Source organism: Comamonas sp. 17RB, assembly GCF_030056555.1.
GTDB classification, from domain to species: Bacteria; Pseudomonadota; Gammaproteobacteria; order Burkholderiales; family Burkholderiaceae_C; genus Comamonas; species Comamonas terrigena.
In genome coordinates, this window is sequence record NZ_JASHHY010000005.1 from 1 (window position 1) to 56762 (window position 56762).

Sequence of the window (56762 nt, forward strand, 5' to 3'; positions counted from 1 at the left end):
GAGCAGCCAGAGCAGCCAGAGCAGCCAGAGCAGCCAGAGCAGCCAGAGCAGCCAGAAGACGATGGTGGAAACCAGAGCTGGATCTGGAAGAACCGCTTTTAAGTGCGCAAAGCCCGCCGGCTTCGCCACATGCAATGACACTAGACTGCGCCCGGGTGGCGCAGGGAATGGATCGTATGAACCCCAAAGACCGGGCGCCCCGTGGCGCCGCCAAACCTGCTGCCGGCGCCCGCAAACCGCGCGCGGCCGCACCGCGTGCCCCCCAGGTGGTGGACGCCGCCGAGGTGAATGAAGCCGTGGACGCCGCCGAAACCCCGGAAACCGCCCTCGAAGCGCAAGGCTATGCCTTCGAAGACGTGGTGTCGGGCGCCCTGGACGCTGACGAAGCGCGCGAAGACCTGGCGCCAGCCAAGCGCGTGCTGCAACCGCAGGCCGAATCGCCCAAGCTGCACAAGGTGCTGGCCCAGGCCGGCATGGGTTCGCGCCTGGAGATGGAAAAGCTCATCCTGGAAGGCCGCATCTCGGTCAACAACGAGCCGGCCCACGTGGGCCAGCGCGTCCAGTTCGGCGACCAGATCAAGGTCAACGGCAAGCCGATCCACTTCCGCATCGAGCCGCCGCCTGCCCGCGTGATCGCCTACCACAAGCCCGTGGGCGAAGTGGTGACCCACGACGACCCGCAAAACCGCCCCACGGTGTTCCGCAAGCTGCCCAAGCTGCACACCGGCAAGTGGCAGTCCGTCGGTCGTCTGGACCTGAACACCGAAGGCCTGCTGCTGCTGACCAACTCCGGCGCCCTGGCCAACAACCTGATGCACCCGCGCTTCGGCCTGGAGCGTGAGTACGCGGTGCGCGTGCTGGGCGCCTTGAGCAAGGAAGAAAAGCAGCGCCTGCTCGACGGCGTGCAGCTCGAAGACGGCGAAGCCAGCTTCGGCTCCATCGAGGACGGCGGCGGCGAAGGCGCCAACTGCTGGTACCGCGTCACCATCTCGGAAGGCCGCAACCGTGAAGTGCGCCGCATGTTCGAGGCGGTGGGCCATGCCGTCAGCCGCCTGATCCGTATCCGCTACGGTGCCATGATGCTGCCCAAGGGGCTCAAGCGCGGTGCCTGGCTGGAGCTGGACGACAAGGACATCCAGGCCCTGATGCAGGCCGCCGGTGCCGCCATCCCCAAGGCTGCGCCGCGCGAAGGTGCCGGCCTGCGCCGTCCCAGTGCCGACCGCGGTGCAGGCCGCCGCAGCGGCCCGGGTGCCGCGCGTCCGCAGGCGCCCCGCCGCTTCCAAGACGGCGGCGGCCCCGAGCGCGACCGTCCGGCACGCTCCGGCGCGCTGTTCGGTGACGAAGGCGCCGCCCGCAGCAGTGCGGCCCGCGCCAAGCGCAGCGCACAGCCGGATCCATTGAAGACGTCCGCTGGCTATATCGGCCGCGACAGCCTGGAGCGTTACCGCGCCACGCAGAAGAAGGGCTCTGGCGGCGGCCGCCGTGGCGGTAGCCGCTGAGCGGATAGGTCCTGCTTGCCAGGGCTTTGTGCCACCCCGGTAGAATCAAGGGTTTTGCCGGTGTGGCAAAAAACGAACTAAAACCTGATTAGGAAAATCAAATGGCTATCGAACGCACCCTCTCCATCATCAAGCCCGACGCAGTTGCCAAGAACGTGATCGGCCAGATCTACTCGCGTTTCGAAGGCGCTGGCCTGAAGATCGCCGCTGCCAAGCTGGTGCACCTGTCGCGCGCTGATGCCGAGCAGTTCTACGCTGTGCACGCCGCACGTCCTTTCTTCAAGGACCTGGTGGACTTCATGATCTCCGGCCCCGTGATGATCCAAGTGCTGGAAGGCGAAAACGCCATCCTGAAGAACCGCGAACTGATGGGCGCCACCGACCCCAAGAAGGCTGAAGCCGGCACCATCCGCGCTGACTTCGCTGACAGCATCGACGCCAACGCCGTGCACGGCTCCGACGCTGCCGAAACCGCAGCCGTCGAAGTGTCCTTCTTCTTCCCTGGCATGAACGTCTACGCACGTTAATTCCATGACTCCCATGCTGGCCGAGGCTGCTGCTAAGGCGGCACCCCCTGCATGGGAGTGCCGCCCATGCCGTGGTCTGGGCATGCAGATATGACCACCAATCTTCTTGATTTTGACCTCCAGGGGCTGGTTGCTTATTGCGAGCAACTGGGGGAAAAGCGTTTCCGTGCCACGCAATTGTTCCGCTGGATCCACCAGCGTGGTGCGAAGGACTTCAGCCAGATGACGGATCTGGCCAAGTCGCTGCGTGAAAAGCTGCAGCATGAGGCGGAAATCCGCCCGCTGCCGGTGATCACCCAGCACGAATCCCAGGACGGCACCATCAAGTGGCTGTTCGATGTGGGTGACGGCAATGCCGTCGAATCCGTATTCATTCCCGAAGATGACCGCGGCACGCTGTGCGTGTCCTCGCAGGCCGGTTGTGCCGTGGGCTGCCGTTTCTGCTCCACGGGCCACCAGGGCTTCAGCCGCAACCTGAGCACGGGTGAAATCCTGGCCCAGCTGTGGTTTGCGGAGCACTTCCTGCGCGGCCACCTGAAGACCGATGAGCGCGTGATCACCAATGTGGTGATGATGGGCATGGGCGAGCCGCTGCAGAACTACAGCGCGCTGGTGCCCGCCCTGCGCACCATGCTGGACGACCATGGCTACGGCCTGTCGCGCCGCCGCGTCACCGTGTCCACCTCCGGCGTGGTGCCGATGATGGACCGCCTGTCCCAGGATTGCGCCGTGGCGCTGGCCGTGTCGCTGCATGCGCCCAATGACCCGCTGCGCGACAACCTGGTGCCGCTGAACAAGAAGTACCCGCTGGACGAGCTGCTGCAGGCCTGCCAGCGCTACCTGGAATTTGCCCCGCGCGACTTCATCACCTTCGAGTACTGCATGCTCGACGGCGTCAACGATCAGCCGGAACATGCCAAGCAGCTGGTGGAGCTGATCCGCAGCTACGGCAACGGCCGGCCCTGGTGCAAGCTGAACCTGATCCCGTTCAACCCGTTCCCGGCCTCTGGCCTGTTACGCTCGAGCAATGAACGGGTGGCGGCCTTTGCCAAGGCCCTCAGCGATGCCGGGATTGTGACCACGGTGCGCAAGACGCGCGGTGACGACATCGACGCGGCATGTGGACAATTGGCGGGGGACGTGAAAGACCGCACCCGCGCCGCAGAACGCATGGCCAAGCAGCGCACCATCATGCTCAAGCCGACGGCAGGTTAGAGCACACAGAGCGAGCGGCAAGACCACCATTCGACAAGGGACCTCCAGATGTGCTTTCATTCCGGGAATGCCAAGACAGGTTGCCAGCGCAGGGCGATAAGCCCCAGCGGCGCAGCAACTTGGGCATTTGCGGTGGCGCGATGCGCCGGCACCTCTTTGGCCCGCGTCCCGCAGGCGCTGGAAAGCGTCGCTGCAGCCTGCCATGTCCGCACCGGCATGGCATGTGACTTGCAAGCAGTTCCACCGCACCAGGCCGGGCTGCAACATGCCCTGTACCGCACTGCGCACCGCAGCGGGCAGGCCGGCCGCTGCGGTCAGTACCGGTCCGCAGCCCCGGTGGCTGAGGGTTGGACCTATGAAAAAGCTTACGAGATAGATGCAGGCAATCGCGTGATCGCCTACCATCTGGCAGATTTGCTGTTTGAGCGGCAAAGGGGAGAGCGTGCGCGCTTTCCCTTTTGCCGTTTGAACAATGGCGGGTACGCCAATGCCAAGTCCCTGAGGGAGGGGAGCCGCGCGGAGCGGGCATTGGATGCGACCTCGGCCGCGCGACAGCGGGTTCGCCCGCTGCCGCGCCGGTCAGCGGATTCCACAGAATGGCAACGTTATGAGCAAGGGGCTTTCCATGGCTGAGCTCCAGGAAGCAGAAGTGACAGAACAACTCGAATCGCCACCCGCACAACAGACTGCAGGCAGTCTGCTGCGCCAGGCCCGTGAAGCGGCGGGCATGCATGTTTCCTCCTTGGCCGATGTGCTCAAGGTGCCTGTGGCCAAGCTGCAGGCACTGGAAGCCGATGACTGGCAGGCCCTGCCGGATGCGGTGTTCACCCGCTCGGTGGCGCTGAGCATCTGCAAGGCCTTGCAGGTGGATGCGGCACCGGTCATGGCCTTGCTGCCCAAATCGGCCGCCACGCAGAAGTTCACCGCGCCCGGTCCGGGCATCAACGAGCCTTTCCGTGACAAGGCCGTGCGCTCCGTGCACGACACGCCCAACCCGGGCGGTGCCTGGAAGTGGCTGGCCTTGGCCCTGCTGGCCGGTGCCGGCGGCGGGGTGTGGTACTTTGCCCAGAAGCAGGATCTGCGCGATGCGGTGGTGGCTTCGGTGCAGGAGCGCTCCGAGCGTGCCATGGGCACGTCACAGTCCGCGCATACCGTGGATGTGGCGCCGCCGGAAGCCCCGGCGGCAGAAGCCGTGGCCGCCCAGGAGCCTGTGGCTCCGGTCGCCGCCGAAGCGGCCGCGCCGGCAGTGGCAGCCGTCCCGGCGCCCGCTGCGGTGGCGGAAGCCCCGGCCGCGTCTGCGACACCGGCTGCTGCCGTGGCCCCGGCGGTGGCAGCGCCTGCGGAGGCTGCCGCTGCGGCCCCTGCAGCGCCCGTGGCTGCCGCCACAGGCAGTGCCACCTTGCGCATCCAGGCCCGCGCAGCGACCTGGATCCAGGTGCGTGGCGGTGGCAAGGTGCTGGAGCAGAAGACGCTGAATGCGGGCGATTTTTTTGAAACCCAGGCACCCAAGCCGCTGTCGGTGGTGATTGGCCGCGCAGATGCGGCCGAGGTGCAGGTGGGTGGGGCAGCGTTCGATCTGGGGGCGGTGGCCCGCGAGAACGTCGCCCGATTTGAGGTGAAGTAAGAAGTGCAAGACTCGCAAAATTTGCAGCAGACAGGCGGCGGTCCGATCGCGATTGCCAGCCCGCTGCCGCGCAAATCGCGCCAGGCCCGTGTGGTGTGGCGCAACAACGTGGTCACCGTGGGGGGCGATGCGCCCGTGCGCGTGCAGTCCATGACCAACACCGACACCGTGGAGGCCGTGGAAACGGCCATCCAGGTGCGCCAGCTGGCCCAGGCCGGCTCGGAGATGGTGCGCATCACCGTCAACACGCCGGAGGCGGCGGCGGCCGTGCCCTACATCCGCGAGCAGCTCGACCGCATGGGTGAGTATGTGCCGCTGGTGGGCGACTTCCACTACAACGGCCACCGTCTGCTGACCGACTACCCGGCCTGCGCCGAGGCGCTGTCCAAGTACCGCATCAACCCCGGCAACGTGGGCAAGGGCGACAAGAAGGACAAGCAGTTCGGCCAGATGATCGAGATCGCCGCCAAGTACGACAAGGCGGTGCGCATCGGCGTGAACTGGGGCTCGATGGACCAGGAAATCATGGCCGAGCTGATGGACCAGAACTCCCGGCGTGCCCGGCCCTGGGAAACGCGGCAGGTCATGTACGAGGCGCTGATCACCTCGGCCATCAGCTCCGCCGAGCTGGCCCGCAACATCGGCCTGAACCCCGACAACATCATCCTGTCCTGCAAGGTCAGCGGTGTGCAGGACCTGATCTCGGTCTACCGCGAACTGGCACGCCGCTGCGACTATGCGCTGCACCTGGGTCTGACCGAAGCCGGCATGGCCACCAAGGGCACGGTGGCATCCACGGCGGCACTGTCGGTGCTGCTGCAGGAAGGCATTGGCGACACCATCCGCGTCTCGCTCACGCCCCAGCCGGGCGAAGCTCGCACGCAGGAGGTGGTGGTGGCGTCCGAGATCCTGCAGGCCTTGGGCCTGCGCGTGTTCGTGCCCAGCGTCACGGCCTGCCCGGGCTGCGGCCGCACCACCAGCACCACGTTCCAGGAACTGGCCAAACAGATCGACGACTTCCTGCGCGGCGAAATGCCCGTCTGGCGCGCCAAGTACCCCGGCGTGGAGGCGATGAAAGTCGCCGTGATGGGCTGCATCGTCAACGGTCCGGGCGAGAGCAAGCATGCCGACATCGGCATCAGCCTGCCGGGCAATGGCGAAGCGCCTGCGGCTCCCGTGTTCATCGATGGTGAAAAGGCCCTGACACTGCGCGGCGAGCACATCGCCCAGGAGTTCCAGGCCTTGGTGCAATCCTATGTGGAGCGCCGCTACGGCCAGCCCGGCTGAGCGTGCTGGCACAATCGCCTGAGAAAACCATAGCTGCCTGTGCTTGTGCACCATGAATTTCAGGTTTGTTTGAGCCTGAAGTTCATGTTGTCAGCGCAGAAGTTGCTCCTGAAATTGTGAGCACACATCCGAATTGTTGAAGAGATCGTTGAAGTGGCAAAGACCGAAAAACTGAGCGCCGTCAAAGGCATGAACGACATCCTTCCCGGCGAATCCGAACGCTGGGAATGGCTGGAAGCGCAGGTGCGCGATCTGATGGGGCGCTTTGCCTATCGCAATGTGCGCACCCCCATCGTCGAGCACACGCAGCTGTTTGTGCGCGGCATCGGTGAGGTCACGGACATCGTCGAAAAGGAGATGTACTCCTTTGAAGACAAGCTCAACGGCGAACGCCTGACCCTGCGCCCCGAAGGCACGGCCAGCCTGGTGCGTGCCACCATCGAAAACAATCTGCTGTACGACGGCGGCAAGCGCATGTGGTACATCGGCCCCATGTTCCGCCACGAGCGCCCTCAGCGTGGCCGCTACCGCCAGTTCCACCAGATCGGTGCCGAGGCCCTGGGCTTCGCCGGCCCCGATGTGGATGCCGAACTGATCCTGCTGGCCGTGTCGCTGTGGAAGCGCCTGGGCCTGACGCAGTGGCGCCTGGAAATCAACAGCCTGGGCCAGCCTGAAGAACGCAAGGCCCACCGCGAGGCGCTGATTGCCTACCTGGAGCAGCACACCGAGGTCATGGACGAAGAGGCCAAGCGCCGCATGTACAGCAACCCGCTGCGCGTGCTGGACACCAAGAACCCGGCCATGCAGGAAATGGTCAACGCCGCGCCCAAGCTGCTGGACTACCTGGGCGAAGCTTCGCTCGCCCACTTCGACGGGCTGAAGGCCATTCTGGACGCCAATGGCGTGCCCTGGACGGTCAACCCGCGTCTGGTGCGCGGCCTGGACTACTACAACCTCAGCGTGTTCGAGTTCGTGACCGATCTGCTGGGCTCGCAAGGCACCATCTGCGCCGGTGGCCGCTACGACTACCTGATCGAGCAGGTGGGCGGCAAGCCGGCACCCGCCGTGGGCTGGGCGCTGGGCGTGGAGCGCGTGCTGGAGCTGGTCAAGGAACTGGGCACCGACATCCCTGCGCCGCAGCTGGATGTGTACGCCATCGTGCCCGACGCGGCCGCCATGCCCGTGGTGCTGCGCACCCTGCAGCAGTTGCGCGAAGCCGGTGTGCGTGCCCAGATGCACACCGCCGGTGCCGAGGGCATGGGCTCGATGAAGTCGCAGTTCAAGAAGGCCGATGCCTCGGGCGCGCGCCATGCGCTGATCTTCGGCGGCGATGAACTGGCCCAGGGCCAGGTCACCGTCAAATCCCTGCGTGACGGCGAAGGCCGCCAGCAGCTGCAAGCCCTGGCCGAAGTGGCCCAATGGGCTGCCACCCTACAATCGAACGCTTAACCTGATTGCAGACACACGCTATGGCAACGCATCTCGACCTCGAAGAACAAGAACAGATCGACCAGCTCAAGCATTTCTGGAGCCGTTGGGGCACGCCCATCACCGGCGTGCTGGTCGTGGCTTTCGGCGGTTTCGCCGCCTGGAATGGCTGGCAGTACTGGCAGCAGCGCCAGTCCGTGCAGGCGGCGGCCCTGGCCGATGCCGTGCAGGTAGCCATCGAATCCAAGGATGACGGCCGTGTGGCCCAGAGCCTCAAGGACATCCAGGAAAAATACGCCAGCACCCAGCAAGCCGGACTGGCTGCGCTGGCTGCCGCCAAGGCCCAGGCCGATGCCGGCAAGCTCGATGAGGCCAAGGCCACGCTGACCTGGGCCAGCGAGAAGGCCGGAGACGACGGCCACAAGGCCGTCGCCCGCCTGCGCCTGGCTGCAGTGCTGATGCAGCAAAAAGACCTGGACGGCGCCAGCAAGGTGCTGGCCGGCAGCTTCCCGGCGGAATTCGCCGGCGTGCAGGCCGACCGCCAGGGCGATCTGCTGCAGCTGCAGGGCAAGGCCGAAGAGGCCGTGCAGGCCTACGAACGTGCCTACAAGGCGCTGGATCCACAGAACGAATACCGCCGCCTGGTGGAATTCAAGCTCAACGCACTGGGCGTACAACCCCAAACCATGGCTGCCGCTGGCGGCACGGAGACTGCAAAGTGAAGATTCGGGCACATCGCGCAGAGGGCGCAGCAACATGGATGACCGTCGGCCGCTGGGCAGCCAGCGCCGCACTTGTGACCGCCTTGGGCGGATGTGCCTGGTTCGGGACCAGCAAGCCCAAACCGCAGGATCTGGGTCCGAACGTGGTCAAGCTGGACATCCGCCAGGCCTGGACGGCCCGCGTGGGTGCCATCAAGGACGTGAGCCTGAGCACCCATGTGCTGGGCGATGCCGTCTATGTGTCGGCTGCCGACGGCACGGTGGTGGCACTCAATGCCCGCAACGGCCAGGATCTGTGGCGCACCACAGTGGGCAAGCCCTTGTCCAGCGGCGTGGGCAGCGACGGCGTGACCACGGCCGTGGTGACCAAGTCCAATGAACTGATCGGCATCATCGACGGCAAGCAGGCGTGGAGTAAGCGCCTGGAGGCCGGTGCCTACACCGCGCCGCTGGTGGCCGGTGCCCGCGTGTTCCTGGTGACGGCAGACCGCACCATTGCGGCCTATGACGCCCGCACCGGCCAGGCCCTGTGGTCGCAGCCGCGCACCGGCGAGCCGCTGGTGCTGCGCCAGCCCGGCGTGCTGCAGGCGGTGGGCAACACCCTGGTGACGGGCATGGCCGGTCGCCTGGTGGCGCTGCAGCCCGACAACGGCGCCGTGCTGTGGGAGGCCCCGCTGGCCAGCCCGCGCGGCACCAACGACGTGGAGCGCCTGGTGGATCTGGTCGGTCCCACGTTCACGCAAGGCAATGTGGTGTGCGCACGCGCCTTCCAGGCCAGCGTGGGTTGCGTGGACGCTGCCCGTGGCCAGGTGCTGTGGACACAAACTGCCAGAGGCTCTGTGGGTGTTGGCGGCGATGCAGAATTGCTGGCAGGCACCGAAAGCAATGGTGTGGTGCAGGCGTGGGACCGGGCCGACGGCAAGAAGCTGTGGTCGGTGGAGCGCTTCCAGCACCGCCGCCTGACGGCACCGTTGCTGCTGGGCCGCTCCGTCATCATGGGTGACGATGCGGGCCTGGTGCACGTGCTCTCCAAGCAGGATGGTTCGCACCTGAACCGCCTGCAGACAGATGGATCCGGCATGGCAGCTGCACCCGTGGTTGCCGCCGATACGCTGGTGGTCGTGACACGCAATGGTGGCGTGTACGGCTTCCGGCCGGAATGAGATTTTCTTCGGAATGAAGCCAGTAATTGCCCTTGTAGGGCGGCCCAATGTGGGCAAATCGACCTTGTTTAACCGCATGACCAAGTCGCGGGATGCGATCGTGGCCGACTTCGCCGGCCTGACGCGTGACCGCCACTATGGCCAGGGCAAGCAGGGCAAGCACGAATACATCGTGATCGACACCGGTGGTTTCGAGCCCGATGCATCCAAGGGCATCTTCAAGGAGATGGCCAAGCAGACCCGCCAGGCCGTGGCAGAAGCCGATGTGGTGCTGTTCATCGTGGACGCCCGCGCCGGCCTGTCGGCCCAGGACCATGAAATCGGCAACTACCTGCGCCGCCTGGGCAAGCCCGCGCTGCTGGTGGCCAACAAGGCCGAAGGCATGCGCGAAGGCGCACAGCTGACCGAATTCTATGAATTGGGTCTGGGCGATGTGGTGGCCGTCTCGGCCGCCCACGGCCAGGGTGTGCGCAGCCTGGTGGAGCAGGCGCTGGGCCAGCTGAACCTGCCCGAGCCCGAAGAGGAAACGCTGGACGATGTGGAGAAAGCCCCCATCCGTCTGGCCGTGGCCGGCCGCCCCAATGTCGGCAAGTCCACGCTGATCAATGCCTGGCTGGGCGAAGAGCGCCTGGTGGCGTTCGACATGCCGGGCACCACGCGCGACGCCATCTCGGTGCCGTTCGAGCGCAATGGCCAGAAGTTCGAGCTGATCGACACCGCCGGCCTGCGCCGCAAGGGCAAGGTGTTCGAGGCCATCGAGAAGTTCTCGGTGGTCAAGACGCTGCAGGCCATCGAAGGCGCCAACGTGGTGCTGCTGCTGATCGACGCCACACAGGGTGTGACCGACCAGGACGCCCATATCGCCGGCTATGTGCTGGAGAGCGGCCGCGCCGTGGTGGTGGCGGTCAACAAATGGGATGCGGTGGATGACTACCAGCGCCAGATGCTGGAGCGTTCGATCGAAACGCGTCTGTCGTTCCTGAAGTTTGCGCCGCTGCACTTCATCTCGGCACAGAAGCGCCAGGGCCTGGGCCCGCTGTGGGCGTCGCTGGTGCAGGCACACAAGTCGGCCACCTGCAAGATGCCGACGCCGGTGCTCACCCGCCTGCTGCTCGAAGCGATCCAGTACCAGACGCCCAAGAAGGTGGGTTCCTACCGTCCCAAGATGCGCTATGCGCACCAGGGCGGCATGAATCCGCCGCTGATCGTGATCCACGGCAATTCGCTGGAGCATGTGACGGAGGCGTACAAGCGCTTTCTGGAAGGGCGGTTCCGCAAGGAGTTCAATCTGGTTGGAACCCCCTTGCGCATCGAGATGAAGACCTCCCACAATCCTTACTCGGATTGAGGCCGGAATCGTCAGTCCATAGCCCGGTCCCAGCCATGCGCAAGGCTGGAATACCAGGGCTGTGTTAAGGTGTACGTTTACAACAACATTTCCGAACACGGAGAATATCGTGAGCAACAAAGGCCAACTTCTGCAAGATCCTTTCCTGAACGCACTGCGCCGTGAACACGTGCCGGTGTCGATTTACCTGGTCAACGGCATCAAGCTGCAAGGTCAGATCGAATCGTTCGACCAGTACGTGGTGCTGCTGCGCAACACGGTCACCCAGATGGTTTACAAGCACGCCATCTCCACCATCGTCCCCGGCCGCGCCGTGAATTTCTCGACGGCCGATACCAGCGAAGCCCCTGCCGCTTGATTAGGTTTTTCATGTTTCCTTCCCTGTGCCAGCCACAGGGTGGGGGTGTGATGTCGGTGCTGCGGAGTGTCCATGACTGATACTTCGCGCTCTGCCACGGCATCCGCTCCAGTGGTTCTGGTGGGTGTGGACTTCGGTCTGCCCCATTTCGACCAAGAGCTGGAAGAGTTGGGTTTGCTGGCACAGACTGCCGGCCTGAACCCTGTTGCGCGCATCACCTGCAAGCGCAAAGTGCCCGATGCGGCACTGTTTGTCGGCAGCGGCAAGGCGGACGAGATCCGCATGCTGGCCCAGATGCACGGCGCCAAAGAGGTCCTGTTCGACCAGGCGCTCAGCCCTGCGCAGCAGCGCAACCTCGAGCGTGCGCTGGAAATGCCGGTCAACGACCGCACGCTGCTGATCCTCGAAATCTTTGCCCAACGCGCCCGCAGCCACGAAGGCAAGCTGCAGGTGGAGCTGGCGCGTCTGCAGTACGTCGCTACCCGCCTGGTGCGGCGCTGGACCCACTTGGAGCGCCAGGCCGGCGGTATCGGCGGCCGTGGCGGCCCCGGTGAAAAGCAGATCGAGCTGGACCGCCGCATGATTGCCGACGCCATCAAGCGCACCAAGGAACGTCTGCAGAAGGTCAAGAAGCAGCGTGCCACGCAGCGGCGCCAGCGTGAGCGCCGGGATGTGTTCAACATCTCGCTGGTGGGCTACACCAATGCCGGCAAATCCACGCTGTTCAACGCCCTGGTCAAGGCCCGCGCCTATGCGGCCGATCAGCTGTTTGCCACGCTGGACACCACCACACGCCAGTTGTATCTGACAGAAGCGGGGGCTTCGGTCTCGCTGTCTGATACCGTGGGCTTTATCCGAGACCTGCCGCACGGTCTGGTGGACGCCTTCCAGGCCACACTGCAGGAAGCGGTGGACGCCGATCTGCTGCTGCACGTCGTGGATGCATCCAATGCAACCTTTCCGGAGCAAATGGATCAAGTGCACAAGGTGTTGGCGGAAATCGGTGCCCAGGATATTCCCCAGGTGCTGGTGTTCAACAAGCTGGATGCCCTGGAATCCGGGCAGCGTCCGGCGGTGTTGCAGGACAGCTACGAGGTGGACGGGGTGGCCGTGCCGCGGGTGTTTGTCAGCGCCCGGTCGGGCGAGGGCTTGCCTGCGTTGCGCCAGTTGCTGGCAGACATTCTGCTGGCACGCCAGGAAGGGGCTGCAGATATGACCCCAGATGACGACGCCAATTTGTAAACGGCTGGCTGACAGGATTGGGCACAATGTTGCGCAACTGTGTCTTTTTCAAAAATTGAGACTTTTCGCATGAATTTCTTGAATCGCGCCCCACGTTGGGCGGTGTTGCCGGAACGACTGCGGGGCATGTTCAATCTGAACGATCCCCGCTGGGGGCGTGGAGGGGATGACCGTCCCGAAGACGCCAACAACCCGCGTCCGGAGCAGGACCGTCCCACACCGCCTCCACAACCGCCACGGGGTCGCGACGGTTCCAATGGCTCGCAGCCACCGGATCTGGACGAGATCTGGAAAGACTTCAACCGCAAGCTCTCGGGCCTGTTCGGTGGCAAACCGCCATCGGGTGGCAACTCCGGCGGCCGCAGCGGCGGCACCCCGCCGGACATGCGCAATGCCGGCATGGGCGTGGGCCTGATCGCCGGCGTGGCCGTGCTGATCTGGCTGGGAACGGGTTTCTTCATCGTCCAGGAAGGCCAGCAGGCCGTCATCACCCAGTTCGGCAAATACCACTCCACCGTGGGTGCCGGTTTCAACTGGCGCCTGCCGTATCCGGTGCAGAACCACGAGCTGGTGTATGTGTCGCAGATCCGCTCGGCCGATGTGGGGCGTGACAACATCATCAAGAGCACAGGCCTGCGCGAGTCGGCCATGCTGACCGAAGACGAGAACATCGTCGAAATCAAGTTCGCCGTGCAATACCGCCTGAGCGATGCGCGTGCCTGGCTGTTCGAGAGCAAGAACCCGGCAGAAGCCGTGGTGCAGGCGGCCGAAACCGCGGTGCGCGAAGTGGTGGGCAAGATGCGCATGGACTCCGCCCTGGCGGAAGAGCGCGACCAGATCGCCCCGCGGGTGCGCGAGCTGATGCAGACCATCCTGGACCGCTACAAGGTGGGCGTGGAAGTGGTGGGCATCAATCTGCAGCAGGGCGGCGTGCGTCCGCCCGAGCAGGTGCAGGCCTCGTTCGACGACGTGCTCAAGGCCGGTCAGGAGCGCGAGCGCGCCAAGAACGAAGCCCAGGCCTATGCCAATGACGTGATTCCACGTGCCGGTGGTACCGCCTCGCGCCTGAAGGAAGAAGCGGAAGCCTACAAGGCCCGCCTGACCGCCCAGGCACAAGGTGATGCACAGCGCTTCAGCTCGCTGCTGGCGGAGTACAAGAAAGAGCCGCAGGTCACGCGTGACCGCCTCTACACCGAGACCATGCAGCAGGTCTACAGCAACGTGACCAAGGTCATGGTGGATTCCCGCCAGGGCTCCAACCTGCTGTACCTGCCGCTGGACAAGATCATGCAGAGCGTGTCGCAGCAGTCGAATGCCGCGGCCAGCACCGAAGCTGCTTCCGGCAACGCCGCCGCAGCGCCGGCCGCCGTGCCCCAGGTCCATACCATCGATCCCCGTGCCCGCGATGCCAATCGCTCGCGCGAGCGAGATTCCCGCTAAGAGGAGTAATACGTGAACCGCGTTGGATTTTTTGTTTCCTCTTTGCTCGTCGTCGTGGCGTTGCTCAGTTCCATGCTCTTTGTCGTGGACCAGCGCCAGTTCGGCGTGGTCTACGCCCTGGGTCAGATCAAGGAAGTGATCACCGAGCCTGGTCTCAACTGGAAGATGCCGCCCCCGTTCCAGAACGTGCGCTACATCGACAAGCGTCTGCTGACGCTCGACAGCACGGACACCGAACCCGTGCTGACGGCCGAAAAGCAGCGTGTGGTGATCGACTGGTATGTGCGCTGGCGCATCTCGAATCCCTCGGAGTACATCCGCAACGTGGGTTTGGATGAGTCCGCTGGTGCCATGCAGCTCAACCGTGTGGTGCGTAATGCCTTCCAGGAAGAAATCAACCGCCGCACCGTGCGCGAGCTGCTGTCTTCCAAGCGCGAAGCGCTGATGGCCGATGTGAAGCGTGAAGTGGCGGAGTCCGTCAGCGGTGCCAAGCCCTGGGGCGTGGACATCGTGGACGTGCGCATCACCCGCGTGGATTACGCCGAAACCATCACCGAATCGGTCTACCGCCGCATGGAGGCCGAGCGCAAGCGCGTGGCCAACGAGCTGCGCTCCACCGGTGGTGCCGAAGGCGAAAAGATCCGTGCCGAGGCCGACCGCCAGCGCGACATCACCATCGCCAATGCCTACCGCGATGCCCAGATCATCAAGGGCCAGGGCGATGCCGAAGCCGCGCGCGTCTACGGCGAGGCCTTTGGCCGCGATCCGCAGTTCGCGCAGTTCTACCGCAGCCTGGAAGCCTACAAGGCCAGCTTCAACAAGAAGAGCGATGTGGTGGTGGTCGATCCATCGTCCACCGACTTCTTCAAGGCCATGCGCAGCAGCGGCGGCAGCTCCGCACGCTGACATTCCGCCAGCCACCGCCACGCCATCCCATGGAGTTCTGGAACCACCTGGGCATGGCGCTGGCGCTGGTGCTGGTCATCGAGGGCTTAGGCCCTTTTCTTTTTCCTGGCGCCTGGCGCCGGGCGTTCTCCCAGATGCTGGCCCTGCGTGAAGGCCAGCTGCGTTTCATCGGTCTGCTGGGTATCGCAGTTGGCCTGCTGCTGCTGCTGTTGTTGCAATAACGTGCGTACGGGCTGGGCCTTGCGGCGGCCGGTTTTGGGTGCGCGCAGTGATAGCCGGTAGAATCACGTTTTTAACAGCCTCTCCCTTTTTCCATGTCTGCTTGGGTCCTGCCGGATCACATCGCCGATGTTTTGCCTTCCGAGGCACGGCACATCGAGGAATTGCGTCGAGGACTGCTCGATACCGCCCGCAGCTACGGGTACGAGCTGGTCATGCCACCGTTGCTGGAGTACCTGGAGTCTCTGCTGACGGGTTCTGGCGAAGCGCTCCATCTCCAAACCTTCACACTGGTGGACCAGCTGTCCGGTCGCACGCTGGGCTTGCGTGCCGACATGACGCAGCAGGTCGCGCGCATCGACGCCCACCTGCTCAACCGTGACGGCGTCGCGCGCCTGTGCTACTGCGGCCCGGTGCTGCACACCACGCCGGACCGTCCCCGCGCCACCCGCGAGCCGCTGCAGTTCGGCGCTGAAATCTATGGCCATGCCGGCCCGGAAGCCGATCTGGAAGCGCTGCAGCTGGCCCTGGCCTGCCTGAAGGGCGCCCAGGTCAGCGACTACAGCGTGGACCTGGCCGATGTGCGCATCGTGCGCAGCCTGCTGGCGGGCGTGATGGTCGAAACCAGCGTGCTGCAGCGCGTGCACTCGGCGCTGGCGGCCAAGGACGCCACCAGCCTGGCCGAGCTGACCCGGAATTTCCCCCAGGCTTCGCGTGAGGGCCTGCAAGCCCTGCTGCAGCTGTACGGTGACGTGCAGGTGCTGGACGAAGCCGAAAAGGCACTGGCCCGCGTGCCCGGTGCCCAGCATGTGATCGCCCACCTGAAGTGGTTTGCCGCCCAGCTGCCTTCCGATGTGAAGGTGACCGTGGACCTGGCCGACCTGCGCGGCTACGCCTACTACAGCGGCACCCGCTATGCGGTATATGCCCCGGGCGCCAGCGATGCGCTGGTGCGTGGTGGCCGCTACGACGAAGTGGGCGCCGTATACGGCCGCAACCGGCCTGCCGCCGGCTTCTCGCTGGACATCAAGCAGCTGGTGGCGGTGGTGCCTGCGCGGCCGCTCAAGGCGGCGGTGCGTGCGCCCTGGGGGGCCAGCGATGCCAGTTTGGCGCAGGCGATTGCCGCACTGCGCGCCCAAGGGGAAACTGTGGTCTGCGTGCTGCCTGGGCACGAGAGCGAGGTTGATGAATTCCACTGCGATCGGGAGCTTGTGCTGCGTGCCGGGCAATGGGTCGTACAAGCCTTCTGAGGCATTTTTCCATTTCAACGGATTTAGACATGAAAGCAAGCAAAGGTCGCAACGTCGTCGTAGTCGGCACCCAGTGGGGTGACGAAGGCAAGGGCAAGCTGGTCGATTGGCTGACCGAAAGTGCCCAAGGCGTGGTCCGCTTCCAAGGCGGTCACAACGCCGGCCACACCCTGGTGATCAACGGCAAGAAGACAGCGCTGCACCTGATTCCCAGCGGCATCATGCGCCCCGGCGTGAAGTGCTACATCGGCAACGGTGTGGTGCTGTCGGTCGGCAAGCTGTTTGAAGAAATCGAAGGCCTGGAAAAGGCCGGCGTGCAAGTGCGCGAGCGCCTGCGCGTGTCCGAAGCCTGCCCGCTGATCCTGCCTTTCCACCAGGCACTGGACGTGGCCCGTGAAGCGGCCCGCGAACAAGGCGGTGTGCAGAAGATCGGCACCACGGGCAAGGGCATCGGCCCCTCGTACGAAGACAAGATCGCCCGCCGCGCCCTGCGTGTGCAGGATCTCAAGCACCCCGAGCGTTTCGCCACCAAGCTGCGCGAACTGCTGAACCTGCACAACCACATCCTGGTGAACGTGCTGGGTTCCAAGAACTTCGACTTCGGCGCTGCCCTGGCTCCCTACATGAAGGATGGCGAAGTCCAGTTTGACGCGGTCTACAGCGAAGCCATGCGCCACGCCGAACTGCTCAAGCCCATGATCGCCGACGTGTCGCGCGAACTGAATGCGGTGCACGCCGAAGGCGGCAACCTGCTGTTCGAAGGCGCCCAGGGCACGCTGCTGGACGTGGACCACGGCACCTACCCCTATGTGACTTCGTCCAACTGCGTGGCAGGCAATGCATCCGCTGGCGCCGGTGTCGGCCCGGGCATGCTGCACTACATCCTGGGCATCACCAAGGCCTACTGCACCCGCGTCGGTGGCGGTCCTTTCCCCACCGAACTGGAATGGCGCAAGGAAGGCACTCCCGGCTACGTGATGTCCACCGTGGGCGCCGAAATGGGTGTGACCACCGGTCGTTACCGCCGCTGCGGCTGGTTCGATGCCGCGCTGCTCAAGCGCTCGGCCCAGATCAACGGTCTGTCCGGTCTGTGCATCACCAAGCTGGATGTGCTGGACGGCATCGAAGAGCTGCAACTGTGCGTGGGCTACGAGCTGGACGGTGAAAAGATCGACCTGCTGCCCCTGGGCGCGGACGACATCGAGCGCTGCAAGCCCATCTACGAATCCATCCCCGGCTGGACCGACTCCACCGTGGGCGTGACCGAATACGACAAGCTGCCGGTGAATGCCCGCCGCTATCTGGACCGTATTGCCGAAGTGACGGGCGTGCCCATCGCCATGGTGTCGACCAGCCCCGACCGCGATCACACCATCCTGATGCACAACCCCTACAGCGCTGCCTGAGCGTTGTGCACCAGCCAACCACCCCACACGCGAGAGACCGGAGCCAACCTATGTTGACTGAAGACGGAAAGCACCTGTACGTCAGCTATGACGAATACCACGGCCTGATCGAGAAGCTGGCCATCAAGATCCACCAATCGGACTGGCAGTTCGACACCATCCTGTGCCTGGCACGCGGTGGTCTGCGTCCCGGTGACATCCTGAGCCGCATTTTCGACAAGCCCCTGGCCATCATGTCCACCAGCTCCTACCGCGCCGAAGCCGGCACGGTGCGTGGCCACCTGGACATCGGCCGCTTCATCGCCACCCCCAAGGGTGAGATCGCCGGTCGCGTGCTGCTGGTCGACGACCTGGCCGACTCCGGCGTGACGCTGAACGCCGTGGTCAAGATGCTCAAGGAAAACTACCAGCCCATCACCGAGCTGCGTACCGCCGTGATCTGGACCAAGGGCGTGTCCACCTTCCAGGCCGATTACTCGGTGGAAGACCTGCCGACCAACCCCTGGATCCACCAGCCTTTCGAAGGCTACGACAACCTGTCGCCCGAGAAGCTGCTGGAAAAGTGGAAGGTCTGAGCCCCGGCTCGGCACCGGTCTGAAGGCCGGTGCCTTCCACTCCGCACAAGGCCCCGCAAGGGGCCTTTTTGCATGGCGCCTGCGGGATTGGGGTCTGACCAGGCCCATAGCCTGGCTATCGGTATGCAGCCTCCGATTGCAGGCTGCGTATATCAAAAAGTGAGCACCTTAGACAGGTGTAATGGTGATCTAAGCCAATAATTTATTTGAAGTCGCCATATACCGGGTATTTAGTGCTCATAAAAATATAGCTAACCACGTTGGTGGCTGTAAGTCCCGGGATCGATTGGAGGGAGTGGTCGCTGCGGCTGCAGCACAGGCGCTGCGTCGGATATGGCCCCGGGTCGGTGTCGCAAAAATGCGTGATGTCCCCCATCGGCACTACACTGCCATTGCAAGCCCCTGCGGCAGGCATACACTGCGGGCTCATTTTTGAAAGTGGTGTCCCTGTGGCGGTTTCCCGTTCCAAGCGCCAGAGCCTGATGTGGCTGCTGGGTTCGCTCTCTACGCCGGCCATGGCTGGAGTTTTCTCCAACCTGTTCGGCGCGTCTGAACCCGCCAAGGTGTCCGCGGGTTCGACGGCATCCGGCGCGGCGGCACACCCCGCCCCCGTGGCAGTTGCTGCAACTGCTGCACCGGCTGCCGGCGGCAAGCCGCCTCCGGTGTTCGTGCTCAACTCGCTGGATGCGACCATCAGCGTGGTCGACCCCGCCACCTGGACCGAAACCGCGCGCCTGCCCACCGGCAAGGAGCCGCACCACCTGTACCTGACGCCGGACGAGAAGTCCATCATCGTGGCCAATGCCACGGGCGACACGCTGACCTTTGTCGACCCGCGCACGGCCGTCATCCAGCGCACGGTGCGCGACATCGTCGACCCCTATCACCTGCGCTTCTCGCCGGACATGAAGTGGTTCATCACCGCTGCCAACCGCCTGAACCACGTGGACATCTACCGCTGGGATGGCAGCAACCCGCAGCTGGTGCAGCGCATTCCCACGGCCAAGACCCCCAGCCACCTGTGGATCGACGCCAAGAGCACCACGATCTACTCCACCATGCAGGACAGCGACGAGCTGGTCGCCATCGACCTGCACACGCAAAAGCTGCTGTGGCGTGTGCCCACGGGCTCCATGCCGGCCGACCTGTACGGCAGCCCCGATGGCAAGTTCATCTTCATCGGCCTGACCGGCAGCGACGGCGTGGAGGTGTTCAGCATCAACCCCGCCGCCACGGCCACGCCGGCCAAGCGCGTGGGGCAGATCCCCACGGCCAAGGGCGCACACGCCTTCCGTGCGCTGGGCGACGGCCGCCACCTGCTGGTGAGCAACCGCGTGGCCAACACCATCAGCAAGATCGACATGACCACCCACACCGTGGTGGACAACTACCCCGCACCGGGCGGTCCGGACTGCATGGACGTGACCACCGATCTGCGCTACATCTACCTGTCCTCCCGCTGGGCGCGCAAGCTGAGCGTGATCGACATGGTGGAAAAGAAGGTGGTCCGCCAGGTCAATGTGGGCAAGTCGCCCCACGGCGTGTGGACCCTGGCCCACTCGCCGCGCTGAACACTGCCAGACCGCGAGGAGGGTGCATGGTCGCCTATCTGCCTGCCACACGCATGGCCGCCGGGGTGTTGGTTGCGTTGTGTCTGCCTGTCCACGCCAGTGGCAGCAGCACACCCGCCCCGCAAGACTGTGACAAACCGGTCTATCTGACCTTCGACACCGGCCACATGGGCGTGGCCGATCTGGTGGCCGACGTGCTGCGCCGCCACCAGGTCCGCGTCACCTTCTTTGCTGCCAACGAGACCACGCAGCAGGGCGACGGCAGCCTGGGCACGCACTGGGCGCCTTGGTGGAAGGCGCGCGCCCAGGAAGGGCACCGTTTTGCCAGCCACACCTGGGACCACACCTACTGGCGTGGCGACCTGGGCACGGCGGCGGACCGCTCCTTCCGTGTGCGGCCTTCGCAGGGCGCGCACAAGGACCAGACCGTCACGCTCAGCGCCGCGCAGTACTGCGCCGAGATCCGCAAGTCCAGCGACTGGCTGCGCCAGACCACCGGCCAGGCACCGCTGCCGTTGTGGCGTGCGCCCGGTGGCAAGACCTCGCCCCAGCTGCTGCAGGCGGCCGAGGCCTGCGGCTTCAAGCACGTGGGCTGGTCGCCGGCCGGTTTTCTGGGGGACGAGCTGTCCAGCGAGAAGTTCAGCAACGCCGCGCTGCTGCAGCAGGCGCTGGCGCGCATCCGCCCGGGCGATGTGCTGCTGGCCCACCTGGGCATCTGGTCGCGCAAGGATCCGTGGGCACCGGCGGTGCTGGAGCCACTGATCACTGGCCTGCAGGCCAAGGGCTTTTGTTTTCGCACGCTGGACCAGCACCCCGACTACCGTGCCTGGGTGCAGGGTCACACCGCCGCGCCGGCGGCTGCACGCCAGCCGTAGGACTACAGTGCGGACAGCAGGATCCGCCGCAATGAGGGAAGAACATGGTGTGGGAGACATTGTCCCAATGGTTTGGCCAGGCCCAGCAAGGCCTGTACGAAGGCGTGGTCCAGCCGGTGCTGTATTACGCCGGGATGGCCAGCCTGATGGAAGACGCCTTTGAGGCCACCGGCTGGCTGCTGGTGGGACTGCTGCAACTGCTGGTGCTGGTGCTGGTGATTGCCCCGCTGCAGCGCTGGCGCCCGGTGGAGGCGGTGACCGACCGCCGCGCCATCCGCGTCGACATGCTCTACACCCTGGTGCACCGGCTGGGCCTGTTCCGGGTGGCGCTGTTCTTTTCCACCGAGCCGCTGTGGAACGACCTGTTCGGCCAGCTGCATGTCTGGGGCCTGCCCACCTTCCAGCTGGAAGGCCTGTGGCCGGGCGTGACGGACAAGGCCTGGATCAGCTTCATCCTCTATCTGCTGGTGTTCGACCTGCTGGACTACTGGATCCACCGTGGCCAGCACAGCTGGGGCTGGTGGTGGAAGCTGCATGCGCTGCACCATTCGCAGCGCCAGATGACCATGTGGAGCGACAACCGCAACCACCTGCTGGACGATGTGGTGCGCGACAGCATCATCGTGGTGGTGGCCCAGCTGATCGGGGTGCAGCCGGCGCAGTTCGTGCTGCTGGTGGCGCTGACGCAGCTGAGCGAAAGCTTTCAGCACGCCAATCTGCGCGTCTGGTTCGGCACGGTGGGCGAGCGCCTGTGGGTCAGCCCGCGTTTTCACCGTCGCCACCACACCATCGGCATCGGCCATGAAATGCGGGCCCCGGTGCGCAACCAGAAGGCCCATGGCAACAATTTTGGCGTGCTGCTGCCCTGGTGGGACATGCTGTGGGGCACGGCCAACTTCGAGCTGCGCTGGGACCCCACCGGCGTGCGCGACCAGGTCCAGCCCAATGCCCAGGGCCAGCTGCGCGATTACGGCCAGGGATTTTGGTCCCAGCAGTGGAAGGGCCTGCTGCGGCTGCTGAACCGCGCCTGAGCGGCCAGAGGGCAGGGCGCCCGGGTAGGCACGGCGGCAAAGTGGCCGCTGTCCTATGGCTTTGTGCGCACAGACCGCTATGCTGCGGGACATGAACCTGCTGATAGCCTCCTTTGTCCGCGCGCTGGGCAATTGCCTGCACCGCAAGGTGATTGCCTGGTCGCTGTTCCCCCTGGTGCTGATGGCGCTGCTGGCCGGCCTGCTGTCGTGGCTGTTCTGGCAGCCGGCGCTGCACTGGACGGTGCAAACACTGGAAGGCGTGGGCTGGCTGGGCGCGGTCTGGCACTGGATGCAGGAGCGCGGCCTGAGTTGGGGCGTCGAGGTGCTGGGCGCCGTGCTGCTGGTGCTGGCGGCCACCGGGCTGCTGGTGGTGCTGGTGCTGATGCTGGTGTCCCTGTTCATGACGCCCAAGCTGGTGGAATGGGTGGCCGAGCGGCGCTTTCCCCTGCTGGAGCGCAAGCAGGGCGGTCACTGGTGGCAGGCGCTGGCCTGGGCCCTGGGCTCCACGCTGATTGCCCTGGTGGTGCTGGTGCTGTCCATCCCGCTGTGGTTCATTCCGCCGCTGGTGCTGGTGGTGCCGCCGCTGGTGTGGGGCTGGCTCACCTACCGCGTGATGGCCTTCGACGCCCTGGCCGAACATGCCAGCCAGGCCGAGCGCCAGGCCGTGCTCACGCGCTTTCGCATGCCGCTGCTGGGCATGGGCGTGGTCTGCGGGGTGATGGGGGCTGCGCCCAGCGTGGTCTGGGCCTCGGGCGTGGTGTTCGTGGCGTTGTTCTGGCTGCTGGTGCCGCTGGCCATCTGGATCTACGCGCTGGTGTTCGCGCTGTCGTCGCTGTGGTTTGCCCATTTCTGCCTGGCCGCGCTGGAACAGCTGCGGCGCGAGGCCGTCACCCAGGGGGCGGCGCCGGACGCGGTGCGCGTGCCCTGAGCCAGGCTGGGCGGCAGCGCACCAGGATGGCGGCGCAATGGCGTGCGAAACCGGTGCAAGCCTTCGCTACAGCCCTGGGCGCGGCTACACTGACGGCCTGCGATGCGGAGCATGTGGTTGGACTTCGGCACTATTTAGGTGCTTGACCGCACCAAAATAGTGCATTTAAAAGTTCGACAAGCGTACTCTGCTTTTTTGCACCAACTCGGTGATTATCGAGGGGTGCATGGCAGTGGTTTTCGGTGCGCGGCGCCACTGCACCCAGGGAAGGCAGTCCAACTGCGGCCCTGGCACGCATTCTGCTTTGCATCCCCCGTACTTTTTTCAAGCGCTTTTCCAGGAGATACCTGATGGCTAAGACCGTTGCAGACGTGATGAGCATTGTGAAGGAGAACGACGTCAAGTTCGTCGATCTGCGCTTCACCGATACCCGCGGTAAGGAACAGCACGTGACCGTGCCCCTGTCGCACTTTGACGAAGACAAGTTCACGTCGGGCCACGCTTTCGACGGTTCGTCGGTCGCCGGCTGGAAGGGTATCGAAGCCTCGGACATGCTGCTGATGCCCGATCCCAGCACCGCCAACATCGATCCCTTCTTTGAAGAAACCACGCTGATCCTGCAGTGTGACGTGATCGAACCCGGTGACGGCAAGGCCTACGACCGCGATCCCCGCTCCGTGGCCAAGCGCGCTGAAGCCTACCTGAAGGCTTCCGGTCTGGGCGACACCGCCTACTTCGGTCCCGAACCCGAATTCTTCATCTTCGACGGCGTGCGTTGGGGTACCGAACCCCACAACCCCTTCTTCGAAATCGAAGAATACGAAGCCCCCTGGAACAGCGGCACCAAGTTCGAAACCGGCAACCGTGGTCACCGTCCCCGCGTCAAGGGCGGCTACTTCCCCGTGCCTCCCGTCGACAGCACGCAAGACATGCGCGCCGAGATGTCCCTGATCCTGGAATCCCTGGGCATTCCGGTCGAAGTGTTCCACCACGAAGTGGCGGGCGCTGGCCAGAACGAACTGGGTACCCGCTTCTCCACCCTGGTGGAACGCGCTGACTGGACCCAGCTGCAGAAGTACGTGATCTGGAACGTGGCCAACACCTACGGCAAGACCGCGACCTTCATGCCCAAGCCCTACGCTGGCGACAACGGCTCCGGCATGCACGTGCACCAGTCCGTGTGGAAGGACGGCAAGAACCTGTTTGCCGGTGACGGCTATGCCGGTCTGTCCGACTTCGCCCTGTACTACATCGGCGGCATCATCAAGCACGCCCGTGCCCTGAACGCCATCACCAACCCCGGTACGAACTCGTACAAGCGTCTGGTGCCCGGCTTTGAAGCGCCCGTGAAGCTGGCTTACTCGGCCAAGAACCGTTCCGCTTCCATCCGTATTCCTTACGTGAGCAACCCTAAGGGCCGCCGCGTGGAAGCCCGCTTCCCCGATCCACTGATGAATCCCTACCTGGGCTTCGCAGCACTGCTGATGGCCGGTCTGGACGGCGTGGAAAACAAGATCCACCCCGGCGAAGCCGCCACCAAGGATCTGTACCACCTGCCTCCGGAAGAAGACAAGCTGGTGCCCACCGTCTGCCACAGCCTGGACCAGGCTCTGGAAGCCCTGGACGCCGACCGCGCCTTCCTGACCAAGGGTGGTGTGTTCTCCGACAGCATGATCGACGCCTACATCGAACTGAAGATGGGCGAAGTGACCCGCTTCCGTCAGGCCGTGCACCCTGTCGAATACGACATGTACTACTCCCTGTAAGCCCTGTGGGGGCCTGCCGCTCGCGGCACGGGCCCTCCAGGCAATCCAGAAAGGCGGCCTCCGGGCCGCCTTTTTTTGTCTGGGTGCCTCCTGCAGGTGACGGGGGCGTGCTGCCGGGCTGCATCCCTGTCACCCTCGCCAGGCCTGCTAGGCCGTCGCCTGCGCCGGTGTCCATCCCCGACGAACCGGCCCATCGGCCGTGATTCATGCCCATAATGGGATGCAGGGCCTCTGCAGCGCGCGTCGCCTGCTCTTGTTTTTTCCCTGAACGCACCCCGGCCAGGCACTGAGCTTGCTTGGTATTTGCATGACCGATACGCATCTGACCGCCCAGCGCTTTGCCGTGCTGGACCTGTTGTCCACACTGACCGTGGTGCTCAACCGCCATGGCGAGGTGATCTTTGCGAACGCGGCGCTGGAAAACACCCTGGGCATGTCGCGCCGCATGCTCGACGGCAGCCGCTTCTCCACCTTCATTGCCCAGCCTGCGTTGCTCGATAACGCGCTGGCGGGCGGCAAGGGGCTGGATTACGCCGCCATGCGCTTTGACACCACGCTGGTTCCGCCGGTGCAGGAGCCGCTGATGGTGCACGCCACCATCGCGCCGCTGGAAGAGCGCGGCGAGGTGCTGGTGGAGCTGTGGGTGCTGGACCAGCAGGTGCGCCAGGACCGCGAGGAACGGCTGGTCGAACAGGCGGCCGCCAACAAGGAGCTGGTGCGCAACCTGGCGCATGAAATCAAGAACCCGCTGGGCGGCATCCGTGGCGCGGCCCAGCTGCTGGAGATGGACCTCGACAGCCGCGAGCTCAAGGAATACACCCAGGTCATCATCCACGAGGCGGACCGCCTGCAAAGCCTGGTGGACCGTCTGCTGGCCCCGCACCGCCACCCCCACCAGGTGGGCGACGTCAACATCCACGAAGTCTGCGAACGCGTGCGCTCGCTGGTGCTGGTGGAACACCCGCTGGGGCTGACCGTGCGGCGCGACTACGATATTTCCATCCCGGAGTTCCGGGGCGACCGTGCCCAGCTGATCCAGGCGGTGCTGAACATCGTGCAGAACGCGGCCCAGGTGCTGGCCGACCGGATTGCCGTGGGCGATGCCGAGATCACCTTGCGCACCCGCGTGGCCCGCCAGGTCACGATGGGCCGCCAGCGCCACAAGCTGGCATTGGAATTGCATGTGATAGACAACGGACCAGGCGTGCCTGAGCACATCAAGGAGCGGATTTTCTATCCGCTGGTGACAGGCCGGGATGGGGGATCCGGATTGGGACTGCCGCTGGCGCAGACCTTTGTGCAACGCCACCAGGGGCTGATTGAATGCGAAAGCAGCCCGGGACGCACCGATTTCCGTATCCTGATTCCTCTGCCTTGAGGTCTGGTGTTTCACATAGAAAGAAAAGGGTTACGCGAACATGAAGCCGATCTGGATAGTAGATGACGACCCCTCGATCCGCTTCGTCCTGGAAAAGGCATTGGCCCGTGAAAACCTGGCCACGCGCAGCTTCACCAACCCGCGTGAAGTGCTGGAGGCGCTGAGCGCCTTGCCCGCCGGGGACCCGGCACGTCAGGGCCCGCAGGTGCTGGTCAGCGACATTCGCATGCCCGGCGGCAGCGGTCTGCAGCTGCTGGAGCAGGTGCGCGAGAAAGACCCGGAGCTGCCCGTCATCATCATGACGGCGTACTCCGACCTGGACAGCGCCGTCTCCGCCTTCCAGAGCGGCGCCTTCGAATACCTGCCCAAGCCGTTCGACCTGCCCAAGGCCGTGGCCCTGATCCGCCGTGCGGTCGAGGAAAGCAGCCGCGAACAGGTGGCCGAAGAGCGCCAGTCCGCCATGCCCGAAATGCTGGGCCAGGCGCCCGCCATGCAGGACGTGTTCCGCGCCATCGGCCGCCTGAGCCAAAGCCTGGTGACGGTGCTGATCACCGGCGAATCCGGCTCCGGCAAGGAACTGGTGGCCCGCGCGCTGCACAAGCATTCGCCCGTGGCCAATGGACCGTTCGTGGCCATCAACACCGCTGCCATCCCCAAGGACCTGCTGGAATCCGAGCTGTTCGGCCATGAGCGCGGCGCCTTCACCGGCGCGCAGACCCAGCGCCGCGGCCGCTTCGAGCAGGCCGAAGGCGGCACGCTGTTCCTGGACGAAATCGGCGACATGCCGTTCGAGCTGCAGACCCGCTTGCTGCGCGTGCTGTCGGACGGGCATTTCTACCGCGTGGGCGGCCACTCGGCCGTCAAGACCAGCGTGCGCGTGATCGCCGCGACCCACCAGGATCTGGAGCTGCGCGTCAAGGATGGCGTGTTCCGCGAAGACTTGTTCCACCGCCTGAACGTGATCCGGCTGCGCCTGCCATCGCTGCGCGAACGCGGCGAAGACGTGCCCATGCTGGCACGCCACTTCCTGCAGAAAAGCGCCAAGCAGCTGGGCGTGGAGCCCAAGCGCATTGCGCCGGAGGCGCTGCAGCGGCTGACGCAGTTCAGCTTCCCCGGCAATGTGCGCCAGCTGGAAAACATCTGCCACTGGCTGACGGTGATGGCCCCGGCCCAGGTGATCTCGGTACAGGACCTGCCGCCGGAAGTGCTGCACACCCCGGCCAGCGCGCCGGCGGTCGAGGCCGTGGTGGCGGAACACCGTCCCGTGCCCGTGGCCAACGCTGCGGGGGATTACACGCCGGAGTTGCCTGCGGCACGCGGTGTGGAGTCCTATCTGCCGGCATCGCACGCGGTCGGCGCCGGTGCAGTGGAGGCGGCAGTGGCCGCCCTGTGGGATGACGGCCTGTCGGCCGAGGCCACGCGTCTGCTGGCGGCCGGTCATACCGAGGTCTGGGACGCCCTCAGCCGCCGCTTCGAGTCGCGCCTGATCCGCGCGGCCCTGGGCGTGACCCACGGCCGCCGCATGGAGGCTGCGCAGCGTCTGGGTATCGGCCGCAACACCATCACCCGCAAAATCCAGGAACTGGGTCTGGAAGACGCCGGCGAATAAGCGCCATGGGCCACCCCACGGATGCGGCCGGCCTGCGCTGGCGGTTCCGTGGGCCCGCCCTGTGCGTGCAGCGCAACACTGTCCTACAAGGGTTGCGAGTGCAGACTGACCCCGGGGAGAGGGACAGTTTTTGACAATATCGACTCCATCGGCACTTATTTGGTTTCGGAGTCATTTCCCCATGGGCAAAGCCCTTCCTCTACCGCACAAATTCCAGCCGGACAGCCTGGGTGCACGCGCACCGCAGAGCTTTCGCTCCGGAATCGTGGCGCCTGACGGCCACCGACTGCTGGGAGGCCATGCGGAGCAACCGGCCGCCAATGGGCGCTACCACCCGCTGCGCGACGGTGCGGCCGCCGTGCAGGAAGATGCCTTCTGGCACGACACCTACATCCACGCGCCGTACTATGTGACGGGCCGCGGCTACGACCAGTACCGCCCGGCCTATGCCATGGGCTGGCAGGCCGCCTTCGATTTCAAGGCCTCCGAATTCGCCCAGATCGAACAGGAGCTGGAACGCCGTTGGGAAGCGCACGACACCAGCAGCCTGCTGGAATGGGTGCAGGTGCGCGATGCAGTGTATGGCGCCTGGCTGCGTGCCCGCCAGCGCCAGGGCCGCAACATGGCTGTGCGGGCCAACGACCGCCAGGACGGCGCATTGCTGCGCCCCCTCTACCGCCTGCAGCTGCATACCGCCCATGACCTGACCTTGCTGCTGGGCAGAGCCGACCCTCCGCCGACCGCGTTCGTGCGCCAGGTCGTGGACCGCCATCTGGCCATGCTGCAGGAGTTTTCCGGCGAACTGGCGCCCGCTGCACGCAGCGTGCGGGACTGGGCCGACCCCTTGCTGCGCATCGGCACCAGCCTGCATTACGGCGGAACCTGGCTGCGCTCCTGGGTGCAGGAGGTGAACACCGAACGCGTGCTGCAGCTGTGTGCCGAACGTGAACAGCAGATGCTGGCCCTGTACCCCGTCTTGCTGGCCACGGTGGCGCTGTCGCCGGAGCCCTCCAGCCTGCTGCAGCGCCAGCAGCACCGTCTGCAGCTGCACCATGCCAAGCTGCAGTGGGTGCGCCAGCACTGGATGGAACGCGGCTGAATCTCCGCGCGATCCATCCCACTGCCTTTTTGCGTGGCTGCATACAACAACGCCCTTGCGGGCTGTGCCCGCAAGGGCGTTGTGCGTTGTGGCGGCAGTGTGGAGGCGTTCTGGCAGGTGGTGCGCCCCGCTGGCTGGGGCGCTGGGGCACAACGGGGCCGGGCTTAACGCAGTTCCAGCACCACGGGCGTGTGGTCGCTGGGCTGCGGGTTCTTGCGCGGCAAGCGGTCGATGTGGCAGGCCGCGGTGCGCTGGCGCACGGCGTCGCTGACCAGAATGTGGTCGATGCGCAGGCCGCGGTTCTTCTGGAAGCCCAGCATGCGGTAGTCCCACCAGGAGTAGCTTTTCTCCGGCTGCTCGAACATGCGGAAGGCATCGGTCAGGCCCAGGTTCAGCAGGGCCTGGAAATGCGTGCGCTCTTCCACGGTGTGGTGGATGGTGTCCTTCAGCCCCACGGGGTCGAAGGAGTCGCGGTCTTCCGGCGCCACATTGAAGTCACCCACCAGCACAAACTGCGGGTGCTGGGCCATTTCGGCCTGCACCCAGTCGTGCAGGGCCTGCAGCCACTGCATCTTGTAGGCGAACTTGTCCGTGCCCGGCGCCTGGCCGTTGACGAAGTAGCCGTTGACCAGGCGCACCGGGCCTTCGGGCGTGTCCAGCGTCGCGGCAATGGTGCGGGCCTGGGCATCGTCCAGACTGGGAATGTTGCGCACCACATCGCGCAGCGGATGGCGGCTCAGGATGGCAACGCCGTTGTAGGTTTTCTGGCCATGGGCCACGGCGTGGTAGCCGGCGGCCTGCAAGGCGTCGAAGGGGAATTTGTCATCGGTGAGCTTGAGCTCTTGCAGGCCCAGTGCATCGACCGGGTTGTCCTGCAGCCAGGCCAGCACCTGCGGCAGGCGCACGGACAGGGAGTTGACGTTCCACGTTGCTATTTTCATGGGGTGCTCAATCGGGAAGAGAAGGGTGGGCAGGGCACGCGGTGCGTACCGGGGCCCATGCCGTAGAGAGAGGGCGAAGGGGGAGGCGGCGCCGCTTGGCTGCAGCCCACCCCTTTGCCAGCCATTGTAGGGAGACGGTACAGGCCTTTGGGCAAAGCCCGCAGCCACCTGCCGGATGGCGGGGCTGTGAGCGGTGACGGCCACCGCAGTGCGTCCACGGCGCACCACCGCCTTCGGCGAAAAGGGCCTTGTCTGCGCTGCGGCAGGGACTCGGGGACCGTGCCAGAAGCCGGAGGGTCAAGGCGCTCTACGGGTCGAATACGGGCCGCCAGCACCCGCCGGATGGGCCTTTGCAGCACCCAAAATCGCAGCAACTATCAATTTCGCTAGCGCAATAGCTAGCATTGATGCGTGTTGCGGCGCAATATTGATAAGTATCAAACTGTTAATAAATGTGTCTGCGCATTGCTGATGGATCGCATAAAAAACGGCCTTCTCATCTTTGACGGGCTGATCTTTGACATGCGACGCATCCTCCAAAGCGATTTGGTACTAAACGAGCCACTGCCGTGGCCGTTGTACGACGAGGATGGCAATCTGCTGTTTCGGGAAGGCTATGTGCTCAGCATTCCGCGCCACATCAACGCCTTGCTGGCGCGGGGCGCCTATGCCCCGGAGCCGCCGCCCGATCCGTCGCAACAGCCCACGCTGGCCCTGCCCGAATGCGCGGTGGCCGTGCCCACCAGCGATCCGGTGTTCATCCGGGCCGACCGGCTGGCCATGACCCTCAAGCGCCTGCACGCCCACCTGCAGGCGGCGACGCTCAAGACCGAGTTGCGCCCGGTCATCCTGGGCCTGGCCCACGGCATTCTGGATGCCTGCGACGAGGATGCCGATGCCCTGCTGGCCGCCCTGCACCTGGACCGCCAGCACCCGTATCTGGTGATCCAGCAACTGCTCGGCGCCACGCTGGTGGAAATGGCCGCACGCGAGCTGGGCCTGGCCGAGTCCGACCGCCTGTCGCTGGCCTGCGCGGCCCTGACGCGGGATCTGTCGCTGCTGCCGGTGCAGGCCCAGCTGGACCAGCAGGCCGGTGCGCTGACGCCGCAGCAGGCGGCCCTGGTGCGCAGCCACCCCGACCGCTCGGCCGCACTGCTGGCGGAGATGGGCGTGACCGACACCCTGTGGCTGGAGCTGGTGCGCCAGCACCACGAGCGCTTTGACGGTTCGGGCTACCCGCGCGGGCTCAGCGGCGACGCCATCCTGCCCGGTGCGCGCCTGCTGGCGATTGCCGACTCCTATGCCGCCATGGTCACGCCCCGGCCCAACCGCGCCGGGCAGTTTCCGCGCGATGCGCTCAAGGCCCTGTTCCTGGACCGGGTGCGCCTGTATGACGACCCGCTGGTGCAGCTGTCGATCAAGACCCTGACCATGCACCCGCCTGGCACTCTGGTGCGGTTGGCGAACGGTGAATTCGCCGTGGTGCGCTCGCGCCAGAAACTCAACGAATCCATTGATCTGTGGAGCCTGTACGACAGCAGCGGCATGCCCATCCTGCGCCCGCAATACCGCGACTCGACCGACCCGGCCCACGACATCACCGGCTCGCTGCGCGTCGAAGACTGCCGCTCGGCCGCCCTGGTGCTCAAGCGCCTGTGGATGCAATCCTGAGAAAGCCTCCTCCATGAAGCAGAACCTGCCCGTGACGACACGGCATACCGCGATTCCTCCCGGTGTCACCCTGGTCTCCAAGACCGATCTGAAAGGCGTCATCACCTACGCCAACGAAGCCTTCGTGGAGATCAGCGGCTACACGCTGGACGAGCTGCTGGGTCGCAGCCACAACATCGTGCGCCATCCGGACATGCCGCCTGCCGCCTTCGAGGACATGTGGCGCACCCTGCAAAGCGGCAAGCCCTGGCGCGGCATCGTCAAGAACCGCTGCAAGGACGGCGGCTACTACTGGGTGGACGCTTGCGTGGTACCCATCACGCGGCACGACCAGGTGATCGGCTATATGTCGGTGCGCAAGCATGCGACGGCGGCGGCCATCGATGCCGCCAAAGGCCTGTACCGTGCCATGGCGGCCGGCACCTTCCAGCCGCGTGCGCGCCTGCCGGCCTGGCTGGGCATACGCAGCGGCATGCGCGCCGGCAGCCTGTTCGTGGCGTTCCTGATGCTGGCTGGCGGTGCCCTGGGCATTGGCGGCCTGACCCTGGCCGACGATGCCTTGACCCAGCTCTACCAGGCCCAGCTGCAGCCGGTGGCCGCCATCGGCAAGATCGAGGCACGTCTGAGCGACAGCCGCGCCACCATGCTGGAGATCCGGCTGGCCCGGCGCGAGGGTGTTCAGGGCGGTGCCCAAGAGGCTCTGGATGGTCAGATCACCAAGCTGCGCGCCAACCGCGATGAAATCCACGCCCTGCTAGGGCAGCTGACCGGTATGGATGCCCAGGTGGCCCAGCAAAAAGACCTGCTGACCACCGCACTGACCCGCTACACCGACGACGGTCTGCGCCTGGTGGAGCGGGCGGCGGCGCACGACGACCCGGTCAAAGTGGATCAACTGGTGGCCCAGACGGTGCTGCCGCTGGAGCAGGCCGCCACGGCCGCTGCCGGGGGGCTGCGCAACGCGCTGACGGTGGCCGCGCGCACTGCATACGACGACACGCTGGACCGCAACGCCCGCATCCGCCATTTCGCCATCGCCGGCATTGTGTTCGGGCTGCTGGTGGTGGCGCTGGTGGGGCATATGTTCATCCGTGGCATCGTCAACCCGCTCAACGCCTCCATCCGCCGCCTGAACCGCATTGCCCAGGGCGATCTGCAGGGCGAGATCGATCTGTCCGGTACCGGCGAAAGCGGCCAGCTCAACCATGCCGCCGCCGTGATGCAGCTGCACCTGAAGGTGATGATCGACGAGATCGCGCTGGCGGCGCGGCGCATCCACCGCCACTGCGCCACGCTGAACATTGCGCTGTACGAGGTGACCGAGCATTCCGAGGAGCAGCACGACCGGGTCTATTCCGCCATCCGTTCGCTGGACGCCGCCGTCGCCGAAACCAGCGACCTTAGCGAGCGCGCCGAACGCCTGATGCACCTGGCCGCCAGCGTGCAGGGGGATGGCGGGCTGGCGCTGGCGGCCGACACCCGCGAACTGGCCACCGCCACCCGCCTGACGGCTTTTGGCGCCGACGAGGTGGCCGGCGCCATGCGCCAGGTGGCCGAGCTGATCGTGGAAAACCGGGGCGAAGCCCAGCGTGCCTGGCAGGCCTCGGAAGAGCTCAAGCGCACGGCGGTGGAACTGAACCAGCTGGTGGACTATTTCGAACCCGCCAAGACCGCCGTGGCGGGGGGCGGCGGCACCGGGCCCGGTACGGCGGCAGATACCGCCATCCCCCCAGCCCACCCTGCTGCCCAGGCCCAGGCGGTGTCGCCCGAGCCTGCCACCACGGCGTAGCCCGTGCCGCCCCTGCCCGGGCGGCCGGATATCGGGCAGGGCAGGGGAGATGGCCATCGGCCGCCTGCATGCCCACCCGCCATCAGGGCATGCCAAAGCCGCGACAATGTCACCATGAATGCAAGCTCTTCCCTGACCCCGCAACACCAGTCCTTGCGCACCCAGCTGCAGCAGCTCGAAGCCGAGATGCGCAGCGCCGGTCTGTGGGGCGCCCTGCCGCCCAGCGAGCAGGCCATGGCCTCGACCATGCCCTTTATGTACGACACGCTGCAGATCGAAGAATGGCTGCAATGGGTGTTTGTGCCGCGCCTGCACGCGCTGATCGACGGCGGCCACGCGCTGCCCGGCGAATGCAGCGTGCAGCCGCTGGCCGAACATGAATGGACCCAGCGCACCGTGCCCCAGCACCAGGCGGCGCTGCGGCAGCTGGCCTTGATCGACGCGCTGCTGAGCGGCAAGCCGGCGTAAAAAAGCCGCCTGTTGCGGCGGCACGGCGTGGTCACGGTCTGCCGTCTGCCGCACGCTGCGGTGCAGCTTGGCTTTGACCGCGCCCTGGCTCAGAGGGCCGGCGCCGTGTCCTGGAAGGCCAGTGTGGGCAGCACGGTGCCGTCGTCGAACACCAGATCGCGCTCGGGCCAGCGCAGCGCCGCCAGCTTGAAGCGCGACTGCAGCGGCTCGCCCGCACGGCGGGAGACCCAGCGCCCGCCCACCGAATAGTCCACACAGAACACATTGCGCCGGGCGCCATGCCAGGCCGTGGGCGCGGTGTGGCCGAACAGCTCTTCTTCCTGCTTGCCGTGCACCGGGTTTTCCGGCGGATGCAGGCGGCGCCAGTAGTGGCCCACGATCACGGGCACGTCTTCGGTGTACTGGTTCCACCAGGCAACGCGTTCCACAAAGCGCCATTTGCCGCCGGCAAAGAACGGCGTGCCGGCCGCGCGCTCCACGCCGGTGCACAGCACCTTCAGGGGGTTGACCATGCCCTTGTTCAGCTCGTTTTCCGAGTGCGCGGGCAGGAAGGGCGGCACATGGTCGCGGTCTTCCAGGCTGTGAGGCCAGTCGCGGCGCTCCTGCTGCATGCGGGCAGCGATCGAGCTCTCGCGGGCGATGCGGGCCGCCTCCAGCTCCCAGCGGTCATATTCGTGGCGCACCTGGCCGGCCGGCATGGCACGCGCCGCATCCACCTGGGGCTGTACCCAGGCGGCATGGATGATGCGCAGGTCCTCGCGCTCCAGGCCCAGTGGCAGCGTGGACAGGAAATCCACAATGCGCTCGCGCTGGCCATCGGAGGGGCGGTTGAAGGGCGCGTACTTGACCTGGTCGGTCTGGTAGCGCACGTCAAAGTACCAGCCCGAACCGTCTTTCGGGTCTTCGCGCAGCAGATTGATTTCGTGGTTGCCCAGTGCGGCACAGGCGTTGCCGCGTTCCACCAGGGTCTGCACCCATTCCAGCACGGCCGGGCTGTCGGGGCCGCGGTCGCAGAAATCGCCCACAAACACCAGCTTGCGGCCTTGGGGGTGCTCACCCCAGCGGTCGTAGCCCAGGTGGCGCAGCAGGTCGCGCAGGGCGCTCAGCTCCCCATGGATGTCGCCCACGACATCCAGTGGGCCGGATGGGAGAGTGTGGATCAGGCTCATGGAACGGGCTGGTGGCGATGGAAATTCTGGTTATGTTGCTATGCAGCATAACATTGTGCCGTCATCCGATTGACACCGCGATCCTGCAGGTGACACCGGGTTTTCACGTAGGAAACCACGGCGACAGCTGCCGGTTTTCTTGCCACAGCCCGGGCGCGGGCTACTGTGCGCGGCTGTGCCGGCTCAGCCCTGGCGGGTATAGGTCACAAAGCTGTAGGCCAGGCCTTTGGCGCTGACATGGTCGCTGCGCGCGGCCTCGGTCCATTGGGCATCCAGCACCGGGGCGTGGGCGTCGCCGTCGAAGTCCTGGTGGATGATGGTCACTTCCACGCGCTGGGCCAGGGGCAGGGCCTGAGCGTAGATCTGTGCGCCGCCCATCACCCACACGCTGTCGCCGTGGCGGGCAGCGGCCTGCAGCGCGGCGTCCAGGCTGTCGGCGCGCAGCGTGCTGTCATTGGCCGGGTCGGGTTGCCAGTCCGCCTGGCGGGTGACGACGATGTTGGTGCGCCCGGGCAGTGGGCGAAAGCGCGGGGGCAGGGAGTCCCAGGTCTTGCGGCCCATGATGACCGGGTGGCCCTGGGTCAGTGCCTTGAAATGCGCCAGATCCTCCGGCAGGTGCCAGGGCATGGCGTTGTCCTTGCCAATGACGCCATTGGCGGCGCGGGCGTAGATCAGGTTCACGGTCAAGGACATGGGGTGGCTTTCTGCGGGTTCGGGCGGCGGCGGGTGCACGCAGCCGGCATTGTCGGTGATGGTGCGGCGCGGCGGCCTGTGGCGGGGTTGGCACGCGCCGCGGGGGAATGAAAAAGCCTGCCGCAACGGGCAGGCTGGAGGCTGGCAAGGTGTCCGGCAGCCAGGCTGCCGTGCTTACACCGCCACCGGGGCCTTGATGGCCGGGTGGTGTTCGTAGCCCACCACTTCGAAGTCTTCGTAGGCGTAGTCGAAGATGGAGTCCGGCTTGCGCTTGATGTGCAGGGTGGGATAGGCCAGGGGCTGGCGTGCCAGCTGGGTTTCGACCTGCTCGAAGTGGTTGTTGTAGATGTGGCAGTCGCCGCCGGTCCAGATGAAGTCGCCCACCTCCAGATTGCATTGCTGGGCCAGCATATGGGTCAGCAGCGCATAGCTGGCGATGTTGAACGGCACGCCCAGAAAGATGTCGGCGCTGCGCTGGTAGAGCTGGCAGCTCAGCTTGCCGTTGGCCACGTAGAACTGGAAGAAGGCATGGCAGGGCATCAGTGCCATCTGGTCCAGATCGGCCACGTTCCAGGCGCTGACGATGATGCGGCGGCTGTCCGGGTTGTGCTGGAGCTGCTTCACCACCTCGGCAATCTGGTCGATGTGCGTGCCATCGGCCTTGGGCCAGCTGCGCCACTGCACGCCATACACCGGGCCCAGGCTGCCGTCTTCGCGCGCCCACTCGTCCCAGATGGTGCAGCCGCGTTCCTGCAGCCATTTCACGTTGCTGTCGCCGCGCAGAAACCACAGCAGTTCGTTGATGATGGATTTCAGATGCACCTTCTTGGTGGTGACCAGCGGGAAGCCTTCGCTCAGGTCAAAACGCATCTGGTGGCCGAACACGCTGCGCGTGCCGGTGCCGGTGCGGTCCCCCTTGCTGACGCCATGTTCATACACATGGCGCATGAAATCTTCGTACTGGGAACGCACGGGGCGGGACAAGGAGGAGGTAGGGCTCATGGCGGAAGGAATCGTCTACAAATGTGAACCCCCGCGGGCGGGAGCAGGGCGTCAGTGTGCCATTGATGCAGAGCCGGCACGTCCAGCCCGGACAAGCTCCAGCCCGGACAAGCAGCCGTTGCATCTGCTTGCAACTTGCCGTGCATGCGGCAAGTTGTTGTATTCAGAATGGGGATGGTACAAATACAGAGCGCACGGGCAGCTATGGTTTTTGAGAGAGGCCGCCGCCCGCAATGCGCAGCACCACAGGAGGACGCTTATGACATGCTCCCGTTGTCACCGCACCCGCCCTCAGGCGGCACTGGCTGCCGTGCTGCTGGGCCTGGCGCTGGCGGGCTGTGAGCCCACCCAACCCAAACCCGTGGCGCAGGACGCGGCACCTGCACTGCCCACGGCGGCGCAGCAGGGCCAGGCCGTGGCCCCACCGGCCACGCTGGCCGGCCTGCGCCCGCTGGTGGGCAGCTACCCGGGCGAGCGCGCCGACTACCTGCGCCAGGGCGCGCTGGCCGAACGGCTGCAACGCCTGCTGGGAGACGACTACGCGGTACTGCTGACCAACCTGGGCACCTCCGGCCCGCTGGTGCAGGAGGGCGATCTGCTCTACATCACCGGCAACAAGCCGCATGAAGGCGGCGACGAGCAGGCGGCCGTGGTGGTCGACCCGGCCCAGAACGCGCTGCGCGTGTGGCTGGTGCATGCCGGCCAAGAGCGCGACTGGCGCGACCCCGCCAGCATCACGCTGGACTGGCCGCGCGATGTGCGCACCATGCGCAGCAACCGCCAGGAACTGCGCCGCAACCAGGCTTCCAGCGTGTAGCGAAGCCGGGCGCTGGCCCGCTACTCGGTGGCCTGCGCCCTGTGCGCTGTGTTGGCGTTGGCGCGGGAAGGTCAGTCGCTCAGTCGCGCGCCAGCACCACGCCGGGGTTCATGATGCCCTGCGGATCCAGCGCGTGCTTGATGGCACGCATCATGCCCAGGGCCACGGGCGACTGGTACTTCTCCAGCTTGTCGGCCTTCAGGGCGCCCACGCCGTGCTCGGCCGAGAAGGACCCGCCGAACTCGGCCACCGCCTCGTAGACCAGGTGGTTGACCAGGGCTTCCTTGTCGCGCAGAAACGCCTTGCCGTCCTGGCCCTCGGGCACCTGCACGTTGTAGTGCAGATTGCCGTCGCCCAGGTGGCCGAAGTTCACCAGGCGCACGCCGGGAATCTCGCGCTGCAGCACCGCATCGGCATGTTCCACGAACGCGGGAATGCGCGAGGCAGCGATCGAGATGTCGTGCTTGATGTTCAGCCCTTCCTCAGCCTGGGCCAGCGGAATGCTTTCACGCACATGCCACAGCTCGTGCGCCTGGGCCAGGCTCTCGGCCACCACGGCGTCCAGCACGCAGCCGTCTTCGAACGCCAGCTCCAGCAGGTGCTCGAAGCGCTCCCGGGCATGCTGTTCGGATTCGCTGTCGGCGTTTTCCAGCAGCACGCAGTAGGGGGCGGTGTCGCCCATGTCGGCAAACGGCACGCGCAGCTGCGGCATGTGCTTGACCACCAGGGACAGGGCAAACTGGCCCATCACTTCGAAGCCCGTCAGGCCCGCGCCCAGGTGCTGGTGCGACAGGCCCAGCAGGCGCACGGCGGCCTCCATGCTGGGCACGGCTGCAAAGGCGGTCAGCTGTGCGGCCGGCTGGGGAAACAGCTTCATGGTGGCCGCGGTGATGATGCCCAGCGTGCCTTCGCTGCCGATGAACAGATTGCGCAGGTCGTAGCCGGTGTTGTCCTTGCGCAGGCCTTTCAGGCCATCCCAGACCTCGCCCTGGGGTGTGACCACTTCCAGGCCCAGGCACAGATCACGCGTATTGCCGTAGCGCACCACCTGCGTGCCGCCGGCGTTGGTGCCCAGGTTGCCGCCAATGGTGCAGCTGCCTTCGGCGGCCAGCGACAGCGGGAACAGCAGGCCGGCCTTGTCCGCCACATCCTGCAGGTTCTGCAGAATGCAGCCGGCTTCGACGGTGAAGCTCAGGTTGTCGCGGTCCATGTGGCGCACCGCGTTCATGCGGGTGAGGCTCAGCACCACCTGCTGGCCGGTCTGATCGGGCGTGGCGCCCACCGACAGGCCGGTGTTGCCGCCCTGGGGCACGATCTGCACGCCGGCGGCGGCGCAGGCCTTGACCACGGCCGCCACTTCCGCCGTGCTGCCGGGGCGCACCACGGCCAGGGCCTTGCCGCGCACGCGCTTGCGCCAGTCCTGTTCATAGGCGGTCAGATCGCCATCGGTCAGAACGTGGGCGGCACCAAGGGTCTGGCGCAGGGTGTGGAGCAAATCAGTGGAAGTCATGGCTGGCAAAGCCGCGGCGGCCGCGGCACAAAGGGAAAACAGGGGCATCCTAAGCCCGGCACCGGGGTGTGGGGCTGGGAAAAGCGCGAAGCCGCAAGCGTAGAACATGGCAGACTTCGCCACAATCGAAATAAATTGCTTGCCTATGCCAGTTTTTCCGAACAATCTCAGCCTGCGCCAGCTGCGCGCCTTTGATGAAGTGGCGCGCCAGGGCGCTTTTGCCCCGGCGGCGCGGGAGCTGTGCATCACCCAGTCGGCGCTGTCCGAATCCATCCGCCAGCTGGAAGAGGCCGTGGGCATGCGCCTGTTCGACCGCACCACGCGCACCGTGGGCCTGACCAGCGCCGGTCAGGCCTTCTGGCAGGACGTGCGCCAGGCCTTCGACACCCTGGAGCAGGGCATACAGAACCTGGGCGACCTCGCCGCCCACCGGCGCGGCAAGGTACGCATTGCCGCAGCGCCGTCGGTGCTGGCGGTGTTGCTGCTGCCGGTGCTGCCGGCCTTGCATGCCCAGTACCCGGGCATCGAAGTGGACCTGGTGGAAGACAGCGCCGAAGGCATTGCCCAGCGGGTGCAGGCCGGCTGGGTGGACTTCGGTGTGGGCGCCGCCCACCCGGCCGGCGGTGAGCTGGTGACCCAGCCGCTGGTCAGCGACCAGATGGGCCTGGTGGCGCGCAAAGACGAGCCTTTGCTGCAGGCACCGCGCCTGGTGGCGGCCGATATCGCCGCGCGGCCGTTTGTGGGGCTGACCACGGACACGGCCATCAGCCAGTTGCTGGCGGCGGCGCCAGGCATGCCGGCGAATGTGCTGCAGACGCCGCTGCGCATGTCCAACCCGCCGCTGCTGTTCGAAGCCGTGCGCCTGGGCCTGGGGGTGACCATCGTGCCTGCGCTGACGGCACGCCACCCGGGCATGGGGGATCTGGGTTTTCGCCTGCTGGATGCGCCCTACATCCTGCGCCGCACGCTGCTGATCCAGCGCCCGCGCCGGGCGCTGTCACCGGCCGCGCAGCTGCTGTGCGAGGCCCTGGTGCGGCAGGTGCAGACACTGGCACGCTGCGCCGGCATGGTGCTGGACCCCGCGCCGCGGTAGGCGCCCCCTTCGGCGGTGGACGGGCTTTACGCCGATGCCGATGCAGCGGCGGCAGCCGCCTTGGCCGCGCGCTGGCGCCAGCGCACATGGGCGGCGCAGGCCACAAACAGCAGCAGGCACAGGGCGATTTCCACCAGGGCCAGCCAGTTGCCGGGGGCCTTGTCGCTCCAGGCGCGCACCACGCCTTCGGTGAAGTACAGCCACACCACCAGGCTCACCCAGCGGTAGGTGTACATGCGGCGCTTGAGCAGGCCGACCAGGGGGATGCACAGCGGCAGCGCCTTGAGCACCAGCCAGGAGCCGCCGGGCCGCAGCGGCGCCAGCCAGAGCTCCCAGGCCACGCTCAGCACGATCAGGCCCAGCAGGCTGCCGACGGCCAGCCAGCGGGTGGCGGCGACCGCGCCGCCGGGTTCTTGTGGGGAGACAGTTTGCATGGGGCTGGCATCATACGGGCCATGCCCTTGACCCTTCACCGTGCTCGCATGCGTTGGCGCCATCTGCTGCAGACGCTCCAGACCTTTCCGTGGCGCAACACGCTGGCCACCTTGCAGCGCCGTTTCCACCAGGACCACCTGGGCCTGACGGCCAGCAGCCTCACCTTCACCACGCTGCTGGCGCTGGTGCCGTTCTTCACGGTGCTGCTGTCGGTGTTCACCGCCTTCCCCAGTTTTGCCAAGCTGCAGGGCATGCTGCAGCGCTGGCTGATCGAGAACCTGATCCCCGAAGAGATTGCCGCCCAGGTGATGAATTACCTGATGCAGTTCGCCTCCAAGGCCAGCCAGCTGGGGATTGTGGGTCTGGCCTTTCTGGCGGTGACGGTGATCAGCCTGATCCTGACCATGGACCGCACGCTCAACGACATCTGGCGCGTGCAGCGCCTGCGCCCGCTGGGCCAGCGCCTGCTGGTGTACTGGGCGGTGCTGACCCTGGGTCCGCTGCTGATGGGGGTGAGCATTGCCACCACCTCCTATGTGCTGTCGGCGTCCAAAGGCCTGGTGGCCGAGCTGCCGGCGGCCGTGCAGTGGGCCTTCAACTCGGTCGAATTCATGCTGCTGTCGGCCGCCATGGCCGCGCTCTACCACTTCGTGCCCAACACCCCGGTCCAATGGCGCCACGCCTGGGCCGGCGGGCTGTTCGTGGCCCTGGGCATGGCACTGGCCAAGAAGGTGCTGGGCCTGTACCTGGCCAGCGTGCCCACGTACTCGGTCATCTACGGCACCTTTGCCACGCTGCCGATTCTGCTGATCTGGATCTATGTGTGCTGGGTGATCTTTCTGCTGGGGGCGGTGATTGCCGCCTACCTGCCCAGCCTGCTGACCGGCATGGCGCGCAAGGCCGACGACCAGGGCTGGGATTTCGAGCTGGCGCTGGAAGTCATGGCCGCGCTGGAGCCGCTGCGCGGCCAGATGCAGCGCGGCATGCCCGGTCTGGCCCTGGCCAGACGCCTGCGCGTGGACCGGCTGCAGCTGGAGCCGGCGCTGGAGGCGCTGACCGCCCTGCGCTGGGTGGGGGCCATGCCCGATAACGGCACGGCCTACCTGGAAGAGAGCGACCCGCGCTATGTGCTGCTGGCCGACCCCGACACCACCTTGCTGGCGCCGCTGCTGTCGCAGCTGCTGCTGGTGCGCAGCGACAGCACGGCCGTGCTGTGGCAGCGCGCGGGCTGGGAGGAGATGACGCTGCGCCAGGCGCTGCCGCAGATCCCCAGCAACCTGCCGGGCGATGAAGTGGGCACGCCCGCATCCGGCCCCGGCAGCGCAGCGGTGGCCTTGCCCGCACCCCCCGCATCCAGTGCGTCGGCTGCACCATCCACACCGTCCACCGCCCCCTGAAGCGGTTCCCCCCGGGACGATTCACCCCGCTGAAGAGGGGGCGCACTGCCTCCCCGGAATCCGAGGGGCGGTAGGTCTGCCGCCCCGCCTGACGCAACCTAGGTGGTTGCTGCAGTGCTCAGAACGGCACCTTGCCCCGCCACATATCGGCATACATGCGCCAGTCGCCCAGGAAGCTGTAGAGCGGGCGCTTGAAGCTGGCAGGCCGGTTGTGCTCAAAGCCGAAATGGCCTACCCACGCGCAGGCATAGCCCAGCACCAGGCCCAGCAGCACGAACCAGGGCTGGCGCCACCACAGCGCCGCCGCCAGACACAGCAGGCCCAGGCTGGAGCCCAGGAAATGCAGGCGCCGGCAGCGGCTGTCGCTGTGCTCGGACAGGTAGAACGGATAGAAGTCGGCAAAGCGGTGCAGGCTGCGCGGGTCCACTGCCGCAGCAGGGCGGCCCGTGTCTGTCGCAGGGGCGACGCCGGACGGTGGCGTGGCAGGGATGTCGGCCATGGTGGGGCTCCTGGTTGTGCCTGCAAGCGGCTATGCTGGTTCGTGGACGGGACATGCGCCCCGGATTTGCACCCGGGCCGCCCCGGGCTACGCGCCCCGGGCTTCCGGGGTTTCTTATACGGCGGACCGATCGGCGGCACCAGCGGGAGATTGCCCAGGTGCGCCGCTGGCTCCGACATTCGGCCACCGCCGGCGTGCGGCGGTGGCTTTGGCTGGTACCGATGTGATGACTGCAAACACCCCATCTTTTCGCCTTGCCACCGCCCGTGGCGGGCTGCAGGTGCAGCGCTGGCTGCCCGCCGCCGTGGACGCGGCAACGCCCGCGCTCGCCCCCATCGTGCTGCTGCACGACTCGCTGGGCTCCGTGGCGCTGTGGCGTGACTTTCCCGCGCAGCTGGCGGACGCCACGCAGCGCGTGGTGCTGGCTTATGACCGGCTGGGCTTCGGCCTGTCGGATGCTGCCCCCGGCCCGCTGGAGACCGACTTTGTGGCCCGGGAAGCGCAAGGCGACTTCGCCGCGCTGCGGCAGGCCCTGGCACTGGAACGCTTTGTGGTGCTGGGTCACAGCGTGGGCGGCGGCATGGCGGCCCATGTAGCCGCAGCCTGGCCGCAGCAGTGCGTGGCGCTGGTGACGGAGTCCGCCCAGACCTTTGTCGAGGACCGCACGCTGGAAGGCATCCGCGTGGCACGCGACCAGTTTGCCCAGCCCGGTCAGCTCGATCGCCTCTCCAAATACCATGGCGACAAGGCCGCCTGGGTGCTGTCGGCCTGGGTGGACACCTGGCTGTCGCCGGCCTTTGCCGGCTACAGCCTGCAGCCGGCGCTGGAGCAGGTGCGCTGCCCGGTGTTGGCCATCCATGGCGAGCAGGACGAATACGGCTCGCTGGTGCACCCGCGCAACCTGGCACGCTGGGTGCCGGGGCCGGTGGAGCAGGAGATCGTGACCGGCGGTGGCCATGTGCCGCACCGCGAACAGCCCGAACGCATCGTGGCGCGCATTGCGCAGTTCCTGCAGCCGCTGGCCTAGGGCGGCTGCACGGCGTAACCAGGCGCAGGCCCGCCACGGGCGGTCACCTGCGGTGCACAGCGCCCGCGCCGCGCGCTACAGCCCGTGCGGGTCCATCTGGTCCCGCGCAAAGTCCACAAGATCGGCCGGGTAGTGCGGGCAGGTGCGCAGCGCCGCATCGTCCCAGCCGTACAGCACCGACAGCGCCCCCACTTCCAGCGCCCAGTAGCCGGTGCCCAGCCAGGGCGCGCCGGCTTTTTGCTGCGCAGGAGGCAGGTGCAGGACGTCGCTGTACTGGGACTGCAGATAGTCCACCAGCGGATCGGGCAGGGCGTCGCCCAGCTGGTCAAAGAACGCAGCCAGTGCGCCGTAGGGCCGCGGGTGGAAGAGGTCGTCGCTGGCCTGCTCCAGATCCAGCGCCGCTGCGCTCAGGTAGTCCAGCAGGCGATCGGTGTCGAAGGCCAGGGCGTGTTCCACCAGCGCGGGGATCTCGTCCGGCACATCCAGCAGGATGGCCAGCGCCATCAGCAGCACGGCGTCGCGGTAGGCCGCCGTGCGCGTGGCAAGGGGGGCGGGCACCCCATAGGGGGCGCCGCTGGCCTGCGCCATGCTGTGGCGGGCGTGGTCGGTCACGGCGGCCATGTCGCACCACAGCGCGGCAAAACCGGGGTAGAGGGTGCGCAGCGCCGCAGCGGGCAAGCCCAGGTCGATGCCATGGACCAGCAACTGGCAGGCGGTGTGCCCTGCAGACTGCCATTGCCAGTAGGTTTCCAGCGCTGCATGGGCCTGCAGCTGCAGCGGCGCCTGATAGCCCTGGCTGGCGGCAAAGTGCTGCAGTGCGGTCAGGGCCTCATTCCAGTCGGCCAGCGCATCGGCCTGCTGCAGCCTGCGGCGCGGCGGCAGGTCGGTCAGCGCCAGGCTGCGGGCGTGCGCCACGGTGTCGGCCAGCGGGTGGGAGCGGGGAAAGACGGCAATCATGGTGCGCAGTGTGGCAGACCGTGCGCGGCTTTTCGCCGCAGCACCGTGCCTGGCTGCGCACGCGCGCCCTGCCTGCCGCAGGCAGGGCGCGGGCCGGGCCTACTTCAGAAAGTCACGGATGGCGAACAGCGTGGGGTCGGGCGATTCCGTCATCTGGTTGTGGCCGTTGGGAATCGTCTGCACCTTCACCGCCTTCCCGGCGGCCTTGGCCGCGTCGACCAGGCCCTTGGCGGCCTTGGGCGGGGTCATCTGGTCCTGCTCGCCCAGCACAAACAGCACCGGCGCGGTGATCGCACCCATGGCGGCTTCGCCGCCGGCATAGCTGTCGCAGGCGGTGAAGCCGGCATGCAGCAGGTTGACATCGGCATTGCTGGCCAGCACCCGGCGGCCCAAGGCCATGCCGGCGCCAAATACCCAGCTGCCCGCGCCATTGGGTGGGGACAGCGTGGCGCGCGAGAAGGTGTTGACCATGGCGATGGCCTTCTCCGGCGTGTTCAGCGCCGAATCCAGCAGCGCCGGCGCGACCTTCATCGGGAAGGCGGTGCCCACCAGCACCAGGTGGCTGATGCGGTCCTGCAGCCGGGCTGCGGCTTCCATGGCAATCAGGCTGCCCCAGCTGTGGCCCACCAGGGCCGCTTGCTGCAAGCCGGCCGCGTCCATCAACTGGCCGATGAAGGCAGCCGCGTCTTCGACCGACCGGGGGGCCGTGCCGCCGCTCTTGCAGTGGCCGGGCAGGTCCAGGGCCAGCACGTTCCAGCCGTGGTTGGCCATGTAGCGGCTTTGCAGTGCCCAGACGCTGTGGTCGCAGAGCACGCCGTGGATGAAGATGGCGGTGGGTTTTGCGGCATCAAAGGCCTTGCCGCCGGTGTAGGCGTAGATGTCTGCGCCTTGAACGTGGATTCGCATAGTTTTCTCCGAATGGGGGCAGGGCTCAGATGTCCGCAATCAAACGCTTGCCCAGGGTGACCGACTGGTCGTTGGCATAACCCAGGCTTTCGTACAAAGCGATCACGGCCTCGTTGCCTGCGCGTACCTGCAGGTTCAGCTTGGGGCAGCCGCGCACGGTCAGCAGCCGCTCGGCGTGCTGCACCATGCGGCGGGCATGGCCCTGGCGTTGGTGGGCCGGGTGCACGGCCAGGTAGTTGATCCAGCCGCGGTGGCCGTCGTAGCCGATCATGATGCTGGCCATCAACTGGCCGCCGGCATCCACGCCGACACAGAACAGCTCCGGCGCCACGCTGCGCTTGCGCGCAATGTCGCGGTGGGGATCGTTCCAGGGCCGGGTCAGGCCGCAGTCATGCCACAGCTGCACCACGGCGTCGGTATCTGCGGCGTCGAACGGCCGTATCTCCATCACGCCGCCTTTTCAGCGGCCTTCAGCGCGCGCTTGAGGTCGTCGATCAGGTCGTCGGCATCTTCCAGGCCGATCGACAGGCGGATCGTGCCCTGGCCGATGCCCGCTTGCGCCAGCGCCTCGTCGCTCATGCGGAAGTGCGTGGTGCTGGCAGGGTGGATCACCAGCGAGCGGCAGTCGCCCACATTGGCCAGGTGGCTGAAGACCTTCAGCGTCTCGATGAACTTCTTGCCCTGGTTGCGGTTGCCGGCAATGTCGAAGCTGAACACCGAGCCTGCGCCGCGGGGCAGCAGCTTGCGTGCCAGCGCGTGGGAGGAGTGCGTCTCCAGCATGGGGTGGCCCACGCGGCTGACCAGCGGGTGGCTGGCCAGGAACTGCACCACTTTTTCGGTGTTGCGCATATGGCGTTCCATGCGCAGCGGCAGGGTTTCGATGCCCTGCAGGATCAGCCAGGCGCTGTGCGGGCTCATGCAGGCGCCGAAGTCGCGCAGGCCTTCGCGGCGGGCGCGCAGCAGGAAGGCGCCGGTGGTGGACTCCTCGCTGAACACCATGTTGTGGAAGCCGTCATAGGGTTGGGTCAGCTCGGGGAAGCGGCCCGATTTTTCCCAGTCGAAGCTGCCGCCATCGACCACGACGCCGCCGATCACCGTGCCGTGGCCGGACAGGAACTTGGTGGCCGAGTGGTAGACGATGTCCGCGCCGTGCTCGAAAGGCTTGATCAGCCAGGGCGAAGTCAGCGTCGAATCCACCAGCAGCGGCACGCCGGCTTCGTGGGCGATCTGGCTGACGGTGGGGATGTCCAGCACATCCAGGCCGGGGTTGCCCACGGTTTCGCCAAAGAACAGCTTGGTGTTGGGGCGCACGGCGGCCTTCCAGCCATCGATGTCGCCGGGCTTCACAAACGTGGTCTCGATGCCGAAGCGGGCCAGCGTGTAGTGCAGCAGGTTCTGGGAGCCGCCGTACAGGGCGGTGCTGGCCACGATGTGGCTGCCCGCGCCCATCAGGGTCGCAACCGACAGATGCAGCGCCGCCTGGCCGCTGGCCACGGCGATCGCGCCCACGCCGCCTTCCAGTGCGGAGACGCGCTGCTCCAGCACGGCATTGGTGGGGTTGGAGATGCGGCTGTACACATGGCCCGGGCGCTCCAGGTTGAACAGGCTGGCCGCGTGGTCGCTGGATTCGAAGACGAAGGAGGTCGTCAGATGGATGGGGACGGCGCGTGCGCCGGTGGCCGGGTCGGGCTGGGCGCCTGCGTGCAGGCTCAGGGTGTCAAAGCCGGGGTCTGAGTAACCGGGCATGGTGTGTCTCCGTCAAAGGGGCAGCGGGGCCGGAAAAGGCGGCTGCAGGCCGTCAAAAAAGCTGCCGGCGGCAGTCAAACCCCCGATGGTGGCATGACGTGGCGCAAAAAGCACGCGCTTGGGCGACTGGGATGGCGATGGCATGCAACGTCTGCGGGGCCGCAGCCCTGCAGCAGCGGCAGAGTCGGCTATATTTCGCCGCAGGGCCTGCCGTGGCGGGCCATGGCATTCACCTGTATCGGAGACACAGAACATGAAAGTGAGCGACATCCTGCGCGTCAAGGGCAGCACCCTGTTTTCCGTCACGCCCAACGAGCCGCTGGCCCGCGCCGTGGAAATCATGGCCGACAAGGACATCGGTTCCCTGGTCGTGATGGAGCACGGCGATGTGGCCGGCATGCTCACCTTCCGCGAAGTGATCCAGGCCATTGTGAAGAACGGCGGCTCCGTCGGTACGCTGCAGGTGCGCAGCGCCATGGACGATGCGCCCCTGACCTGCACCTTGGAAACCGAGATGGACGAGGTGCGCCGCATGATGCTGGAGCGCCATGCCCGCTACATGCCGGTGATGGAAATGGGCGAAGTCAAGGGCGTGATCAGCTTCTACGACGTGGCCAAGGCCGTGGTGGACAGCCAGAACTTCGAGAACACTATGCTCAAGGCCTATATCCGCGACTGGCCGGATGCACAAAGCGAACGCGAGCAGGCCCAGGGCCAGGCCTGAGACCGGTTCCCACCATGCAAAAAAAAGCCTCCGGATGGAGGCTTTTTTTGTATTTGCAATGGGGCGCTGCCGGACCGTGCCGCGCTCAGATACCCGGATCGTAGGCGGTGGTGGGGGCCGGGGGAGCTGCGGGAGCCGTTAAGGGGGGCTGGGTATGGCCGCCCCGCAGCCAGGTGACCAGGGCCTCGGGTGCCAGCGGGCGGCAGAACAGATAGCCCTGCAGCACCGGGCAGCCCTGCTGCTGCAGCCACTGGCGCTGCTCGGCGGTTTCCACCCCTTCGCCCACCACTTTCATGTGCAGGCTGCGTGCAATGCTGAGCACGGAGCGGATCAGCGCCTCGGCGGCCACGCTGTTGCTCAGGTCCTGCACAAAGCTCTTGTCCAGCTTCAGCTCGGAAATCGGCAGGCGGTGCAGATAGCTCAAGCTGGAATAGCCGGTGCCGAAGTCGTCCAGCGACAGCTGCAGGCCCAGGCGGTGCAGGGCGTCCAGGTTGGCCAGCGTGGCGGGGCTGGCGTCCAGCATCACGCTCTCGGTGATCTCCAGCACCAGGTCCTTGGCGGTGAGACCGTAGCGGCGCAGCACATCGGCCACGGACTGGGCGAACTGCGGTTCATGGAAATTCTTGGTGGACAGGTTGATAGCCACCTGGGGTACCTCCACCTGGTCTGCACGCCATGCGGCCAGCTGGCGGCAGGCGGATTCCATCACCCAGCTGGTGAACTCCTGGATCATGCCGGCGTCCTCGGCCACGGCGATGAAACGCAGCGGCGAGACAGTGCCCCATTCCGGGTGCTTCCAGCGGGCCAGCGCCTCCACGCCGTGCAGGCGCTCGGGCTGGCTGCTGAGCACCTGGGGCTGGTAGTGCAGCTGCAGCTGGCCGTTGTGCAGGGCGGCGCGCAGCGCATGCTCCATGGCCACGCGGTCCTGGGTGAACTGGTTGATGGCCGGGGTGAAGCGCTGCCAGCGCTGGCGGCCCTGCTGCTTGGCCACGTACATGGCCTGGTCGGCATGGCGCAGCAGGGTGTGGATGTCGGTGCCGTCTTCCGGATAGGCACAGATGCCCACGCTGGCGTGCGGAATATTCACGGCATCGCCAATGGTGAAGGGCTCGGCGATGCACTCGAGCAGGCGCCTGGCCACGGTTTCGGCCTCGGCAGCGCTGCAGTGGGGCAGCAGCAGCGCGAATTCGTCGCTGGACAGCCGGCCCAGCACATCGCCGGGGCGGGCCGCGGCGCGGATGCGCTGCGCCACTTCGCACAGCAGGGCATCCCCGGCCGCGTGGCCCTGGCTGTCGTTGACCAGCTTGAAACGGTCCAGGTCCACAAACAGCAGTGCGCCGGCACGGCCCTGGGCGGCGTACAGGGCGTCGGTGGCGCTGCGGTGGAACATGCAGCGGTTGGGCAACTGGGTCAGCGGGTCGTAATAGGCCAGCTGGTGGATGCGTTCGCGCGAACGCTCGCGTTCCATGGCCACGGTGCACAGGTGGATGCAGGTCTGTGCAATGCGCTGGTGCAAGGCGTTGGGACTGCGCGGCTCGCGGAAATACAGGGCGAACACGCCGATCACCTGGCGGTCATGGTTGAAGATGGGCGAGGCCCAGCAGGCCAGCAGGCCGGCGTCGACCAGACTCTGCTGCAGGCCCTGCAACTGTGGCGGGCTTTGGCGCAGATCGGCATCGGTCACCGGCTGGGCCAGGAAGGCCGCCGCGCTGCAGGCGCCCATGTCGGGGGCGCTGTGCATGCCGTCCAGGCGCTCCAGCGCCGCGCGGGGCAGGCTGGGGCAGGCCAAGGGGTGCAGGCAGCCTTGCTCGTCCACCTGCAGCACGCCCACTGCCAGGGAGGGGGCGATGCGCTCCACGTCCCGGCACAGGCTGTGCAGCAGCTGCGGCAGCGGACGCTCATGGGCCACGTCCTCCAGTGCCTGTTTCTGCAGCGCCTCGAAACGCTTGGAGAAGGTGATGTCGGTGAACACCATGGCCTCCCCGGACTGCGGCAGGCGGTTGATGACCGCCGCCACCCAGATGGCATGGCCGTCGTGGTGCAGCAGCTGCACATCGCCGCAAAAGCGGCCGTGGCGGTCCAAAGCCTCCTGGACATGGGCCGGCAGCGGCGCATGCTGCGGATCCGCCTGCAGCAGCTGCAGCGGGCGCTGGCCGATGGCCTCCTGGGCGCTCCAGCCGAACAGGCGCTCGAAGCCGGCATTGACCTGGCAGGTGCGGAACTGCGTGTCGGTCACGATCCAGGCGGCGTCGCTGCTGTCCAGAAGCTGAAGCAGGGCAGGGCCGGGCACGGGCGCGGAGGGCTGGTTCATGCGGGCGAATGAGGGCGTCGGGATGGCACATGCTAACCCTGTTCAGGGGGACTGCCCATGCTCGCCAGGGGGGCGCCGGATGCAAGGGCATAATCGCCGCCCATGAGCGGCAATACCCTTGGCACTATTTTTACCGTTACCAATTTTGGTGAATCCCATGGACCGGCCATCGGCTGCGTGATCGACGGCTGCCCGCCGGGCATGGAGCTGAGCGAGGCGGACATCCAGAGCGAGCTGGACCGCCGCCGTCCCGGCACCAGCCGCCATGTGACGCAGCGCAACGAGCCCGATGCGGTGGAGATCCTCTCCGGCGTCTACCAGGGGGTGACGACCGGTACCCCGATCGCATTGCTGATTCGCAACACCGACCAGCGCAGCAAGGACTACTCGAACATTTCCGAGAGCTTCCGCCCCGGCCATGCCGACTACGCCTACTGGCACAAGTACGGCGTGCGCGACCCGCGCGGCGGCGGCCGTTCCTCGGCCCGCCTGACGGCGCCCACGGTGGCCGCCGGCGCCGTGGCCAAGAAATGGCTCAAGGAACAGTTCGGCACCGAATTCCGTGCCTGCATGACCCAGCTGGGCGAGTTGCCCATCGCCTTCGAGAGCTGGGAGCATGTGCCGCACAACCCCTTCTTCGCCCCTCAGGCCGATGTGCAGGCGCTGGAAGACTATATGGATGCCCTGCGCAAGGCCGGCGACAGCTGCGGCGCCAAGCTGCGCGTGCAGGCCACCGGCATGCCGGTGGGTCTGGGCGAGCCGCTGTACGACAAGCTGGACGCTGAAATCGCCTATGTGATGATGGGCCTGAACGCCGTCAAGGGCGTGGAAATTGGCGCCGGCTTTGCCAGCGTGGCCCAGCGCGGCACCGAGCACGGCGATTCGCTCAGCCCCGAAGGCTTCCGCTCCAACAACGCCGGCGGCGTGCTGGGCGGCATCAGCACCGGCCAGGACCTGGAAGTGGCGATCGCCATCAAGCCCACCAGCTCCATCATCAGCCCGCGCGAATCCATCGACATCCACGGGCAGAGCACCGAGGTCATCACCAAGGGCCGCCACGACCCCTGCGTGGGCATCCGCGCGGCACCGATTGCCGAAGCGCTGCTGGCGCTGGTGGTGATGGACCATGCGCTGCGCCACCGCGCCCAGTGCGGCGATGTCAGCCTGCCGCTGAACCCCATCCCGGCCGCAGCACCCTGAATCTGCGGTAGCGGCTTTCGCGCTGGCTCCCAACGCCCCACCGGCCTGCGCCGTGGGGCGTTGTGCATTTCAGGAGGCCGCCGGGGCCAGCACCGGGGCCGTGGACGTCGGGGTGGAGGCGCTGGGCTGCAGTGCCTGCCAGGCCTCGAAACCGCCTTGCAGGTGGCGGGCGTGGACAAAGCCCAGGCGCCGCAGCCGCTGCGCAGCGCGGGCGGCCGTGGCATCGTGGGGGCAGGCGCACAGGGTGACGATGGCCGTCTCGCGCGGCCAGTGGCGCACCAGCCGCGGCAGCTGGGCCAGGGTGACGGCATGGGCCTCGGTGATCGGACCCAGCTCGGCAATCAGGGCCGGGCCGCGCAGATCAAGCAGGCGCGGCGGCTGGGCCGAGGTCTGGGCCTGCCACCACTGCACCGCGGTGACCGAAGGCATGGCGGCCAGGCGCAGAAACAGCTGGCGGCGCACCAGTTTCCAGCCCAGCCACAGGCCCAGCAGCAGCACGGCCACCACGGCCAGCAGCGGGCCATGGGTGTGCAGCAGCGCCAGGGCCGCGTCCACCTGGCGCCGCAGCAGCCAGCCCAGGCCCAGTGCCACGCCGGCCCACAACCCGGCACCACTGGCCGCGGCCAGGGTGAAGCGGGGCACGGGCATGCGCAGCACACCGGCCATGGGGGCGGCCACGGCCGAAAAACCGGGAATGAACTTGGCCAGCAGCAGCGACCAGGGGCCCCAGTGGCCAAAGCGGTCGGCGGTCTGGCTGATGCAGCTGTCGGGCGTCAGGGAGAGCTTGCACAGCCACGCCAGCACGCGGGTGCCAAAGCGCCGGCCCACCAGATACCAGACCCGGTCGGCCAGCATGGCGGCGAGCACGGCCGTGCCCCACAGCAGCGCCAGGCGTGGGCTGCTGGCGGCCAGGCTGCCGGCCAGCAGCAGCGTGGGCAGCACCGGAATCGGCAGGCCCAGTTGCTGCAGCAGCACATTGGCAAACACCACGCCGGGGGCGTAGAGCGTGAGGGCGGTGCGAAGGGTGGAGGTGTCGATGTCCATGGGAGCAGGCAGACCGCCGTACGGGCGGCTGCAGTCCGCCATGCTACGTGGGGCTTTCTGCCTTGCCTAGGTGTGGGCATGGAAGACTGTGTTCCAACGGCGGAACAATCCCGGGGCGGGCCCTGGCCCGGGCAAGAAAAAGCCGCCTCGCACAGGGCGGGCGGCCGGTCGGGGCGCGGTGGCGCAAGGGCTTCAGTTGCGCACTTCGTCCACCAGGTGCTTGAAGTCCTCGATGTCCTCAAAGCTGCGGTAGACGCTGGCAAAGCGGATATAGGCCACCTTGTCCAGCTTCTTGAGCTCGTTCATCACCAGCTCGCCGATGCGGCTCGAAGGCAGCTCGCGCACGCCCGAGGTCAGCAGCTGTTCCTCGATGCGCTCCATGGCCGCATCCACCTGGCCGGCCGGCACCGGGCGCTTGCGCAGCGCCAGGCGGAACGAACCCTGCAGCTTGCTGCGGTCGTAGTCGATGCGCCGGCCATCCTTCTTCACCACCGCGGGGAAGGCCACATCCGGGCGTTCGTAGGTGGTAAAGCGCTTGGCGCAATCCCCGCACTGCCGACGGCGGCGAATGAAGCTGCCATCTTCGGAGACCCGGGTCTCGACGACCTGGGTGTCCGGGTGGCTGCAGAAAGGGCACTTCATGGCGCAGTCCGTCGGCGAGGCAGCCGCTTACTTGCTGTAGACGGGGAACTTGGCGGTCAGTGCGGCCACCTTGGCGCGCACGGCAGCCAGATTGGCTTCGTCCGTGGGGTTCTCCAGCACATCGGCCACCAGGTTGGCGGTGATGCGGGTTTCCTCTTCCTTGAAACCACGGGTGGTCATGGCGGGGGTGCCCACGCGGATGCCGCTGGTCACCATCGGCTTTTCCGGGTCGTTGGGGATGGAGTTCTTGTTGATGGTGATGTGGGCGGCACCCAGCGCGGCTTCGGCAGCCTTGCCGGTGATGCCCTTGGCACGCAGGTCCACCAGCATCACGTGGCTTTCGGTGCGACCGGAGACGATGCGCAGACCTCGTTCGGTCAGCGTGTCGGCCATCACCTTGGCGTTCTTCACCACCTGTTCCTGGTAGGCCTTGAACTCGGGGGTCAGGGCTTCCTTGAACGCAACGGCCTTGCCGGCGATCACGTGCATCAGCGGGCCGCCTTGCAGGCCGGGGAAGATGGCGCTGTTCAGGGCCTTCTCGTGCTCGGCCTTCATCAGGATCACGCCGCCACGGGGACCGCGCAGGCTCTTGTGGGTGGTGGTGGTGACCACGTCGGCGTGGGGCACGGGGTTGGGGTACACACCAGCGGCGATCAGGCCGGCATAGTGGGCCATGTCCACCCAGAAGATGGCGCCGACTTCCTTGGCAATCTTGGCGAAGCGCTCGAAATCGATGCGCAGGGCGTAGGCCGAAGCGCCGGCGATGATGATGCGGGGCTTGTGCTCGCGCGCCAGGGCTTCCATCTTGTCGTAGTCGATGGCTTCGTCGGCGTTCAGGCCGTAGGACACCACGTTGAACCACTTGCCGGACATGTTCAGCGGCATGCCGTGGGTCAGGTGACCGCCTTCGGCCAGGCTCATGCCCATGATGGTGTCGCCGGGCTTGGCGAAGGCCATCAGCACGGCCTGGTTGGCCTGGGAGCCGGAATTGGGTTGCACGTTGGCGGCTTCAGCGCCAAAGATCTTCTTGATGCGGTCGATGGCCAGCTGTTCGACCACGTCCACGTTCTCGCAGCCGCCGTAGTAGCGCTTGCCGGGGTAGCCTTCGGCGTACTTGTTGGTCAGCTGGGAGCCCTGGGCTTCCATCACGGCGGGCGAGCAGTAGTTCTCGCTGGCGATCAGCTCGATGTGCTCTTGCTGGCGATGGTTTTCAGCCTGGATGGCGGCAAACAGTTCGGGGTCGACTTTCTCGACGGTATCGGTGCGTTGAAACATGGCAGTCCTGTGAACTTGATATTCCCTTGAATCCAAGGGCTGCCCAGGCGAACGGCTAAACACGCGTCAGGCGATTCCGTGTTGGCGCGGCCTGGGCGGTACGCTCCCCGGTGGTTGTCGGGTCTGGTGCTCATCGGGGAGGAGCGCCACACCGTGGTTCCACGTCAGCGCGGTTCTCGATAAACCGCGCCTATCGCCAGTTGCGTACCCCATTAGTGTAGCGGAGCCAGCGCAGCCCTTGCGGCTTGACCCGCAAGGGCCTGTCTCCGGGCCTGGGTTTGTGCCGCCGCAGCGGCGGTGCATGGCCCTGTGCAGCCCGTGCACCGCCCATGCATCGCGCCCATGCATTGCGCCCATGAAAAAGCCGGCTTGCGCCGGCTGGAAAAAGGGGAAAGCAGAGGGCGGCTCAGTTGACCAGCAGCTTGCCGTCGGCCACCACATCGGCCGCAGCCACGGTGCTGGGCGCGGCTTCCTTGGCCACCAGCGCCGGCTTGGCAGGGGCCGCTGCCGGTGCAGGGCGGCCTGCGATCTGGCGGATGCGTGCATGCTCGGCCAGCACCTTGGAGGCGTAGCCGCCATCGTTGGGCAGGTTGGCAGCGCCCACGTAGTAGCGCAGACCGCCTTCGAGCGAGCCGGCACGGGCGATGCATTCCTTGAGCACCTTCACGCCCACGCGCAGATTGCTCACCGGGTCGAACGCCGCCAGCTGGCCGCCGAAGTGTTCGTACTTGTCGGTGTGCACGCGGGTCATCACCTGCATCAGGCCCTGGGCACCGACGGAGCTCTGGGCAAAGGGGTTGAAGCTGGATTCGATGGCCATGATGGCCAGGATCAGTGTGGGGTCGAGCTGGTTGCGTTCGCCCAGCTCATAGGCTTCGGAGACCAGCACCGCCAGCGGCTCGGCGGCCACACGGTACTTCTTGCTCAGCCAGTACGCCACGGCGGCCTGCTCCTTGGGCAGCTCCGTCGGGTTGGTGGCGGTGGCACGTTCCACGGCATCCGGTTCGACCGGCGTGCCCAGCGTGGCCACCTGGCGCGCCTGCAGCCAGTCGCGCAGCTGGGCCTCGCCGGAATGGCGCAGGTCAGGGCGGCTGATCAGCAGGATGGCGGCAAAGGCCACGGCCAGACCCAGCAGGGCAAAACCGTTGTGGGTGATTTCAATGAATCCGTCGGCAACGTCCTTGGCGAACGTGCGCAAGCCGGAAACTACCTGTGCAGATGCAGGCATAGCATTCCTTTCGTGGGGGTGCCTATGCGACCGTGGACTCGGAGGTCCGGCGGCTCACAGGGTGGCGCCCAGTGGGGTGGTGCTGCGGTCCATGCAGGAGGAGCGCGGGAGGATCGCGAAAAAGAGCGCGATCAAAAAGCAGCAAAAAACGTCAAAAAAATGACTCAAAGCAAAAGTGGGCGGATTCTAGTGGGGTGCTAAATTCCAGGTCAATACTATCAAAATTATCTGTTATGATTTTAATGTATATAAAAACTGTATGTGCATCCAGGTTTTTGAGGCGGATGCGGTCCTCGGCCCCCTTAAGTCCGGGAGATCAGGCTGCAGTGAGCGTTCGCTATCAAACAGATGAAAGAGTTTGTCAGAAACGATTGATTTCGCCGATGGCGGTGATTACATTGGAGTCGTCTGCAACGCGCAGGCATCGCCAGAAACCTCGGAACCCGATTGCCATGGACCAGCTAGGTGCCAGTGGCAGGTGAAGAGGAAGAACGGCACCATGGAAGCAATCATTGCTTCCGGGCATGCGGGGACGATCCTCTCCCTGATGCTCTAGCGGCACCGGCCTTTGCGCCTGCCGTGAAGCCCGGACGCCGGCGTAGCTGGCATCCGGGCTTTCGTGTTTTTGCACTCTTTCACTGTCCAGTGCAGGCAGTTTCTGGTGCAATCGCCGCGAACACGATAGATTCCATGCACAAGGAGAAGGTGCATAAGCATGCAATTGCAATTTTGGCGCAGTGCCACGCTGTGGCGCAGGTTGGGGTGGGGTGCGGCTGCGGTCGTGGCGTTGTGGTTGCTCACCTGGCTGAGCTTCCCCTGGGCCGCCAAGCATCTGATTGAAAAGCAAGGCAGCCAGGCCCTGGGCCGGGCGCTGACCGTGGGCAAGGTGGAGTTCTCCCCCTGGACCATGGAACTGAGCCTGCACGACCTCGCACTGGCTGGCGCCGACGGCCAGCCGGAACCCCAGGTTTCCATAGCGCGTATCTATATAGATGCAGAGATGTCTTCTCTACTGCGCTGGGGCCCGGTGGTGGATGCCATCCAGCTCGACTCTCCCCACATCCGCCTGGCCCAGCTGGAGCCCGGCAAACTGGATATCCAGGACATTCTGGACAAGCTGGGTGCTGACAAGAAGGAAGACAGCAGCGGCGACCTGCCGCGCTTTGCGCTGTACAACATCGAGATCAGCGACGGCCGCCTGGCCCTGCAGGACAAGGTGGCCGGCGCCGACCACCTGCTCAAGGACCTGCAGCTGAAGCTGCCGTTCGTGAGCAGCCTGCCGTCCAAGCGCCAGGTCAAGGTGCAGCCGGAGCTGTCGTTCGACCTCAATGGCAGCCGCTTTGCCAGCGAGGCGCAGAGCACCCCGTTTGCGCAGGACCGCAAGACCGCCGCCACGCTGACGGTGCAGGACCTGGACCTCAAGCCCTATCTGCCTTACTGGCCTGCCAGCCTGCCGCTGAAGCTGCAGGACGCCATGCTGCAGGCCCGTATCGACGTGGCCTTCGAGCAGCACACCGACTCTGTGGTGCGCCTGTCCGGCAAGGTGCAGGCCACCGGCGCCAAGCTGCAGGACCTGGCCGGCAAGGACTGGCTGCAGTGGGAAGCGCTGGAAATCGATCTGGCCGATGTGCAGCCGCTGGCCGGCGTGGTCAAGCTCGGCCGTGTCAGTCTGCAAAAGCCCTCGCTGGCGCTGCGCCTGGATGCCAACGGCCAGCTGTTGAAATTCCCGGAACCCGCCAAGCCCACGGCCGA

General features: G+C 66.2%; 52 protein-coding genes and 1 riboswitch (1 of these 53 running past the window's edge). Of the genes, 36 read left to right on the forward strand and 16 right to left on the reverse strand.

Translation table 11 applies throughout. From position 1 onward, the window contains the following. Positions 1-134: 134 nt before the first annotated feature. From QM470_RS10145 to QM470_RS10270, 26 genes are all read left to right on the forward strand, one after another. Complete coding sequence (locus QM470_RS10145; protein WP_283339185.1) at positions 135-1499, forward strand: pseudouridine synthase; 1365 nt, start codon at positions 135-137, stop codon at positions 1497-1499. A gap of 101 nt (positions 1500-1600) precedes the next feature. Next, the gene (gene ndk / locus QM470_RS10150; protein ID WP_066533958.1) at positions 1601-2026 is read left to right on the forward strand and encodes a nucleoside-diphosphate kinase; all 426 of its coding nucleotides are present in this window, start codon (positions 1601-1603) and stop codon (positions 2024-2026) included. Positions 2027-2116: 90 nt separating this feature from the next. Then, the gene (gene rlmN / locus QM470_RS10155; RefSeq protein WP_283339186.1) at positions 2117-3241 is read left to right on the forward strand and encodes a dual-specificity RNA methyltransferase RlmN; all 1125 of its coding nucleotides are present in this window, start codon (positions 2117-2119) and stop codon (positions 3239-3241) included. Positions 3242-3289: 48 nt separating this feature from the next. Then, on the forward strand, positions 3290-3874 hold the full coding sequence (locus QM470_RS10160; protein WP_283339187.1) for a hypothetical protein: 585 nt from the start codon (positions 3290-3292) through the stop codon (positions 3872-3874). Then, positions 3867-4865, forward strand: coding sequence for a helix-turn-helix domain-containing protein (locus tag QM470_RS10165; protein WP_283339188.1), 999 nt, complete (start codon positions 3867-3869; stop codon positions 4863-4865). Before QM470_RS10160 ends, QM470_RS10165 begins: the two co-directional genes overlap by 8 nt. A gap of 3 nt (positions 4866-4868) precedes the next feature. Then, positions 4869-6152, forward strand: coding sequence for a flavodoxin-dependent (E)-4-hydroxy-3-methylbut-2-enyl-diphosphate synthase (ispG, locus tag QM470_RS10170; RefSeq protein WP_280013109.1), 1284 nt, complete (start codon positions 4869-4871; stop codon positions 6150-6152). A 153-nt stretch (positions 6153-6305) separates the two neighbouring features. Next, positions 6306-7601, forward strand: a complete 1296-nt coding sequence (hisS, locus tag QM470_RS10175; protein WP_218331480.1) for a histidine--tRNA ligase — start codon at positions 6306-6308, stop codon at positions 7599-7601. 20 nt (positions 7602-7621) lie between these two features. After that, positions 7622-8302 (forward strand): YfgM family protein, encoded by a 681-nt coding sequence (locus QM470_RS10180; RefSeq protein ID WP_280013110.1) that lies wholly within the window; start codon positions 7622-7624, stop codon positions 8300-8302. 38 nt (positions 8303-8340) lie between these two features. Next, complete coding sequence (gene bamB, locus QM470_RS10185) at positions 8341-9465, forward strand: outer membrane protein assembly factor BamB (RefSeq protein WP_066533945.1); 1125 nt, start codon at positions 8341-8343, stop codon at positions 9463-9465. A 13-nt stretch (positions 9466-9478) separates the two neighbouring features. After that, on the forward strand, positions 9479-10813 hold the full coding sequence (gene der, locus QM470_RS10190) for a ribosome biogenesis GTPase Der (protein ID WP_066533937.1): 1335 nt from the start codon (positions 9479-9481) through the stop codon (positions 10811-10813). Between the two features lie 109 nt (positions 10814-10922). Further along, positions 10923-11171, forward strand: a complete 249-nt coding sequence (gene hfq / locus QM470_RS10195; RefSeq protein WP_066533936.1) for an RNA chaperone Hfq — start codon at positions 10923-10925, stop codon at positions 11169-11171. A 72-nt stretch (positions 11172-11243) separates the two neighbouring features. Then, on the forward strand, positions 11244-12413 hold the full coding sequence (gene hflX, locus QM470_RS10200) for a GTPase HflX (RefSeq protein WP_283339189.1): 1170 nt from the start codon (positions 11244-11246) through the stop codon (positions 12411-12413). Between the two features lie 69 nt (positions 12414-12482). Beyond that, positions 12483-13853, forward strand: a complete 1371-nt coding sequence (hflK, locus tag QM470_RS10205; protein ID WP_283339190.1) for an FtsH protease activity modulator HflK — start codon at positions 12483-12485, stop codon at positions 13851-13853. 12 nt (positions 13854-13865) lie between these two features. After that, the gene (gene hflC, locus QM470_RS10210; RefSeq protein ID WP_066533928.1) at positions 13866-14759 is read left to right on the forward strand and encodes a protease modulator HflC; all 894 of its coding nucleotides are present in this window, start codon (positions 13866-13868) and stop codon (positions 14757-14759) included. A gap of 53 nt (positions 14760-14812) precedes the next feature. After that, positions 14813-14980: a DUF2065 domain-containing protein gene (locus tag QM470_RS10215; protein WP_313571558.1), complete on the forward strand. Its 168-nt coding sequence runs from the start codon at positions 14813-14815 to the stop codon at positions 14978-14980. A 93-nt stretch (positions 14981-15073) separates the two neighbouring features. After that, positions 15074-16228, forward strand: a complete 1155-nt coding sequence (locus tag QM470_RS10220) for an ATP phosphoribosyltransferase regulatory subunit (protein ID WP_280013120.1) — start codon at positions 15074-15076, stop codon at positions 16226-16228. A 29-nt stretch (positions 16229-16257) separates the two neighbouring features. Next, the gene (locus QM470_RS10225; RefSeq protein ID WP_283339191.1) at positions 16258-17634 is read left to right on the forward strand and encodes an adenylosuccinate synthase; all 1377 of its coding nucleotides are present in this window, start codon (positions 16258-16260) and stop codon (positions 17632-17634) included. Positions 17635-17684: 50 nt separating this feature from the next. Then, positions 17685-18209 (forward strand): phosphoribosyltransferase, encoded by a 525-nt coding sequence (locus tag QM470_RS10230; RefSeq protein ID WP_066533924.1) that lies wholly within the window; start codon positions 17685-17687, stop codon positions 18207-18209. A gap of 515 nt (positions 18210-18724) precedes the next feature. Continuing rightward, a complete protein-coding gene (locus QM470_RS10235) occupies positions 18725-19780 on the forward strand; it encodes a YncE family protein (protein ID WP_502846836.1) in 1056 nt (351 codons plus the stop codon). A 26-nt stretch (positions 19781-19806) separates the two neighbouring features. Then, positions 19807-20655 carry a polysaccharide deacetylase family protein gene (locus tag QM470_RS10240; protein WP_283339193.1) on the forward strand — a complete coding sequence of 283 codons (849 nt, stop codon included), beginning with the start codon at positions 19807-19809 and terminating at the stop codon, positions 20653-20655. 44 nt (positions 20656-20699) lie between these two features. Further along, positions 20700-21686: a sterol desaturase family protein gene (locus tag QM470_RS10245; RefSeq protein WP_283339194.1), complete on the forward strand. Its 987-nt coding sequence runs from the start codon at positions 20700-20702 to the stop codon at positions 21684-21686. 91 nt (positions 21687-21777) lie between these two features. Further along, entirely contained in the window at positions 21778-22614 is an 837-nt protein-coding gene (locus tag QM470_RS10250; protein WP_283339195.1) for an EI24 domain-containing protein, read from the forward strand. 350 nt (positions 22615-22964) lie between these two features. Further along, entirely contained in the window at positions 22965-24380 is a 1416-nt protein-coding gene (glnA, locus tag QM470_RS10255; RefSeq protein WP_192334992.1) for a type I glutamate--ammonia ligase, read from the forward strand. A gap of 307 nt (positions 24381-24687) precedes the next feature. Further along, the gene (glnL, locus tag QM470_RS10260) at positions 24688-25758 is read left to right on the forward strand and encodes a nitrogen regulation protein NR(II) (protein ID WP_066533917.1); all 1071 of its coding nucleotides are present in this window, start codon (positions 24688-24690) and stop codon (positions 25756-25758) included. Positions 25759-25798: 40 nt separating this feature from the next. Next, entirely contained in the window at positions 25799-27367 is a 1569-nt protein-coding gene (ntrC, locus tag QM470_RS10265) for a nitrogen regulation protein NR(I) (RefSeq protein ID WP_280013124.1), read from the forward strand. Between the two features lie 181 nt (positions 27368-27548). Next, complete coding sequence (locus QM470_RS10270; RefSeq protein ID WP_283339196.1) at positions 27549-28466, forward strand: hypothetical protein; 918 nt, start codon at positions 27549-27551, stop codon at positions 28464-28466. A 164-nt stretch (positions 28467-28630) separates the two neighbouring features. Here QM470_RS10270 and xth read toward each other — a convergent pair whose 3' ends face one another. Further along, positions 28631-29407: an exodeoxyribonuclease III gene (gene xth / locus QM470_RS10275; protein ID WP_283339197.1), complete on the reverse strand. Its 777-nt coding sequence runs from the start codon at positions 29405-29407 to the stop codon at positions 28631-28633. A gap of 522 nt (positions 29408-29929) precedes the next feature. Between xth and QM470_RS10280 the strand changes: the two genes are divergently transcribed. The 3 genes from QM470_RS10280 to QM470_RS10290 all read left to right on the forward strand — a co-directional run bounded on the left by QM470_RS10280 (position 29930) and on the right by QM470_RS10290 (position 33335). After that, positions 29930-31078: an HD-GYP domain-containing protein gene (locus tag QM470_RS10280; RefSeq protein WP_283339198.1), complete on the forward strand. Its 1149-nt coding sequence runs from the start codon at positions 29930-29932 to the stop codon at positions 31076-31078. Between the two features lie 13 nt (positions 31079-31091). Continuing rightward, positions 31092-32867, forward strand: coding sequence for a methyl-accepting chemotaxis protein (locus QM470_RS10285; protein ID WP_283339199.1), 1776 nt, complete (start codon positions 31092-31094; stop codon positions 32865-32867). Between the two features lie 114 nt (positions 32868-32981). Then, entirely contained in the window at positions 32982-33335 is a 354-nt protein-coding gene (locus tag QM470_RS10290) for a YqcC family protein (protein WP_218331493.1), read from the forward strand. Between the two features lie 89 nt (positions 33336-33424). Here the strand turns inward: QM470_RS10290 and QM470_RS10295 are convergent, their stop codons facing one another. The 3 genes from QM470_RS10295 to QM470_RS10305 all read right to left on the reverse strand — a co-directional run bounded on the left by QM470_RS10295 (position 33425) and on the right by QM470_RS10305 (position 36199). Continuing rightward, entirely contained in the window at positions 33425-34504 is a 1080-nt protein-coding gene (locus QM470_RS10295) for a metallophosphoesterase (protein WP_280013129.1), read from the reverse strand. A 183-nt stretch (positions 34505-34687) separates the two neighbouring features. Then, positions 34688-35197 carry a dihydrofolate reductase gene (locus QM470_RS10300; RefSeq protein ID WP_502846829.1) on the reverse strand — a complete coding sequence of 170 codons (510 nt, stop codon included), beginning with the start codon at positions 35195-35197 and terminating at the stop codon, positions 34688-34690. A 174-nt stretch (positions 35198-35371) separates the two neighbouring features. Continuing rightward, a complete protein-coding gene (locus QM470_RS10305; RefSeq protein WP_283339200.1) occupies positions 35372-36199 on the reverse strand; it encodes a thymidylate synthase in 828 nt (275 codons plus the stop codon). Between the two features lie 259 nt (positions 36200-36458). On the opposite strand from QM470_RS10305, the gene QM470_RS10310 reads away from it, so the two are divergent. Further along, a complete protein-coding gene (locus QM470_RS10310) occupies positions 36459-37016 on the forward strand; it encodes an Ivy family c-type lysozyme inhibitor (RefSeq protein WP_283339201.1) in 558 nt (185 codons plus the stop codon). A gap of 79 nt (positions 37017-37095) precedes the next feature. Here the strand turns inward: QM470_RS10310 and QM470_RS10315 are convergent, their stop codons facing one another. Beyond that, complete coding sequence (locus QM470_RS10315) at positions 37096-38526, reverse strand: FAD-binding oxidoreductase (protein ID WP_280013132.1); 1431 nt, start codon at positions 38524-38526, stop codon at positions 37096-37098. A gap of 145 nt (positions 38527-38671) precedes the next feature. Here QM470_RS10315 and QM470_RS10320 point away from each other — a divergent pair, with 145 nt between their 5' ends. Then, entirely contained in the window at positions 38672-39619 is a 948-nt protein-coding gene (locus QM470_RS10320; protein WP_283339202.1) for a LysR family transcriptional regulator, read from the forward strand. Between the two features lie 26 nt (positions 39620-39645). On the opposite strand, the gene QM470_RS10325 is transcribed toward QM470_RS10320, so the two are convergent. Further along, positions 39646-40053 carry a DUF2069 domain-containing protein gene (locus QM470_RS10325; RefSeq protein ID WP_280013134.1) on the reverse strand — a complete coding sequence of 136 codons (408 nt, stop codon included), beginning with the start codon at positions 40051-40053 and terminating at the stop codon, positions 39646-39648. A gap of 48 nt (positions 40054-40101) precedes the next feature. Between QM470_RS10325 and QM470_RS10330 the strand changes: the two genes are divergently transcribed. Continuing rightward, positions 40102-41451, forward strand: a complete 1350-nt coding sequence (locus tag QM470_RS10330) for a YihY family inner membrane protein (RefSeq protein WP_283339203.1) — start codon at positions 40102-40104, stop codon at positions 41449-41451. Positions 41452-41569: 118 nt separating this feature from the next. Here QM470_RS10330 and QM470_RS10335 read toward each other — a convergent pair whose 3' ends face one another. Beyond that, a complete protein-coding gene (locus tag QM470_RS10335; RefSeq protein WP_280013139.1) occupies positions 41570-41950 on the reverse strand; it encodes an Mpo1-like protein in 381 nt (126 codons plus the stop codon). Between the two features lie 226 nt (positions 41951-42176). Here QM470_RS10335 and QM470_RS10340 point away from each other — a divergent pair, with 226 nt between their 5' ends. After that, positions 42177-42977, forward strand: a complete 801-nt coding sequence (locus QM470_RS10340) for an alpha/beta fold hydrolase (protein ID WP_283339204.1) — start codon at positions 42177-42179, stop codon at positions 42975-42977. A 75-nt stretch (positions 42978-43052) separates the two neighbouring features. Here the strand turns inward: QM470_RS10340 and QM470_RS10345 are convergent, their stop codons facing one another. The 4 genes from QM470_RS10345 to QM470_RS10360 form a co-directional block, all read right to left on the reverse strand. Continuing rightward, the gene (locus QM470_RS10345) at positions 43053-43934 is read right to left on the reverse strand and encodes a PoNe immunity protein domain-containing protein (RefSeq protein ID WP_283339205.1); all 882 of its coding nucleotides are present in this window, start codon (positions 43932-43934) and stop codon (positions 43053-43055) included. A 99-nt stretch (positions 43935-44033) separates the two neighbouring features. Next, positions 44034-44840: an alpha/beta fold hydrolase gene (locus tag QM470_RS10350; protein WP_280013145.1), complete on the reverse strand. Its 807-nt coding sequence runs from the start codon at positions 44838-44840 to the stop codon at positions 44034-44036. A 25-nt stretch (positions 44841-44865) separates the two neighbouring features. After that, positions 44866-45288, reverse strand: coding sequence for a GNAT family acetyltransferase (locus QM470_RS10355; protein WP_283339206.1), 423 nt, complete (start codon positions 45286-45288; stop codon positions 44866-44868). Continuing rightward, positions 45288-46586, reverse strand: a complete 1299-nt coding sequence (locus QM470_RS10360) for an O-acetylhomoserine aminocarboxypropyltransferase (RefSeq protein ID WP_066533892.1) — start codon at positions 46584-46586, stop codon at positions 45288-45290. Before QM470_RS10360 ends, QM470_RS10355 begins: the two co-directional genes overlap by 1 nt. 253 nt (positions 46587-46839) lie before the next feature. Between QM470_RS10360 and QM470_RS10365 the strand changes: the two genes are divergently transcribed. Continuing rightward, the gene (locus QM470_RS10365; protein WP_066533890.1) at positions 46840-47310 is read left to right on the forward strand and encodes a CBS domain-containing protein; all 471 of its coding nucleotides are present in this window, start codon (positions 46840-46842) and stop codon (positions 47308-47310) included. An 85-nt stretch (positions 47311-47395) separates the two neighbouring features. Here the strand turns inward: QM470_RS10365 and QM470_RS10370 are convergent, their stop codons facing one another. Next, positions 47396-49621: a sensor domain-containing protein gene (locus tag QM470_RS10370; protein ID WP_283339207.1), complete on the reverse strand. Its 2226-nt coding sequence runs from the start codon at positions 49619-49621 to the stop codon at positions 47396-47398. A 102-nt stretch (positions 49622-49723) separates the two neighbouring features. Between QM470_RS10370 and aroC the strand changes: the two genes are divergently transcribed. Next, a complete protein-coding gene (aroC, locus tag QM470_RS10375; protein WP_066533888.1) occupies positions 49724-50821 on the forward strand; it encodes a chorismate synthase in 1098 nt (365 codons plus the stop codon). A gap of 69 nt (positions 50822-50890) precedes the next feature. Here aroC and QM470_RS10380 read toward each other — a convergent pair whose 3' ends face one another. The 4 genes from QM470_RS10380 to QM470_RS10395 all read right to left on the reverse strand — a co-directional run bounded on the left by QM470_RS10380 (position 50891) and on the right by QM470_RS10395 (position 55010). Then, a complete protein-coding gene (locus tag QM470_RS10380; protein ID WP_283339208.1) occupies positions 50891-51865 on the reverse strand; it encodes a VTT domain-containing protein in 975 nt (324 codons plus the stop codon). Positions 51866-52057: 192 nt separating this feature from the next. Further along, positions 52058-52507, reverse strand: a complete 450-nt coding sequence (nrdR, locus tag QM470_RS10385; protein ID WP_066533885.1) for a transcriptional regulator NrdR — start codon at positions 52505-52507, stop codon at positions 52058-52060. Positions 52508-52534: 27 nt separating this feature from the next. After that, entirely contained in the window at positions 52535-53782 is a 1248-nt protein-coding gene (gene glyA / locus QM470_RS10390; protein ID WP_280014393.1) for a serine hydroxymethyltransferase, read from the reverse strand. A 34-nt stretch (positions 53783-53816) separates the two neighbouring features. After that, positions 53817-53996: riboswitch (ZMP/ZTP riboswitch) on the reverse strand. A 192-nt stretch (positions 53997-54188) separates the two neighbouring features. Further along, positions 54189-55010 (reverse strand): lytic transglycosylase domain-containing protein, encoded by an 822-nt coding sequence (locus QM470_RS10395; RefSeq protein WP_066533882.1) that lies wholly within the window; start codon positions 55008-55010, stop codon positions 54189-54191. A 715-nt stretch (positions 55011-55725) separates the two neighbouring features. Between QM470_RS10395 and QM470_RS10400 the strand changes: the two genes are divergently transcribed. Next, on the forward strand, positions 55726-56762 hold the beginning of the coding sequence (locus QM470_RS10400) for a DUF748 domain-containing protein (protein WP_283339209.1). The gene runs 2776 nt beyond the window's last position; the window shows 1037 of its 3813 coding nt (coding positions 1-1037); its start codon is at positions 55726-55728; its stop codon lies off the right edge, out of view.

Excerpts from the sequence above, each read along its gene's own strand:
- aroC (WP_066533888.1), top strand. The coding sequence starts at position 49,724 with ATGAGCGGCAATACCCTTGGCACTATTTTTACCGTTACCAATTTTGGT.
- QM470_RS10350 (WP_280013145.1), bottom strand. The coding sequence starts at position 44,840 with ATGCGAATCCACGTTCAAGGCGCAGACATCTACGCCTACACCGGCGGC.
- rlmN (WP_283339186.1), top strand. The coding sequence starts at position 2,117 with ATGACCACCAATCTTCTTGATTTTGACCTCCAGGGGCTGGTTGCTTAT.
- QM470_RS10250 (WP_283339195.1), top strand. The coding sequence starts at position 21,778 with ATGAACCTGCTGATAGCCTCCTTTGTCCGCGCGCTGGGCAATTGCCTG.
- QM470_RS10270 (WP_283339196.1), top strand. The coding sequence starts at position 27,549 with ATGGGCAAAGCCCTTCCTCTACCGCACAAATTCCAGCCGGACAGCCTG.
- QM470_RS10165 (WP_283339188.1), top strand. The coding sequence starts at position 3,867 with ATGGCTGAGCTCCAGGAAGCAGAAGTGACAGAACAACTCGAATCGCCA.
- QM470_RS10300 (WP_502846829.1), bottom strand. The coding sequence starts at position 35,197 with ATGTCCTTGACCGTGAACCTGATCTACGCCCGCGCCGCCAATGGCGTC.
- QM470_RS10240 (WP_283339193.1), top strand. The coding sequence starts at position 19,807 with ATGGTCGCCTATCTGCCTGCCACACGCATGGCCGCCGGGGTGTTGGTT.
- QM470_RS10380 (WP_283339208.1), bottom strand. The coding sequence starts at position 51,865 with ATGGACATCGACACCTCCACCCTTCGCACCGCCCTCACGCTCTACGCC.
- QM470_RS10295 (WP_280013129.1), bottom strand. The coding sequence starts at position 34,504 with ATGAGCCTGATCCACACTCTCCCATCCGGCCCACTGGATGTCGTGGGC.
- QM470_RS10355 (WP_283339206.1), bottom strand. The coding sequence starts at position 45,288 with ATGGAGATACGGCCGTTCGACGCCGCAGATACCGACGCCGTGGTGCAG.
- QM470_RS10365 (WP_066533890.1), top strand. The coding sequence starts at position 46,840 with ATGAAAGTGAGCGACATCCTGCGCGTCAAGGGCAGCACCCTGTTTTCC.
- ndk (WP_066533958.1), top strand. The coding sequence starts at position 1,601 with ATGGCTATCGAACGCACCCTCTCCATCATCAAGCCCGACGCAGTTGCC.
- ntrC (WP_280013124.1), top strand. The coding sequence starts at position 25,799 with ATGAAGCCGATCTGGATAGTAGATGACGACCCCTCGATCCGCTTCGTC.
- QM470_RS10160 (WP_283339187.1), top strand. The coding sequence starts at position 3,290 with ATGTGCTTTCATTCCGGGAATGCCAAGACAGGTTGCCAGCGCAGGGCG.
- QM470_RS10285 (WP_283339199.1), top strand. The coding sequence starts at position 31,092 with ATGAAGCAGAACCTGCCCGTGACGACACGGCATACCGCGATTCCTCCC.
- nrdR (WP_066533885.1), bottom strand. The coding sequence starts at position 52,507 with ATGAAGTGCCCTTTCTGCAGCCACCCGGACACCCAGGTCGTCGAGACC.
- glnA (WP_192334992.1), top strand. The coding sequence starts at position 22,965 with ATGGCTAAGACCGTTGCAGACGTGATGAGCATTGTGAAGGAGAACGAC.
- QM470_RS10230 (WP_066533924.1), top strand. The coding sequence starts at position 17,685 with ATGTTGACTGAAGACGGAAAGCACCTGTACGTCAGCTATGACGAATAC.
- QM470_RS10340 (WP_283339204.1), top strand. The coding sequence starts at position 42,177 with ATGACTGCAAACACCCCATCTTTTCGCCTTGCCACCGCCCGTGGCGGG.
- xth (WP_283339197.1), bottom strand. The coding sequence starts at position 29,407 with ATGAAAATAGCAACGTGGAACGTCAACTCCCTGTCCGTGCGCCTGCCG.
- QM470_RS10315 (WP_280013132.1), bottom strand. The coding sequence starts at position 38,526 with ATGACTTCCACTGATTTGCTCCACACCCTGCGCCAGACCCTTGGTGCC.
- bamB (WP_066533945.1), top strand. The coding sequence starts at position 8,341 with ATGACCGTCGGCCGCTGGGCAGCCAGCGCCGCACTTGTGACCGCCTTG.
- hflK (WP_283339190.1), top strand. The coding sequence starts at position 12,483 with ATGAATTTCTTGAATCGCGCCCCACGTTGGGCGGTGTTGCCGGAACGA.
- QM470_RS10335 (WP_280013139.1), bottom strand. The coding sequence starts at position 41,950 with ATGGCCGACATCCCTGCCACGCCACCGTCCGGCGTCGCCCCTGCGACA.
- QM470_RS10180 (WP_280013110.1), top strand. The coding sequence starts at position 7,622 with ATGGCAACGCATCTCGACCTCGAAGAACAAGAACAGATCGACCAGCTC.
- glyA (WP_280014393.1), bottom strand. The coding sequence starts at position 53,782 with ATGTTTCAACGCACCGATACCGTCGAGAAAGTCGACCCCGAACTGTTT.
- glnL (WP_066533917.1), top strand. The coding sequence starts at position 24,688 with ATGACCGATACGCATCTGACCGCCCAGCGCTTTGCCGTGCTGGACCTG.
- QM470_RS10360 (WP_066533892.1), bottom strand. The coding sequence starts at position 46,586 with ATGCCCGGTTACTCAGACCCCGGCTTTGACACCCTGAGCCTGCACGCA.
- QM470_RS10325 (WP_280013134.1), bottom strand. The coding sequence starts at position 40,053 with ATGCAAACTGTCTCCCCACAAGAACCCGGCGGCGCGGTCGCCGCCACC.
- QM470_RS10305 (WP_283339200.1), bottom strand. The coding sequence starts at position 36,199 with ATGAGCCCTACCTCCTCCTTGTCCCGCCCCGTGCGTTCCCAGTACGAA.
- QM470_RS10345 (WP_283339205.1), bottom strand. The coding sequence starts at position 43,934 with ATGATTGCCGTCTTTCCCCGCTCCCACCCGCTGGCCGACACCGTGGCG.
- QM470_RS10320 (WP_283339202.1), top strand. The coding sequence starts at position 38,672 with ATGCCAGTTTTTCCGAACAATCTCAGCCTGCGCCAGCTGCGCGCCTTT.
- QM470_RS10215 (WP_313571558.1), top strand. The coding sequence starts at position 14,813 with ATGGCGCTGGCGCTGGTGCTGGTCATCGAGGGCTTAGGCCCTTTTCTT.
- QM470_RS10370 (WP_283339207.1), bottom strand. The coding sequence starts at position 49,621 with ATGAACCAGCCCTCCGCGCCCGTGCCCGGCCCTGCCCTGCTTCAGCTT.
- QM470_RS10310 (WP_283339201.1), top strand. The coding sequence starts at position 36,459 with ATGACATGCTCCCGTTGTCACCGCACCCGCCCTCAGGCGGCACTGGCT.
- QM470_RS10245 (WP_283339194.1), top strand. The coding sequence starts at position 20,700 with ATGGTGTGGGAGACATTGTCCCAATGGTTTGGCCAGGCCCAGCAAGGC.
- der (WP_066533937.1), top strand. The coding sequence starts at position 9,479 with ATGAAGCCAGTAATTGCCCTTGTAGGGCGGCCCAATGTGGGCAAATCG.
- QM470_RS10225 (WP_283339191.1), top strand. The coding sequence starts at position 16,258 with ATGAAAGCAAGCAAAGGTCGCAACGTCGTCGTAGTCGGCACCCAGTGG.
- QM470_RS10330 (WP_283339203.1), top strand. The coding sequence starts at position 40,102 with ATGCGTTGGCGCCATCTGCTGCAGACGCTCCAGACCTTTCCGTGGCGC.
- QM470_RS10290 (WP_218331493.1), top strand. The coding sequence starts at position 32,982 with ATGAATGCAAGCTCTTCCCTGACCCCGCAACACCAGTCCTTGCGCACC.
- QM470_RS10280 (WP_283339198.1), top strand. The coding sequence starts at position 29,930 with ATGCGACGCATCCTCCAAAGCGATTTGGTACTAAACGAGCCACTGCCG.
- QM470_RS10145 (WP_283339185.1), top strand. The coding sequence starts at position 135 with ATGACACTAGACTGCGCCCGGGTGGCGCAGGGAATGGATCGTATGAAC.
- QM470_RS10395 (WP_066533882.1), bottom strand. The coding sequence starts at position 55,010 with ATGCCTGCATCTGCACAGGTAGTTTCCGGCTTGCGCACGTTCGCCAAG.
- QM470_RS10220 (WP_280013120.1), top strand. The coding sequence starts at position 15,074 with ATGTCTGCTTGGGTCCTGCCGGATCACATCGCCGATGTTTTGCCTTCC.
- QM470_RS10235 (WP_502846836.1), top strand. The coding sequence starts at position 18,725 with ATGGCTGGAGTTTTCTCCAACCTGTTCGGCGCGTCTGAACCCGCCAAG.
- hflX (WP_283339189.1), top strand. The coding sequence starts at position 11,244 with ATGACTGATACTTCGCGCTCTGCCACGGCATCCGCTCCAGTGGTTCTG.